Raw genomic sequence first — 57,671 nt, forward strand, 5'->3', positions numbered from 1 at the left:
CGATCAGATTTAGCAAAATTAACCCATCAAAGCATGGACAACGCTGCGTTATTCGAACCTATTACTAAATATAGTACCGAAATTCAAGATCCAGAAACATTATCGGAAATTATCGCGAATGGCTATCGGATTGCAAAAACTGCTAAAAAGGGAGCAAGCTTTCTTTCTATTCCTCAAGATGTCACAGATGGAGAAGTTAATGGGGAAGCAATTAAGCCACTAGCGACACCAAAACTAGGAGCAGCTTCCAAAAAAGAAATTGGAGACTTAGTCGAAAGAATTAAAGCTGCCAAATTACCAGTCTTGTTAGTTGGTATGCGTGCGTCAGCAGAAGCCGAAACAGCTGCAATTCGTCACTTAATCGCAAAAACACATTTACCAGTAGTAGAAACTTTCCAAGGCGCTGGAATTATTTCACGTCAATTGGAAGATGACTTCTTTGGTCGGGTGGGTTTATTTAGAAATCAACCAGGCGATATGTTGTTGAAACGAAGTGATTTAGTTTTGGCGATTGGCTATGATCCGATCGAATATGAAGCTCGAAACTGGAATGCTGAAAAAGATGCCCATGTGGTTGTGATTGATGAAGTTCAAATGGAAATTGACCAATTTATGCAACCAGAATTGGAATTAATTGGAAGTATTGCACAAAATATTGATTATTTGGCAGATGCTTTTAAAGAACCTTATCACTTACCAAAAGATTCATTAGATTATCTAGCAACATTACAAGAAAAGTTGAAAATAGATGACAAAAATCAAGAAAGAGGGCAAGATGGAGTTGTACACCCATTGGAAGCCATTAATGTTTTACAAAAAAATGTGACTGACGAAATGACAGTAACTGTTGATGTTGGGAGTCATTACATTTGGATGGCACGTCACTTTAGAAGCTATGAACCAAGGCGTTTGCTATTTTCTAACGGGATGCAAACATTAGGTGTCGCTTTACCTTGGGCAATTTCAGCTGCTTTAGTGCGACCAAATACGCAAATATTTTCAATTTCAGGTGATGGAGGATTTTTATTTTCAGCTCAAGAGTTGGAAACAGCAGTTCGTTTGAAGTCAAAAATTATTCATATTATTTGGAATGATGGCGCCTATAACATGGTGGAATTTCAAGAAGAAATGAAGTATGATCGATCTTCTGGTGTTAAATTTGGTCCAGTTGATTTTGTAAAATATGCGGAAAGTTTTGGCGCAAAAGGATTGCGAGCAACTACAGCTGAAGAGTTAGACGCAGCAATTAAAGAAGGAATGGACACAGAAGGACCAGTAATTATTGATGTGCCAATTGATTATTCGGATAACCAAGAATTAGGCAAAACAATGTTGCCAGATCAATTTTATTAAGAGGTGAATACTTTGAATTATTTATATCAACACGGTACGCTTGGCGGTTTAATGGCAAGCTTGATGGATGGCACAGTCGCAATTTCAGATATGTTGCAACAAGGTGATTTAGGTATCGGGACATTGAGTGGATCGAATGGCGAATTAGTTATTCTTGACGGTGTTGCTTATCATGTTAATGAAGAAGGAAATGTCCATATTTTAACTGGTCAAGAGTTGGCTACTTATTCTGCAGTTACTAAATTCGTTCAACAACAGACTTTTCCAATTGAGCGATTAAAGGATAGCCAAGAAGTAAAACAAGAAATTTTAGATAAACTAAGTCCCAACTTGTTTGCTGCTGTGAAAATTACCGGAACTTTCCAGCATATGCATGTACGGGTGGTGCAAAAACAAGAAAAGCCTTATCCTAAATTTGTTGAAGTTGCAAGACATCAACCAGAATTTGAAACAAATGACGTGAAAGGGACGATTGTTGGCTTCTTTACCCCCAGTTTATTTCATGGGGCTTCTGTTGCAGGGTTTCATCTTCACTTCATTAGTGATGATCGTACTTTTGGTGGTCATGTTTTAGATTTTAAATTAAGTGAAGGCAAGGTCGCATTAGAAGAGCTAGAAGAGTTCCGTCAACATTTTCCGATTAATGACGAAGACTTTTTGGAACAAGAAATAGATTTTGATAGTATTTCAAAAGATATTGAAGAAGCTGAATAGTATATAGTTGAAAGTAGTAAAGGAATTTTCTTTACTACTTTTTTTTGCAAAAAAACCCTCTTATAAGAAAGAGGGAAGTGTTTTAAATATTAAATTCCTAGTAATGGTGCTGGATTTAAGAACCCTGACCATAAAGCTGTTGATACACCAAAGTGTAAATGAACACCAGTTGAATTACCTGTAGTTCCCATGCCGCCTAATACTTGTCCAGCACTCACAGATTGACCAACACTTACACTTGGTGATGAAACCATATGCATGTAGTAAGTGTAGTAGCCATCTGGATGTTGGATAACAACATGGTTCCCAGCTGACCAATGGAATCCTGATTCTACAACAGTTCCTGCTTTTGAAGCAAAAATTGATGTACCAGTTGCACCAGCGAAATCAATACCATCATGTTGGGTACCAGAAGCACCAGTTGGATCAACTCGTCCACCAAAAGGACTAGTAACAACTAATGAAATTCCTAGAGGTGATGCAAAACCACTTGCATTACTTGCAGGAGCGCTAGTTGATGGTGTTGGTGTAGAAACTACTGTATTATTATTTGCTGTTGCATCTGTAGCTGTTTGAGCCACTTGCGCTTGTTCTTGTGCCGTAGCTGCTGCTACTTGTGCCGCCGCTGCTTGTGCAGCAGTCTCAGCTTCAGCTGCTTGTTTTTCAGCTTCTTCAGCCGCTTTTGCTGCTGCTGCTTGGGCTTCTTTTTGGGCTTGTTGACGAGCTTCTTCTTCAGCTTTACGTTGTTCTTCTAAGACTTTCAAAGCTTCTTCACGTTTTCTTTCCGCTTCAGCTTGTTGTGCTTGATATTGTTCCTTTTGACTAACTTCAGTTGCTAAGTTTGCTTGAAGTTGATTTGCTTTTACATCTTGTGAAAGCTTTGTTTCAACTAGCTTATCTTGTTGTGCTTTTAATTCATTTGTTTTAGTGTTGATGGTTTCTAATTTTGTTTTGGCTTCAGTTTCTAGTTTTTTCAAGGAATCTTTATCGGCTTTTTGTTGCGTCATAGTTTCATTACTTGTAGAAACCATTTTAGTAACTGCTACTGTTTTTTCAACAAACTCACCAAATGATTCAGCATCGATTACAGCACTGACAAGATTCATTGAACCTTGGTCTGTTTGAACATTTCTGGCTTGTTCTTTTAAGCGTGCTTCACGTTTTTCGATTTTTTCTTGTAAAACTTGGATTTTACTAGTTAATTCACTTAATTTTTCTTCTTCAGTTGTTTTTTGTTTTAACACATCATTTACTTGTGTTTCTAAATCAGTAATTTCTTGTTGAATTGTACTTTGTTGTGTTTGAACTGCGCCCTGTTGGCCAGTTAAATCAGCAATTTTTTGATCTTGCTCAGCAATTTTTTGGTCATATTCATCAGCACTTGCCGCTAAAGGGCCGCCTAACGTTAGTGCACATACTAGTAATGCAGTAGATTTCTTGAATTTGATCATTTTTAATCCTCACTTAATCCTTTTATTTATCTCAATAATTTATTGTCAATTCTTCGATAATACCATAATTGATTATATAGAAATATTTGAAGGAAAAAAGTAAAAACGATGAATTTTTATCCAATCGTATTTTTTGTAACCAAATTGAAATAAAAATCTAGTTCATTTATCTTGAAATCAGCTTGACACAGTCGCAATTATTTGATTTTATTCCAATTATCAGTTGAAATGATAAAGTAATCTATATTGCACCTAAGGAGATGACAAAAATGAGTTGGAAAAATCAAGAAGAAAAAAAGGCAGCTTATGATTTATTGTTGATGCAACAAGAAGCATTGTTGGAAGGAGAAAGTGATCTCATTTCGATATTAGCAAATTCATCTGCATTGTTAAATATGACCTTACCAGATACTGTTTTTGCAGGGTATTATCTTTATAAGAACGAAGAATTAATTTTAGGACCTTTTCAAGGTGGGGTTTCTTGTGTGCATATCAAACTGGGCAAAGGAGTATGTGGTGAAGCAGCGGAAAAGAGACAAACAATGATAGTTGATAATGTTTTAACTCATAAAAATTATATCGCTTGTGATTCTAGTGCTCGTTCTGAAATTGTTGTTCCAATTGTGAAAAAGGATAATTTGATTGGTGTGTTAGATATCGATAGTACAGAAATCGGTAGTTATGATCAAATGGATCGAGAATATTTAGAGAGATATATTGCATTATTAATGAAGTATGTGGATTAAATGATCTAATAAGATGATTATATGAGAAATATTCGGTTTGTATAGCAATCTTTTTGAAGAAATGTTACGATGTAAACGTAGTCAAATTAATCAATGAGGTGAATATATGAATAAAGAAGCGATTATTGTTGGAAGAAACTATGAATGTCGTAAAAATGATTTTGCCCGTCCGATCATTGGTGAGGTGATTCAGTTAGAAGATGACAAGTGTGTGGTTGATGTTCAACGATTTTATGGACTGGATGTCGATAAAATTGATGCGTCTAACGGCAAAATAGAAGTTAAATATAGTGAAATTCACGGCGTTTCTAATGGTGTATTCTTTAATTAAATATCTTTGAGAGCTTTATCTTGAGTTTGAATTACAAAAAGACTCCTTAGCATTTTGCTAAGGAGTCTTTTTAACGTAATCCTTGGTATAATTCTGAAGCAAGGATTTCTTTGATAACTTCACCATTATAACCTTTTGGGGTTGATTCATCTGGGCTATTTTTATAGCGATAATCAACTAATTTTTCATCTTTGTAGTAAGCCCAAATCATTTCATCGCCGATTTCTTCAAGATCTGCCCGCAAGTCTAACAATAAATCACTGATTGAATCGTAGTAATTCATTTGCTCACCTCCTACATCTATTTTAGGCAAAAGGATAGCAGAGCGCAAGTTGTTATGATTTTATAATAACGAAATCAAATAGTCACCGAACTCACTAGTTGAAAGGGCCTCAATCTTCAATGCAGAAGCGAAATCTTTAGTTACTTTATAATCTTTTAGTGCTACTTCGATGGCGTTGATAATTTTTTGACTGGCTTCATTCCAGCCTAAGTAATCTAACATCATCGTTGCCGAAAGTAATAATGAGCAGGGATTAGCATAGCCTTTACCTGCAATATCCGGTGCTGTTCCATGAGTAGATTCAAAAATAGCGAAGCCGGTTTGATAATTAATATTTGCACCAGGCGCGATGCCAATGCCACCAACTTGTGCTGCTAGAGCGTCAGAAATGTAATCTCCATTTAAATTAGTTGTCGCAACAACTTGAAATTTTTCTGGATATAATAAAATTTGTTGTAAAAAATTGTCAGCTATCACATCGTCGACGATAATTTTTCCAGCAGCTTTAGCTTCTTCTAAAGCAGCATCAGCAGCAGCTTGATTTTCCTGAGTCAGAATATCGTGATATTCTTTCATTGTAAAAGTTTGCGGGAAATCATTTTTCAATAATTCATAACCCCAATTTTTAAAGCCACCTTCAGTGAATTTCATGATATTGCCCTTATGAACGAGCGTTAAGCGCGTAAGCTTGTTTGAAATAGCATACTCAACTGCTGAGCGAACAAGACGCTGGCTACCTTCCTTAGAGATTGGTTTGATTCCAAGAGCCGTAGTTTCAGGGAAGCGAACTTTACTGACATTTAATTGTTTATTCAAAAAATTAAACAATTCTGCTTCCTCTTTGGAATCCTTCTCAAACTCAATCCCAGCATACACATCTTCAGTGTTTTCTCGAAAAATTGTCATATTGGTTTTTTCAGGTTCCTTTAATGGTGAAGGAACGCCAGGGAAATACCGAACAGGCCGCACGCAAGCATATAAGTCAAAATCTTGTCGTAAGGTCACATTTAGCGAACGAAATCCTTCGCCAATTGGGGTAGTTAATGGACCTTTAATAGCAATTTTATACTCTGAAATGGCTGCTAATGTTTCTTCAGGTAACCAAGTACCTGTTTCTTCAAAAGCTTTTCCACCAGCTAAAACTTCCAACCAATTAATTTTTTTCTCATCTTGATAGGCAGCAGTTACCGCGGCATCTACCACTTTTTCAGTAACTTGCCAAATCTCAGGGCCAATACCGTCACCGGCAATATAAGGAATAGTAGGTGTATTAGACAATTAGGCACGCTCCTTTATTTTTTTTCTGATAACTAAGGGTAAAATACCTTGGTTTTTCCAATAATCAATATCGGCCTGCGCATCAAACCGTAATTTTACTTGAAATTTTAATGGGTTTTCACCAGTTACAGAAACTGTAACTAACTGTTGAATTGTAGGTTCATCTGGTAAATCAAAGCTGAATTGTTCATTTCCAGTCAATCCTAAAGTCTCGGCATTTTCTCCCGGTAAATATTCAAATGGGACAATACCCATCATAACTAGATTACTACGATGAATTCGTTCATAACTCTCAGCTAAAACAGCTTTTACACCCAATAAGGCAGTTCCTTTAGCTGCCCAATCGCGGGAAGAACCCATACCATAGTCCTTTCCAGTTAAAATGACAGTATTTTGATGGTTTTCTTGATATTTCATTGCTGCATCATAGATTGACATTTCTTCGCCAGTTAGTAAATATTTGGTATAGCCGCCAGTTATTTCAGGTGTTAATTGATTTTGCAGCCGAATATTGCCAAAAGTTCCCCGCATCATTACTTCATGATTGCCTCGTCGTGAACCAAATGAATTAAAATCTTTGTAAGTTAAGCCAGCAGCTTTTAAATATTTTCCAGCTGGAGAATCCAAACCGATATTTCCAGCAGGTGATATATGATCTGTCGTAACAGTATCACCAAATTTTGCTAAAACCGCTAAATTAGATAAATCTTGATTGATGGTAACTTCTTCTGTTAAGTCTTCGAAAAAAGGTGGGTTTGCTATATAAGTCGAAGCATCATCCCAACTATAGACAGCACCTGCTGATGTTTCAATTTGATTCCAACGTTGATTTGAATGATAAACATCCTTGTAAGCTTCTGTGAAATCTTCAGGTTCTAAATAATTAGCAATATAATTTTCGACTTCTTTATTACTAGGCCATAAATCTTCTAGATAAACGGGTCCTGCTGGGCCTGATCCAATTGGTTCATTGGTTAAATCTTTAGTGACCGTCCCAGCTAATGCATATGCAATGACTAAAGGTGGTGAAGCCAAATAGTTTGCTTTGATCAATGGATGAATCCGTCCTTCAAAATTCCGATTGCCAGATAAAACAGCCGAAACAACCAAATCATTTTCCTTAATTGTTTCTTCGATAGCGGGATCTAAAGGACCAGAATTACCGATACAAGTGGTACAGCCATAACCAACTAAATCAAAACCAAGCTGTTCCAGATAAGGCATTAAACCACCTTTTTCTAAATAACTTGTGACAATTTTTGATCCAGGGGCTAATGAAGTTTTAACAAAATCAGGAACGGCTAATCCTTTTTCAATCGCATTTTTGGCTAATAGTCCAGCGGCCACCATGACCGATGGATTTGAAGTGTTTGTACAGCTTGTAATTGCAGCCAATGCTAAATCACCAGTTTGTAGTTTTTCATTGCGATCTTTGACTACAGCAGTTTTTTGAATTTCTGCTGTTGTTAACCCAAATCCTTGAGGACCTGCCGGATTCGTTAAGGTCGTTTTAAAATTTTCTGCTACTTCTTTAACTGGAATGCGGTCTTGTGGACGTTTCGGTCCAGCTAAAGCTGGTTGAATATCAGCTAAATTTAAATGGATAATCCGTGAATATTCAGCTTCTTTTGTTGGGTCGTAAAATAAATGATTTGCTTTAGTGTAAGCTTCTACTAGTGCAATTTGTTCTTCTGAACGTCCAGTCAGACGTAAGTATTTCAAAGTTTCCTGATCAATCGGGAAATAACCACAAGTGGCTCCATATTCTGGTGCCATATTAGCAATAGTTGCTCGGTCAGAAAGATTGAGTTTTTGATAACCTTCGCCGAAATACTCAACGAATTTTCCAACAACTTTTTCGTTTCTAAGCAGTTGTGTCAAATGTAAAGCTAAATCAGTTGCATTTGTACTAGGATGGAGTTGACCACTTATTTTCACACCAATTACTTCAGGTGTTGGAAAATAAGAAGCTTCTCCTAAAATTGCCGCTTCGGCTTCAATCCCACCAACTCCCCAGCCTAAGACACCTAAGCCATTGATCATAGTTGTGTGAGAATCAGTTCCTTCTAAAGAATCAGGGAAAAGAATTTTTTCGCCTGCTTTTTCAGCGGTTAGAACAACATCAGATAGATACTCTAAATTTACTTGGTGAATAATGCCTGTTTCAGGAGGGACAACCTCAAAATTATCGAAAGCTTGTTGCGCCCACTTTAAAAATTGATAACGCTCATGATTACGTTCGAATTCTTTTTCGGTATTGTATGCTAGACTGGTTTGCTTTCCAGCACAATCAACTTGAACCGAATGATCGACTACTAGTGTCACGGGAATTTCTGGATTAATTAGTTGCGGTTTGCCACCCAGTTTAACGACAGCATCTCGCATCGCTGCTAAGTCGACAATGGCAGGTACACCTGTAAAATCTTGTAAAATGACACGAGAAGGTCGGAAAGGAATCACGCCGTCTGGTTTTTTTGCATCGTAATTCACTAAATCAGCTAAATCTTCGGATTCATTGTGACGGATTAAACTCTCTAATAATATGCGAATGCTGTAAGGATACTTCGAGATATCTTTTCCCAAGGAACTTACAGTTGATTCTAAATCAAAAAAGGTATATTGTTCGTTATTTACTGTTAGCTTTTTTTTGTTATCCAAAATCTATAACCTCCATCATTGTTATTTCATAGAAATCTTTTGACTAATTATACGGTGAAAAAAAAAGAAAGTAAATCTATTTGTTAAAAGTATTTCATTTTAAAATAATGATGCTATAATGTAAATCAAATTACTTATGCATAAAAAGATTGGTTAGGAGGACATATCCATGTTAGATTTGAATCAAATGGCAGCGCTTTGCAGAAAAGAAGACCAATTAGATACTTCATTATATAATAAATATGATGTAAAAAAAGGTTTACGAGATATTGATGGGAAAGGTGTTTTGGCAGGTTTGACTAATATTTCTACAATTTATCCACAAAAAATTGTAGATGGAAAAATTATCTCTGATAAAGGAGAGCTACGTTATCGAGGAATTGATATTAATCAATTGGTAGGTGGCTTTGTTTCTGAAGAGCGTTTAGGCTTTGAAGAAATTAGTTTTTTGTTATTATTTGGACAGTTACCAACCTCACATGAACTTGAAAATTATCAGCAGATTATTGCTAAAAAACGAACGCTCCCGAAAAACTTCACGAGAGATGTTATCATGAAAAAACCTTCTCATAGTATTATGAATGCGATGTCACGAAGTGTTCTGACCCTTGGCTGTTATGATGACCAAGCAGATAATACGTCAATTGAAAATGTTTTGGATCAAAGTCTTTCATTAATAAGTATCTTTCCGATGTTAGCAGTCTATGCTTACCATGCCTATAATCATTATGATAATCAAGGAAGTATGTATATCCATCGACCAGATGAATCTTTAAGTGCAGCCGAAGCAATATTAACAATGTTACGACCAGATAAAAAATATACTTTCCAAGAGGCACAAACTTTAGATATGGCATTAGTTCTACATATGGAACATGGCGGTGGGAATAACTCAACATTTACCACTCGAGTAGTGACTTCCAGTGGCACAGATACTTATTCAGCCATTGGCGCAGCATTGGGATCATTAAAAGGACCTAAACATGGTGGCGCAAATATTAAAGTGACACAAATGATGGATTTTTTGAAAAAAGAAATTACTGATCCTACGGATGATGAAGAAATCTATAATTATTTGAAAAAAATTCTAAACAAAGAAGTCTTTGACCAACAAGGGTTGATTTATGGTATGGGTCACGCAATTTATGGAGATTCTGATCCAAGGGCAACAATTTTCAAAAATTATGTTGAAAAATTAGCGAGTGAAAAGGGTTCAGAAGCACAAGCAGAATTTGACTTGTATCGACGTATCGAATATTTGGCCCCCAAAGTAATTGCTGAAGAACGAAATATTTATAAAGGTGTGAGTGCCAATATCGATTTCTTCTCGGGGTTTGTCTATCATATGCTGGGATTGCCGGAAGAATTATACACACCAATGTTTGCGATTGCCAGAATTGTTGGCTGGTCTAGTCATCGGATTGAAGAGTTGGTAAATGGTAATAAAATCATTCGTCCGGCCTACATGGAAGTATCTCATGATTTAGAGTACACGCCGATTGATTTAAGAGGATAAATAATAGGAGATAAGCAAATTAATGCTTATCTCCTATTATTTTTTTGAACTTTTCAAAAACAGGGGTTACTTCAGTTAAATCATGATAGCCGTAAAAAAGCATGCGACCATTTTTAAAACTGGTCATATTATACTGATTTAGTTTTATTTGAATAGCTAAATTATTTTTCTTGTAAGTTAAGTTTTCTTTTTGGGCGTACTTTTCCAGCAATTGAAGATCTATATTAGAAAAATTTGCTTGAAAAATATTACCACAGGCTTTTTTTAATGATACGGTTTGGGTTTCAATCGGCAGCTTATGTTTTGAGCAAACAGGACAATCTGTGTTTTTAGAAATTTTAAATTGGTAAGTATGAAAAGGCCAAGCTTCAATGACGTGCATCGTGTGCCAATCAATCAATTTTGGCTCAACAATTAACTGAAAAGCTAATGAAATTTGAATGCTAGAAATCATTGGAATTAATGGTGTAATTACCCCTAAAGTTTCACAGCTTTGTCCTTCTAATTCAGTAAGATTAGGAAAAACACAATTTAAACAAGGTCCCTTACTAGGGTGTAGCGCCATTACTTGTCCACTTGTCCCTCCACATGAGGCAAAAATAAAAGGTTTTTTATAATGCAAACAAAAATCATTAATGAAACTGCGAACTAAAAAATTATCGGTACAATCTAATACTAAATCCACCATTTGAAATTGTTCAAAAATACCATGGTCAAAGTAAGCTTGTTGCGTAGTGACTTCGACAGCAGGATTAATTTGTTGTAATTGTTCTGCAGCAGCAATTACTTTTGGCCTTTTTTTTTCTGCATCTGCCGTTGTAAAAAGTGTTTGACGCTGTAAGTTACTTAATTCGACGGTGTCAGGATCAATTAAAAATAAGTGTTTAATTCCAGCACGAACAAGCTGCTCAGCAGCATATGTACCAAGAGCGCCACAGCCAACAATTAGAATAGTTGCTTGAGTAATTTTATCTTGTCCGGTTTGTCCAATTTTTGAAACACGGATTTGACGATCATAACGGTTCATAGCTTTTTCCTCACAATTTGATAAAATAAATGTAATAACTATCTCAAAAGTAACATATAAAGCAGTTTTTGTAATTGTATTTTTTAAGATTGAATTTCTAGGAGGACTAATAAATGGATAATTTAACGCATTTTAATCAGCAAAATCGTGCCAAAATGGTGGATGTTAGTGAGAAAGCTGTAACCACTAGAGAAGCAACTGCGACGGTGAAAATTATTATGGCAGAAGAAACGCTACAACGAATTCATGCGGGACAAGTGAAAAAAGGAGATGTGTTGGCGGTTGCACAAGTTGCTGGAATTATGGCTGCAAAAAAAACCAGTGAATTAATTCCCATGTGTCATCTTTTGCCGTTAAGTGGTGTGGATATTCATTTCTCTGACAATCAGATTGATACGTTAACAATTACAGCAACTGTAAGAGTGAATCATCAGACCGGTGTTGAAATGGAAGCCTTGACCGCTTGTCAAATTACAGCTCTGACCGTTTATGATATGTGTAAAGCGATGGATCGAGGAATGCAAATTACGGACTGTCATTTAATAGAGAAAAAAGGTGGTAAGAGTGGTCACTTTGTTTACAAATAAGAATCAATCTTAAATAATAAAAAAATATATTTTTTTAGGTATCAAAAAAATTATTTTTGTAATATAATATTTGGTAAGGAAACGTTTGCAAAAATAAGCGTAGGAGAACTTTTATAGGAAGGTATGTTCTTATGGCCATCATAAAATTACAAACAGAACCAATCCAAGTAAACGAACTGTATCAACAATTAAAAGATCCGAAATTTGGTGGGATTGTGACTTTTAATGGCACAATTCGTGAGTGGACCGGGGACATACAAACTCAAAAAATTGAGTATACTGCTTACCATCAAATGGCGATCAAAGAATTAGAAAAATTAGCAGCCCCTGTGGAAGCAAAGGGAGCTCGTGTAATTATTGTTCATCGCTTAGGGGAACTAGCTGTGACTGATGAAGCAGTTTTTATTGGCGTGGCAATGCCGCATCGTAAAGAGGCTTTTGAAGGTTGTGAATATATCATTGATCATTTAAAGGAAACTGTCCCAATTTGGAAAAAAGAATTGAACAAAAACGAAACAAGATGGGGAGGAACGATGAATGGTGAAGACAATTAAATTATTTGCTTATCTAAGTGAGCAAGTCAGTCCAGAGGTTTCATTGGAATTACCAGAACAAATTGATAAAGAGATTATTCTTTCAGCAATGAGTCATGCTTATCCATTGTTTAAAGGAGAAATTAAGACGTGTAACGTGGCAATCAATCAACAATTTGTGATTGACGAAAGCTATTTTTCTCACGATGTTGCTGAAATTGCTTTGATACCGCCAGTTAGTGGAGGTTAGAACTATGATGAAACCAGAAACGAAAATTTTAAAAGATCGTTTTGGGCGAGTCCATGATTATGTTCGTATTTCTGTGACTGATAAATGCAATCTCCGTTGTGTTTATTGTATGCCAGAAGAAGGATTACCTTTTTTTCCAGATGACAAAGTATTAAGTGGTCATGAAATTATTCAAATGGTAGAAAATTTCGCTGCTATGGGTGTAAAAAAAATACGCCTGACAGGAGGAGAACCATTATTACGGCAAGATATTGAAGAAATAATTACTGGTATTGCTGAAATTCCTGAAATTGAAGATATTTCAGTTACAACCAATGGTTTAGCATTAGTTAAAAAAGCTGAAAAATTATACCAGGCAGGATTAAATCGCTTGAATATTAGTTTGGATACTTTTGATCCAGTTAGTTACAAAACAATGACTCGCGGTGGCCAATTACAACGAGTACTAAATGGAATTGAAGTCGCTAGCCAGTTGCCTTTTGATAAAATCAAAATTAATACGGTTATTATCAATGGTCAAAATGATCATGAAATGGTTGATTTTTTAAAATATTCCATTGATCATGATGTTAATGTTCGCTTTATTGAATTTATGCCGATTAGTCAGGAAAATAAAGCGGACTGGGCGAAACAATATATGGGTATTGAACAAGTTTTTGATATTTGTGATATGCAAGGTTGGAAAGTTGAAGCAATCGATTTAGCAGGAAACGGTCCTTCTGACAATTATAAAATAATTGGTGGAAAAGGGAGCTTCGGCTTGATTCATCCGATCAGCTGCAATTTTTGTGAAAGCTGTAATCGTCTGAGAGTTACTGCGGATGGTTGTGTGAAATCTTGTTTATATTGGGATGAAGAGGATAGCGTTAGAGAAGAAATTGCTGATTTTTCAGCTTTTGAAGAAAAAATTCAAACTATTTTAGGGACAAAACCAGAAAATCATGAAATGGCCTTAGCAGAAGCTGATAAAGTAAAAGATAAGAAGCCAACCTGGCGACACATGAGTCAAATTGGTGGGTAAATAAAGTGCTAAATAATTTTAAACACACCAAACTTTTTTTCAATAAAGCGCTATCTTTTAAATTGTGAACGTGGTAATCTTAAAATAAGATTACTACGTTTTTTTATGAAGGAGGGATTTATTTGCAAACAATAGCAACAAAAGATGCAGTCGGTATGAGACTAGTCCAAGACGTAACTCAGATTATTCCAGGTGAAAAAAAAGGTCCTCGCTTTAAAAAAGGGCATTTGATAAAGTCTGAAGATGTTCCAATTTTGTTATCGATGGGGAAAGAAAATCTCTACGTTTGGACAGAATCTGACGATATGCTCCACGAAGAGGCGGCAGCGGAAATATTATATCAAATGTGTGCTTCGGAAAATGTTTATCCAACTGATGTTTCAGAAGGAAAAATTGAAGCAAAATCTAAAGTCTCGGGTTTATTAAAAGTTGACGTGGAACGTTTAAAGAAACTCAATAGCTTTGGTGAAATGATGATTGCGACAAAGCCAACTTATTTTGAAGCTGAAAAAGATCAGACTGTTGCAGGAATGCGTGTTATTCCTTTATTTATTGAAAAAGAAAAAATGAATCAAGTTGTTGAGTTAGTTGGCCCAGCACCGTTACTTGAGATTGCGCCATTTAAGTTTAAAAAAGTTGCAATCGTTACTACAGGGAGTGAAATTTTTAAAGGACGAATTAAAGACGGCTTTGAACCAGTGCTTAGAAAAAAAATGGCCGCCTATCCGACTGAAATTGTAGCAGTGAAAATAGTTGATGATCAATTATCTATGATTAAAGAAGCGGTTAACGAAATGTTGGCAATTGCCGATATCGTTTTATGTACAGGTGGAATGAGTGTTGATGCTGACGATCTGACACCGCGAGCAATTAATGAAAGTGCGGATGATTTTGTAACATATGGAACGCCAGTTTTACCGGGCGCCATGTTTGCGTTGGCTTATACAAAAACCGGTCAAGCAATCATGGGATTGCCAGGCTCAGTTATTTTTGCTAAACGAACTGTTTTTGACCTTATTTTCCCTCGTATTATGGCAGATATACCGGTCGATTTTTCTGATATTGCTGATTTAGGACACGGTGGATTATTGTAGAAAGTAGGGATTTTATGTCACCATTTATGCTGTCAATGAAGACGGCACTAGTTTCGATTTTGATTACTTTTGTATTGGGCTTACTAACGGCAAAGTTCGTTAGTGGTTTACGGCACAAAAGTATTCGAGCAGTTTTTGATGGCCTTTTAACTTTACCAATGGTTTTACCGCCAACAGTTGCTGGTTTTTTCTTATTATATCTTTTTGGTGTTCAGCGACCATTAGGGAAATTATTTTTGGAAATATTTAATTGGCGGATTGCATTTTCATGGGGGGCAACGGTGATTGCAGCAGTAGTCATTTCTTTTCCATTGATGTATCGATCCGCTCTGGGTGCATTAGAGCAGGTGGATGAAAACTACTTGTATGCCGCTCGAACATTAGGATTATCCGAAACCTATATATTTTTACGGATACAGCTCCCTTTGGCAACTCCTGGAATTTTATCAGGTGGAATTTTAGCATTTGCCAGAGGTTTGGGAGAGTTCGGAGCCACAGCGATGATTGCCGGAAATATTCCAGGAATTACTCGTACCTTGCCGTTATCAATATATTCTTACGTGTCTGCGGGTCGTATGCAAGACGCCTATAAAGAAGTAGGAATTATTGTCGTATTTTCATTTGTTATTGTTGTGCTAATGAATGTGCTAACATTTAAAAGAAGAAAAAAGGGAAAAATATGAGCTTAGAATTGAAGATAAAAAAGAAACTACAGGAATTTACTCTTTCAGCAGAAATTACTTCACAGGATGATTTGACTGCATTATTAGGAGCTTCTGGTTCTGGAAAAAGTATGCTTTTAAAATGTATCGCTGGAATTGAAACACCAGATGAAGGATATATTCGTTTAAACGGACGAACTTTATTTGACTCGCAGAAAAAAATCAATTTGAAACCGCAAAAAAGAAAAGTAGGCATTTTATTTCAAAATTACGCTTTGTTTCCTAACTTCACTGTCCGTCAAAATATTGCTAGTGGATTAAAGAAAAAATCTAATCAACGAACCAACCAGCTATTACAGCAATTCGAGCTAGAAAACATAGCTAATCAATACGGCGAAGAGTTATCAGGTGGTCAGCAGCAAAGGGTAGCATTGGCTCGTTTGTTAGCGAGTGAACCTGAAATTTTATTATTAGATGAACCTTTTTCCGCGTTGGATACTTTTTTAAAAGATAAAGTCGAATTAGAAATGAAAAATTTCATTAATAATTATCAAGGAGACGTGTTCATTGTTACCCACAATCGTAACGAAGCCTATCGTTTATGTGAAAAACTAATTATTTTGCATCAAGGGGAAACGCTTGAACAAGGTGATTTAAAAAGGATTTTCGCAAAACCTAAGTATTTGGCCACATCAAAATTAACTGGCTGTAAAAATTTTTCAGCAATCGAAAAAATAAGTGATTATCAACTACGTGCGCTTGATTGGGGTATTGAGCTAACAACTAATGAAAAAATATCAATAGACATTAGTTATATTGGTATACGTTCTCATTATTTTCAAACAGGACAAGTAGGAGAGCAAAATACGTTTGAAGTGACAGTAATCGATCAAACAGAGAGTCCTTTTGAAATTCAAAAATATTGTCAGACTGAATATTCAGACGAAATCATCTGGTGGGAATATGAAAAAAATCAAAAAGCAGCTGAAAATTTTTCGGTTTATTTGAAAATTTCACCTAAAAATATTCAATTACTTAAAAATTAGGAGGTGAAAAAAGTGGCTTTTAAAGTCGTTGTAATAACTGCAAGTGACAGTGGCTATGCTGGAAAAAGAGAAGATTTAAGTGGAGAAAAAGTAATTGAAATTTGTCAAAAAAATCAGTTGTCTGTCATAAAAAAAATAATCTTACCTGATGAAGCTGCCTTATTAAGTCAAACGATGGAACAAATAGCTGATCAAGAAGAAGCTGATTTAATCTTAACGACTGGCGGTACGGGCCTTGCTCCGAGAGATTGTACACCAGAAGCAACACTAGCCATTGCGGATCGAATGGTTCCTGGTTTTTCAGAAGCAATGCGCAGCTTAAGCTTGCAAATAACAAAGCGGGCGATGCTAAGTCGGGGCGTTTCGGTTACAAGAAAAGCTACATTAATCATTAACTTACCGGGAAGCACCAAAGCAGTTGATGAGTCTTTGTCCTACATTATTGATCAAATCCCTCATGCATTGGCCTTATTAAAGAATCAAAAGCAAGCTTCTCAAAATCATTTTGAAAAATAAATATTTTTTATAAAAGATTATTGACGTTTTTTGAAATTATTTAGATAATTAAGATAAGTCAAACAAGAGGAGGAATAAAATGAAGAAAAAAATATTAGTATGGTTGTTGGGACTATCGATTCTTGGTGTGTTTACTGTTGGTGAGAAAGTAGACGCCGCAGAAATGTTAAGATTGTACAATCCTAATTCAGGTGAACATTTTTACACGGCTGACGGAACTGAAAAAAATCAATTAGCATCCGCTGGCTGGCAGTACGAAGGAACAGGCTGGGTAGCTCCAGATAATGGAGATCCGGTTTATCGTGTGTATAATCCGAATGTAGGAGATCACCACTATACCCTAAACGTAAGTGAAAAAGATCATTTAATTTCAGTTGGTTGGCAATATGAAGGGATTGGCTGGTATTCAGACACGCAAGAAACAGTTGCCGTTTACCGCGCATATAATCCAAACGCACAAACCGGTAGCCATAATTACACAACAAATACTGGTGAGCAACAAAGTTTATTATCAGCAGGTTGGCATGATGAAAATATTGGTTGGTATGCCATTGGAGAAGGACGACCAATAGTCAATCCATCTACTCCTGGTAATTCTAACAATAGCGGCGTTTATGTTGATGCCCAAGGAAATGGATTAATTAAAGGTTCTCAAAATAATATTTATCATATTCCAGGAAGTAAGTATTATGATCGTACAACAAATGTTGTTGCGTGGTTTAAAACTATTGCCGAAGCTGAGGCTGCTGGATATCGTGCACCTCAAAATTAACAAAAAAGGATTCATGCACTCATAAGAATGCATGAATCCTTTTTATCATATTATTTTTCTGGAGTAAAACCGTAATCTTTGAAAATATCACTAGCTGCGTCAGATTTTAAGTATTTTAAAAATGTTGCAGCAGCTTTGCTGTTTTTACTGTCTTTGATTTGTCCAATTGGATAAACAATTGGTTCTGTTAAGCTATCTTCCGGTGCTGTTGCTACGATTTCAACTTTGTCAGTTGTTTTAGCATCTGTTTCATAGACTAGCCCTGCATTGGCGCTACCTTCAGCTACCCAATTTAGTACCTCTGTTACATTTGTTCCTTGAGAAAACTTACTTTGTAATTCATCCCACAAACCTAATGAAGTTAAAGCTTCTTGTGCATATTGTCCCGCTGGTACGCTCGCAGGATCACCAATTGCAATGGTTTCAGCTTTTGTTAAATCGTCAAAGCTCGAGATATCATCTGGATTGTCAGTAGGAACAATTAAGACTAATTTGTTTTCTAGAAGATTGCTGACTGTTTTATCATCAATAAAGCCACCTTCTTCTAAAGCTGTCATTTGTGCAGTCGCTGCAGAGAAGAAAATATCAGCATCTAAACCTTGTTCAATTTGCGTTTGCAATTTACCTGAACTATCATAAGTTCCTTCAATCGTCACATTTGGATGTTCTTTCTCATAAGCTGGGATTATTTTTTCTTCAAATGCATATTGCAAGCTGGCTGCAGCTGCAATTTTAACGGTAACTTTTTCCTCGCTACTGCTGGCTCCACTGCTGTCAGTTGCTGATGAGTTGGAACTTGTATCATTACCGCTGCCACACCCACCTAGTAATAATAAAGATACTCCTGCTGCTAATAAACCAAATTTCAATTTTTTCACGTCAAATATCCTCCTACTTCTTTTTGATAAATTAAGTTTAGCACGCTATTCGTGTAAAAGATAGCGTTTTCTAAAAAAAAATAAGTATAAACAAATTTTTTTTAGTTTTTTTAGAAACAACTAAAAAAACTGATGTAACAGTATTTGTAACCAAAATATTTTTTTGGTCTGTTTGTTTTTACTAATAATTGATGATATAATTTGTAAGAAGAAATTTTTTTAGCAAAAAAATAGAGCGGTTACATATTACAAAATAATCATAATTTAAGAAAAGTAGGTGATATTTATGAAAGAAATATTTGAATTTTTGTTACAGCAATTTGAAGAGAAAAAACCAGTAGTCTTAGTTACTGTTGTCAATAGTCATGGATCAGCACCAAGAAAACAAGGAGCGAAAATGCTAGTTGGTGAAGAGGGGATTCTAGCAGGGACGGTAGGAGGTGGAAAAGTTGAGTACACTTGTATCACAAAAGCTCAAGATTTATTAACGAAAAAAGAAAATGCTTTTGAGAAATATAAACTGACGCCTAAGGAAGCGGCAGGTTTGGGTATGGTTTGTGGTGGACAAGTGGAAATGCTGTTCCAATATTTATCCTTTGAAACAAAAGAATTATTTACAGTGATTAATCAGGCTTTAACTGCTTTACAAAACAATCAAGCTGCTTATTTATTGACAGCGTTGGATTTAGATTCAGATCAACCCATCATCTTTTTGGCTGAGAAATCAGAAGATACAGAGGATTTTCCTGAGAAGAGCGGAGTGATTATTTATCAAGAAAATGAGTATATTGCAGAGGTTCTAAGCCAGCCTGGGAAAGTTTATATTTTCGGAGGCGGGCACGTTTCTCAAGCTTTAGTTCCTGTTTTACAGTATTTAGATTTTTATACAGTCGTACTAGATGATCGTCCGGAATTTTTAACAGACGTACTTTTTCCAGCAGCTGATCAACGAAAGCTGGTAGATTTCGAAAATATTCCAGCAACAGTAGAAATTACCAAAGATGATTTTGTCATCTCGGTGACAAGAGGACATTTATTTGATTTCAAAGTTGCTGTTCAACTGTTGCATTCACCTGCTTACTATATCGGTATGATGGGCAGTGCTCATAAAATTGCAGTTCAAAAGAAGAAATTAAAAGAATCAGGTTTTAGCCAAACTGAAATAGAGCGAATTTATATGCCAATTGGTTTATCAATTAAAGCCGAAACACCACCAGAATTGGCGATTAGTATTGCAGGAGAGTTAATCAAAGTTAGAGCTGAAAAAAATGAAAACTAAACCGACTAAAGAATTATCTGAATGTTTTAACTTACCTGAAAAAGCCGTTGTTTCAATTATTGGCAGTGGTGGTAAGACAACTCTGTTAAACTACTTGGCGCAAAAATATGCAGCTGAAAAAGTTTTAGTTGCCACAACGACGAAAATGAGGATGCCTGAAAAGAATGAGTATGATCAAATATATTTTTCTGAGTTTGACCAATTAGGTAAAAAAAGCGGAATTAGTTTTGCAGCAAGAGTAACGTCAGATGAAGAAAAAGTGACTTTTCCTTCTGATCCGGCTGTCCGTGCATCTTTTGCAAATTTTGATCAGGTTTTTTTAGAAGCGGATGGTTCGAAACAATTGCCATTAAAGGCTTGGGCTGATTTTGAACCAGTCATTTTGCCAGAGACAACGGTCACAATCGGTGTGCTGCCAATCAAAGCCTTGCATAAAAAAATTAATACAACTACGGTGCATCGCTTACCATTATTTTTAGAATGGCTGTCTGTTGTGGCTGAGAAAGAAATAAGTTTAAAGCTCCTTGCTGAAATTGTAATCCAAGAAAAAGGTTTATTTTATTTAGCGCAGGGAATAGAAATATTATTCATTAACCAAGTAGATACAAAAGATGATCTAGAAAATGCTCAACAATTAGCAGAAGAAATCAATCAATTTCCCCATCAAATAACTAAAATCATTGCTGGTAGTGGGCAAAAAGAAGAGGGAATAATTTTATGGGAAAAATAAATGAAACAATCGTCGTGATTCGTGGCGGTGGAGATTTGGCAACTGGTGTAGTTCAAAAATTTCAACGAACGGGCTTTAAAGTATTGATTTTGGAAATAGCCCAACCGCTGGCGATTAGACGAACAGTTGCGTTGTGTTCCGCAGTTTACGATGGTGTTTATCAAGTGGAAGATATTAAGGCTAGAAGAGCAGATTCATTTGAGGAAATAAACAAAATCTGGCAAGCGAGTGAGGTACCAATTCTAATTGATCCTGAAGGAAAATCTATTGAAAAACTGAAGCCAACCATCGTGGTAGATGCGATTTTGGCTAAACGTAATTTAGGAACCAGTCAACAATTAGCACCGATAACTATCGCATTAGGCCCAGGATTCACGGCTGGAAAAGATGTAGATATTGTAATCGAAACCATGCGCGGACACGCATTAGCTAAATTAATTTTTTCTGGAACAGCTTTACCGAACACGGGTGTCCCAGGAATTATCGGTGGCAAAAGTAATGAAAGAGTGATTCATTCACCTGCTGGTGGTAAAGTTGAACATATCCATCAAATTGGAGATCGGGTAAAAAAAGATCAGGTACTTTTTAAAGTTGATAATGTGGAAGTGAAGTCTCCATTAGATGGCACCTTAAGAGGATTAATTGAAGCAGGGTTAACTATTCGAAAAGGTTTAAAAGTAGCTGATGTTGATCCACGACCGTCAGAAGAAATTGATTATTTAGCTATTTCTGACAAAGCTCGAGCATTAGGGGGGGCGGCTTTGGAGGCGGCCTTTATTAAAATGAATCAACTGAAAAGTTTGGAGTAATATCCAAACTTTTTTTGAAAAAAAGGACCTGAACTATTTTTAGTTCAGGCCTAGAATTTATCCAATGTAATTGTATAGAGTATATTTTGAAATGTTGAAAAACTTCGCTACTTTGTCTCCTGATTTAGTAATCAAGAAAGCACCTTTTTTATTCAAGAACTGGATGCTCTTAACTTTATCTTCTTTAGTCATTAGAGCCACAGGTTTACCAACGATTCGGACAGATTCCAAAATTAATTCATCAAGTAATTGATTGACGTTTTTTGGAATCAAACTATTGTCAGTTGTTGTCTCTTCTTCAGAAGTGGCAGTTAGTTTATGCAACGCATTTTCAGCTGCAAAGATGGAGGAAGTATCAAAGTTGATTGAAAAGATACCATCTAACTTACCTTCATCATTTTTAAAATAAATTGTGCTAGATTTTAACACGCGACCATCGTGAGTGCGGGTTAAATAATTAAATCGGTTTTGTAATTCTTCTGGATCTTTTTTCAATGTTTCTAATACGATTTGAGAAGGGCCATCACCAATATGACGAGCAGTCACGTGGCCGTTTTCAATATAGATAATTGAATGCTCCGCATCGTCTGAATCAACCTTGTGAATGACAACTTCACAATCTTCACCAAATTGAGTTGTAATCGCTTTACCAATTTGTCGCAAAAATTCCACATTGTTTTCTGATAGCATCTTAAAAACCTCCAATATACCAATCTCATGATAACAAGACTTTAATTTTTCGTGTTTTCTCAAAACAATATTACCATGAAAATATTGAGAAAACAAACCAACAAAAAAATTTTTTAGTAAGGCTTTTTTTTTTTTAGTTTTGTGCTATACTATGGTTAAGCAAGAAACAACAAGAAACGTTGACCACAAAATTGTAAAGGGCTTCAAAAAAAGTTTTTTATGATTTAAAAAATTAAAATTGTAAGCGTTATCTAAAAGGAGGAAAACTATGTTACTCATTGGAAATGGTCACTTAATTACGCGTCAAAAAGAAAATGCTTTTATTGAAAATGGTGCAGTTGCAATCGATGGAAAAACGATTAAAGAAGTTGGCCAAACAAAAGATTTGAAGGCAAAGTACCCAGAGGCAGATTTTATTGACGCAAAAGGTGGCGTGATTATGCCAGGGTTTATCAACATGCATAATCATATCTATAGTACATTTGCTCGTGGATTAAGTATTAATGGTTACAATCCAAAAAACTTTATGGATATTTTAGAAGGTCAATGGTTCAAAATTGATAGTGAAATGAACAATCATACGACATTACAAAGCGGACGAGTTTCTTATTTAGAAAGTATTAAAAATGGTGTTACAACAATGTTCGATCATCAAGCAAGTTATGGAGAAGTTAGCGGTAGTTTGGAACAATTATCAAACGCTGCTGACGAGATGGGTATCAGAACTTGTTTATGTTATGAAGTCTCTGATCGAAATGGCGTAAAACCAGCTGAGGAAGCAATTGAAGAAAATGTTCGATTCATTAATGCTGCTAAAGCGCGTAAAGATGATATGCAAAAAGCTATGATGGGGATGCATGCAGCCTTTACAGTTTCAGATGAAACATTTGAAAAAGCACGTAAAGTAACACCTTCAGATATTGGTTTCCACATTCACGTGGCAGAAGATATTGCTGATGTGAAAGACTCACTACACAAGTACAATAAGCCAATCGTTAATCGCCTTTATGATTTAGATATTTTAGGTTCTAAATCAATGTTAGGTCACTGCATTTATATCAATCCACATGAAATGAAACTAATTAAAGATACAGACACAATGGTTGTAACAAATCCTGAATCTAATATGGGTAATGCAGTAGGTTGCCCACCAATTATTCGAATGTTTAATGAATTTAATATTATGTGTGGTTTAGGGACAGATGGTTACACGCAAGATATAACCGAATCTTACAAAGTAGGAAACATTATTCATAAACATCACTTAGCAGATCCAACTGTTGCTTGGGCTGAAATTCCAGCAATGTTATTTGACAACAATGCTGCGATGGCAAACCGCTATTTTGACACTAAACTTGGTGTATTAGAACCTGATGCTGCTGGCGATGTAATCATTGTAGATTATCACGCAGCTACTCCAATGAATGAAAGTAATTTTAATAGTCATATTTTATTCGGTATGAATGGTGCAAATGTAACTGACACAATTGTTGCTGGAGATGTTCGAATGCGTAATCGTGAAGTGGTTGGAATTGACCAAGAGGAAGTTTACGCAAGTGCCCGTGAAGAAGCTGTTAAATTATGGAATAGAATTAACAAATAGAAAGTCAAATCAATGAGGTGAAAAAATATGAGCGATATTATGCGCCCGATTTCAATCGATGCGTTACTTGATTGGGTCATGCAGGAATATAAAAAGTCTGGCACAATTTTCGGTGTTAGAAAGTTCTTTAAGCCAGAAGGTGACAAACAAATTTCTTTATTCAATGAAAAGATGGAGACACCGATTGGCCCAGCAGCAGGTCCACATACGCAATTAGCGCAAAACATAGTTGCTTCTTACTTAACAGGTTCACGTTTCTTCGAATTAAAAACGGTACAAATTTTAGATGGTGAAGATTTACCTGTAGCAAAACCTTGTATCTCAGCTCGCGATGAGGGTTACAACTGTGAGTGGTCTACCGAGTTACGTGTACCTCAAGCGTTTGAAGAATATGTCAAAGGCTGGTTTGTTTTAAAATTATTGGCGCGTGAATTTGATTTAGGCGATCCTGATGGTTTTATTTTCAATATGAGTGTTGGATATGACTTAGAAGGAATTAAAACGCCTAAGATCCAAAAATATATTCATGAGATGCAAGATGCAAAAGCTACACCAATTTGGGCGGAGTGTGTTGAAGCAGCAAAAAGTCGATTGAATCAATTTACCCGAGTGGATGAAGATTACATTAATCATATTAGTCCGAAAGTTTCCCATTCTATTACTCTATCGACGTTACACGGGACTTTACCGCATGAAATCGAACAAATTGCTGTTCACTTATTAGATGAACAAAAGTTAAATACTTTCATTAAATGCAATCCGACGTTATTAGGTTATGAATATGCTAGAAAAACTATGGATGAACTTGGCTTCGATTATATGGAATTTGATGACCATCATTTTACTGAAGATTTACAGTTTGAAGATGCTGTACCGATGTTACAAAGGCTACAAGATCTAGCCGATAAAGAACAGTTAAACTTCGGGGTGAAAATTACCAATACTTTCCCTGTTGATGTAGGACAAGATGAATTACCATCTGAAGAAATGTATATGTCTGGTCGCTCACTGTATCCATTATCAATTATGGTTGCGAAAAGATTATCTGACGCTTTCCATGGTGAGCTACAGATTTCTTATTCCGGTGGTGCCGATGTATTCAATATGAAAGATTTGTTTGAAGCAGGTATTTGGCCAATAACAGTGGCGACAACTTTATTAAAACCAGGCGGTTATCAACGCTTAACCCAAATGGCTAATGTTGTTTCAACCCTAGATTATCCAACTCATGTGAAAGTTGATTTAGAAAAAGTCAGTAAATTAGTTGAAAAATCAACCGAAACAGCAAAATATCAAAAATCAATAAAATTACCTGGATCTCCGAAAATTAAAGAAACAGTGCCTTTACTAAGCTGTTATACGGCGCCTTGTCGCGGAACTGGTGGCTGCCCAATTGACCAAGATATTCCAGCTTACTTACGTTATGTAGAAGAAGGCAAATATCTTGATGCGTTGAAAGTAATTGTGGATAAAAATCCACTACCATTTATCACTGGAACAATTTGTGCCCATCCTTGTGAAACAAAATGTACCCGTCAATTTTATGAAGGCGCTATCGATATTCGTGGCGTGAAATTAGAAGCGGCAGAACATGCTTACGATGAATTATTAGCTTCAATGGTTAAACCTGAACCAGTTACTGATGCACCAAAAACAGCTGTTGTTGGTGGTGGACCGGCAGGGATTTCAGCAGGTTATTTATTAGCTCGCGAAGGTTTCCCAGTAACTGTATTTGAAAAAGATACAACCTTAGGTGGCGTTTGTAGTCAAGTCGTACCAGAATTTAGAATTTCGATGGAAAGCGTGCAAAAAGATGTCGAGATGGCACGTTTCATGGGGGCGGAGTTCAAGACTGGTCAAGCAGCACCAAGTTTAGAAGATTTAAGAGCGCAAGGATATGAAAAAGTGATTTATGCTATTGGCGCTTGGAAACATAATAATTTGAAATTAGAAGCTGGTGAAGCAATTAATTCACTAGAATTCTTAGTTAAAACACGGCAAAACACGCAAGAAAATCCGTATGGTGAAAACATTGTCGTAATCGGCGGCGGAAATACCGCTATGGATTGTGCTAGAGCCGCAAAACAATTACCAGGAGTCAAAGAAGTTTCGCTAGTTTATCGTCGTGACAAACGAAATATGCCAGCCGATGAAGAAGAATTGTATTTGGCACTAGATGATGATGTTACTTTCCGTGAGCTACTTGCACCAATTAAATTAGTTGATGGTAAATTAACTTGTGAAGTAATGAAACTGGGAGCTCGTGATGCATCAGGTCGTAAGCGTCCGGAACCAACTGGCGAGTTTGTTGAAGTGAAAGCAGACGTAGTGATTTCAGCAATCGGTGAAAAAGTTGATGATACCTTCTTTAATTCAGTTGGCATCGAAACAGATAATCGTGGTCGTGTAGTAGTTAATCCACAAACTTTGGAAACTAACTTAAAAGATGTTTTTGTAGTTGGTGATGCTAACTTAGGACCAGCAACAATTGTGGAAGCAATTGCAGATTCAACAAAAGCTTGTAATGCGATTGTTGAAGTTCATAATCGCAACTATGAACGGGCAAATCTAAATATTGATACCGCTTCAGTTCGAGCAAAACGCGGAGATATGGTGATACCGGAAAACCCGATGAGTCAAGCAGCTCGTTGTTTAGAATGTTCAACTGTATGTGAATCATGCGTAGACGTTTGTCCAAACCGAGCAAATATCGTCGTGATGGTTCATGATGAACCACAAATCATGCACGTTGATCGGATGTGTAATGAATGTGGCAACTGTGAAACATTCTGTCCATACTCTAGTGCACCATACAAAGATAAATTTACTTTATTTAATTCAGAAGAAGATTTTCACGATAGTACAAATGAAGGTTTCTATGTAGTAGATCCAAGTCGTAAATTAGTCTTGGTTCGAAACAAAGGCGAAGAAAATACATTCTCATTAATTGATGGCAATGTGAAGGTAGCAAATGGCTTACAAGATATGATGGAAACTGTTATTGATGACTATGCTTTCGTTTTAGCGAACTAAGAGGTGAAAGAAATGTCAATCGTAATCAAAGGTGGAACGGTCGTTTCAAGTCATGGCCGTCGACAGTTAGATATTAGAATTAACGGCGAAAAAATCACCGAACTCGGCAATGGTTTATCTATTGCCGACGGTGAAGAAGTCGTCGATGCAACAGGATGTTTCATTTTTCCTGGATTAATTGATGGTCATACCCATTTAGAGCTAAATAATGGGATGACCGATACTTCAGATGATTTTACAACGGGTTCAATTGCCGCTGTGGCAAAAGGGACAACGACAGTCATTGATATGGCGACACCTGAACATGGTGGCACTTTAGATGAATGTCTCATTACTTGGAACAAAATGGCTGAAGGAAAATCCTCGGCAGACTTCAATTATCACATGTCAGTTATCGAATGGAATGAAAACATCGCAAAAGAGATTCCCAAAATGGTCAAAAAAGGGGTCACAACTTTTAAGATGTATATGGCTTATGACAATTTGCGGACCAATGATGCCGAATTGTATGAAGCAATGAAAATTATTAAATCAGTTGGCGGTATGTTAGGTGTGCACTGTGAAAATGGCGATGTCATCAATCAGTTGCAAGCAGAATATTTAAAGGCTGGTAAAACTGGTCCTGAAAACCATCCATTAACACGACCAAATCAATTAGAAGCCGAAGCGGTCAATCGCTACTTAACGATTGCTAAACAAGCAAATCTTGCGGTGAATATTGTGCATTTAAGCACAAAGGAAGCTTTAGAAGTGGTAAAACATGCACGAGCTGAAGGTCAGGAAGTTTACGTAGAAACTTGTCCACAATATTTATTGTTAGATGACGAGGCTTACGGATTACCAAATTTTGAAGGCGCGAAATATGTTTGCTCGCCACCGTTAAGAAAAAAAGCAGATCAAGAAGCTCTGTGGCAAGGAATTATTGATGGAGAAGTAAATACGATTTCTACCGATCATTGTGATTTTAATTTTAAAGATCAGAAAATAATAGGAAAAGATGATTTTACAAAAATTCCTGGTGGAATGCCAGGAGTGGAAAGTCGTCCCGAACTTGTATATACCGCAGGAGTAGCAGCCGGCAAGATTACTCCTGAACGTTTTGTTGAATTGTTGTCAGAAAACATTGCCAAACAATTCGATTTATATCCACAAAAAGGCATCATTCAAGTCGACAGTGATGCTGATATCGTTATTTGGGATCCGGAAGCTACGGGTGTGATTAGTGCTAAAACACAGTTACAACATTGTGATTACACACCATTTGAAGGATTCCAAACAAAGGGTAAAGCCCGAAGTGTTTATTTAAGAGGAAATAAAGTCGCAGAAAATGGCGAAATTATTTCAACAAAACAAGGGAAATTTATTTTCCGCAAGATTACTTAAATTTTTAGGAGGCGTATTCAGTGAGTAAAATCAAATGGGTAAAAAATGAGATGCCCAAATCAGACGATCAGTATTTACATTTAATGAACCAAGAAAATATGGAAAAAGCAGGTTTCTTCCATCGAAGTTTCCCGCAGTATTCTGAAACGCCACTGGTTGATCTAACCCATATGGCAAAATTATTAGGCTTAAAAGATTTCTTCGTAAAAGATGAATCTTATCGTTTTGGCTTAAATGCGTTTAAAGTATTAGGCGGGTCATATGCGATTGCCAACTACGTAGCAGATAAAGTTGGTGACGACATTGAAACAATGACCTACGAACGTTTGACTTCACCAGAGTTGGAAAAAGAATTTGGGACAGCAACTTTTTATACAGCAACTGACGGAAACCATGGTCGTGGCGTTGCTTGGGCTGCTAGTGCTTTAGGACAAAAATCAGTGGTCTTGATGCCAAAAGGTTCTGCTAAATCACGTTTCGATAATATTGCAAATGAAGGCGCTGACGTAACTATTACAGATGTGAACTATGACGAAGCTGTTCGGATGGCAAATGATTTAGCTGAAAAAGATGAAAACGGTGTAATGGTTCAAGACACTGCTTGGGATGGCTATGAAAAATTACCGACATGGATCATGCAAGGTTACGGTACGATGGCTTCAGAAGCTGCCAAACAGTTAAAAGAAGAAAACAAACGACCAACTCATATTTTTGTACAGGCGGGTGTAGGTAGTTTAGCAGGTGCAGTCGTTGGTTACTTTGCCAATATTTACAAAGACAATCCACCAAAATTAGTTGTAATGGAAGCACAAGCTGCTGATTGTCTATACAAATCAGCTGAAGCAAAAGATGGCAATATCAGAATTGTTGACGGTGATTTAGATACGATTATGGCCGGTCTTGCTTGTGGTGAACCAAATACGATTTCATTTGATATTTTGAAAAATCATGTTGATTATTTTGTATCTTGTCCAGACTGGGTAGCTGCAAAAGGCATGCGGATGCTAGGAAACCCGGTTAAAGGCGATCAACAAGTGATTTCAGGTGAATCAGGAGCGGTCGGAATGGGTTTAGTTGCTGCTTTAATGCAAGATCCTGAATATGTTGATTTAAAAAATGCACTAGAATTAAATTCGGAATCAGAGGTATTGATGTTCTCAACTGAAGGAGACACCGATCCTGATAATTATAAACACATTGTGTGGGGGGAATAGGAAAAATGGATTTTAACGCAATCAAAGACGCAGCAAAAAATTATGAAAAAGACATGGTCAAATTTTTACGAGACTTAGTAGCAATTCCTGGTGAATCTGCTGAAGAAGGTCCGAAATTACAAAGAGCTAAAGAAGAAATGGAAAAACTTGGTTTTGATAAAGTAGAATTCGATCCTCAAGGAAACTTATTAGGCTATATGGGTACTGGTAAAAAATTAATTGCTTTTGATGGTCATATGGATACAGTTGCTATTGGTGATCGTGACAACTGGAAATTTGATCCTTATGAAGGTTACGAAACAGATACTGAAATCGGTGGCCGCGGAACATCTGACCAAGAGGGCGGAATTGTTTCAGCTGTTTACGGTGCTAAAATCATGAAAGATTTAGGTTTATTAAATGATGATTACACTGCATTAGTAACAGCTACTGTTCAAGAAGAAGATTGTGATGGCTTATGTTGGGAATATATTATTAAAGAAGATAAAATTCGTCCAGAATTTGTTGTTTCAACTGAACCAACTGATGGTGGAATCTACCGTGGCCAACGGGGAAGAATGGAAATTCGTATCGATGTTCACGGAATTTCTTCTCATGGTTCTGCACCAGAACGTGGCGATAATGCAATCTACAAACTATCAGATATCTTAAATGATGTACGTGATTTAAATAATAATGGTTGTACTGAAAGTACCGAGATTTTAGGTCTTGAAAAAATGTTACATGAAAAATGGAATCCTGAATGGCAAGAAGCGCGTTTCTTAGGTCGTGGAACAGTGACTGCTTCACAACTTTACTTCTCTTCTCCATCTCGTTGTGCCGTTGCAGATGGTGCGTCTGTATCATTAGACCGTCGGATGACTGCTGGCGAAACTTGGGAAGGTTGTCTAGAAGAAATTCGTCAATTACCAGCTGTAAAACGTTATGGCGACGATGTAACAGTTTCACTTTATAATTATGACCGTCCTTCATACACAGGTTTGGTTTATCCAATCGAAGCGTACTTCCCAACTTGGGTAATTCCAGAAGAATCTCCAGTAACGCAAAGCTTAATGGAAACTCATCATGAATTATTTGGTGAAAAACGCTTAGGCCCAGATACACAAATTAAAATGCGTGAAGCTCGCCCATTGTTAGATAAATGGACCTTCTCGACAAACGGTGTATCAATTATGGGACGTAACGGCATTCCTTGTATCGGTTTTGGTCCAGGGGCTGAAGCACAAGCACATGCACCAAATGAAATTTCATGGAAACAAGATTTAGTAAACTGTGCGGCTTTCTATGCAGCATTACCAACAATTTATACAAAAAACACTAAATAATTTTGCTTTTTCTAGTGAGTCCCTTGCTATTGACTCACTAGAAAACCATTTAAAAAATATATCTTAAGGAGAGCGACAATGGCTGAATTCAAAGACTTAGTAAAAAATATTGAGGATAAAAATACTTCCGGTTTATACGGCGGGGACTTTCTACAAACATGGGAAAAAAATGATGATGAAATTGATGCAGTTTTAAATACGGCAGATGCGTTAAGAGATTTACGTGAAAGAAATATTTCAACTAAAATTTTCGATTCAGGTTTAGGTGTATCGATTTTCCGTGATAACTCTACACGGACACGTTTTTCATTTGCATCAGCTTGTAACATGCTTGGTTTAGCAGTACAAGATTTAGATGAGAAAAAATCACAAATCTCTCATGGTGAAACAGTACGTGAAACAGCAACAATGATCTCATTTATGGCAGATGTAATTGGTATTCGTGATGACATGTATATCGGTAAAGGCGATGCTTACATGCGCGAAGTCATTGAATCAGTGAAAGAATCTCATGAAGCTGGTATTTTGGAACAACGTCCGAACTTAGTAGATTTACAAGATGACCAAGATCATCCAACACAAGCGCTGGCAGACTTGGATCATATTATTCATGAATTAGGCGGCGTAGAAAACTTAAAAGGTAAAAAAATTGTTATGTCATGGGCATACTCACCATCATATGGCAAACCTTTATCAGTAGCACAAGGAATTATCGGTTTGATGACTCGTTTCGGAATGGATGTTGTCTTAGCTCACCCAGAAGGCTACGAAGTGATGCCTGAAGTGGAAGAAATCGCTAAGAAAAATGCTGAAAAATCTGGTGGTAAGTATTCTAAAACAAATGATATGAAAGAAGCCTTTAAAGATGCTGACGTGATTTATTGTAAATCTTGGGCACCATTTAAAGCAATGGAAGAAAGAACTGAGCTTTATGGTAAAGGCGACTTTGATGGCATTGATAAACTAGAAGAAGAATTATTAGTTCAAAACGCCAATCATAAAGATTGGGCTGCAACTGAAGAAATGATGAGCTTAACTAAAGATGGCAAAGCATTGTATATGCACCCACTTCCAGCTGACATTACTGGTGTTTCTGCTGAAGAAGGTGAAGTTGACGCTTCTGTCTTTGATCGCTACCGTGATGAATTATATCGTGAAGCAAGCTACAAACCATATGTGATTGCTGCAATGATCTTCTTATCTAAATTCCAAGATCCTGCAAAAGCATTGAAAGATTTGGAAGCTCGTGGTACCGAACGTAGTATTTCTAAAAAATAATAATTAAATATAAGAGGCTCTGATGATTAATGACCAATCTCTGTAGCCTCTTTCTTATACGAAAGGAGTACCAAAATGACAAAAGTTGTCGTTGCCTTAGGCGGAAATGCTTTAGGAAATAATTTGGAAGAACAAATGGAAGCGGTTAAACAAACTGCACTTTCCATTGTAGATTTAGTTGAAGAAGGTTATCAAGTGGTTTTAGTTCATGGAAACGGCCCACAGGCTGGCATGATTAAACTAGCCATGGATGAATTAACTGCTACTGATGAGAAAAAATATCCACCAGTATCTCTATCAGTCGCAGTAGCGATGAGTCAAACTTATATTGGCTATGACTTACAAAACGCCCTAAGAGAAGAAATGCTGCACCGTGGCATTCACAAACCAGTAGTGACGGTTGCTACACAGGTTGTGGTTGATAAAGATGATCCTGCCTTTGATAAACCAACTAAACCAATTGGACGTTTCATGGAAAAAGATGAAGCGGTTCGAATGGCTATTGAGAAAGATATTACCGTGATGGAAGACGCTGGACGTGGCTACCGCCAAGTAGTTGCTTCACCAAAACCAAAAGAAATTGTTGAATTAGAAACAATCAACACCCTAATCGGTGCTGATCAACTAGTTATCTCTTGTGGTGGTGGCGGTATTCCGGTGATTAAAGAAGCAAATGATCATTTGAAAGGTGTTCCAGCAGTTATCGACAAAGATTACTGTTCTGCTTTATTAGCTGAAACAATCGATGCTGATTTCCTAGTGATCCTGACTGCAGTTGAACAAGTTGCTTTGAATTTCGGTACAGTAGAACAAAAGAACCTTGAAAATGTTTCTGTTGAAGAAATGAAAAAATACGTTCGTGAAGGTCATTTTGCACCAGGATCAATGTTACCAAAAGTTGAAGCGGCCATTGATTTTGCTGAAAAATCAGGAAAACGGACATTAATTACATCATTAGAGAAAGCCAAAGATGGCTTAGCTGGAAAAACTGGTACAGTTATTTCAAAATAAATTGACTTTTTATAAGGAGGACTTAAAGTGGCAAATAAAGTGAACAATAGTAAAAAAGCACCAGCAGCGATCGGACCTTATTCTCATTCGATTCAACATGGTAATATGTTGTTTGTTTCTGGACAATTAGGGATTGATCCTGCAACAGGTGACTTAAAAGAAACAGTTCGGGAGCAAGCAATCCAAGGTTTTGAAAATTTTAAAGCGATCATTGAAGAAGCTGGATTTACTTTTTCTGATGTAGTAAAAACGACAGTCTTTTTGACAAATATGGATAATTTTGCAGAAGTCAACGAGGTTTATAGTCAATACTTTACTGATTGGGAACCAGCTCGCTCAGCAATTGCGGTTGCTGCCTTACCAAAAGGTGGACTTTTTGAAATGGAAGCAATTTTAGTGAGAGATTAAAAATTAAAGGAGGTACGTGTTATGGCAGAACCCAAAGAAACTATACTCGTATCAGAAAAAACCAATGCCCTGTTTGACTATGACGCCGTACCTTCACTAATTGAAGTGGTGCCGTTAGGTTTGCAACATGTTATTGCCGCTGTGGTGGGTATTGTCACACCGGGATTAATGATTGCGCAGGCATGTAATTTGAGCGCTAGCGACACCACGCTAATCATTCAAACATCGCTTATTTTTGCTGGTGTTGCAACGTTAATTCAATTGTTTCCAGTTTTTCGTTATTTTGGAGCACGCTTACCGGTTATGATGGGAGCGAGCTTTGCTTACGTTCCAGTTTTAATTACTATGGGAGCAAATTATGGTATTGCAACTATTTTTGGTTCGCAAATTTTTGGTGGTCTAGCAGTTATATTTATTGGATTAGTCATCAAAAAAATTCGAGTTTTCTTTCCGCCAATTGTCACTGGAACAGTCATTTTGAGTATTGGGATGTCTTTGTTTCCAGTTGCTGTAGGATACATGGCAGGCGGCGTTTCAAGTTCTGAATATGGCTCAATGAAAAATTGGTTGGTTGCGATTATTACGTTTATTATTGTTTTTTATTTGAATAGTTTTGGCAAAGGATTTTTAAAATTATCATCTATTTTAGTTGGTATGGTTGTAGGTTATTTAATTTCATTACCATTAGGAATGGTTTCTTTTGAATCCGTTAAAGAAGCTGGTATGTTTCAAATGATTCGGCCTTTACATTTTGGCTTAAACTTTAACTTTGTTCAAATATTCACTTTGATTTTATTGATATTTGTTGATACTGTTCAAGCCATTGGTCAATTCACAGCTACAACAGTTGGAGCAATGGATCGACAACCGACGGATCGTGAATTATCTGGTGGTATTTTAGGCAAAGGTTTAGCTGTTTTTCTAGGAGGATTCTTTGGTGGAGTACCAATTTCAACTTTTGGTCAAAATGTTGGCTTAGTGATTTCGACTAAAGCAATTAATAAATATATTTTAACTTTCACATCAGCAATTCTAATTATTGCAGGTTTTGTACCGAAAATTGCTAGTCTGTTAACATCAATTCCTTATGCAGTGATTGGTGGCGCAACTATTTCAGTTTTTGCAACGATTGCTTTAACGGGAATTCAGACCATTGCTAATGAAAAATTAACCTCACAAAATGCTACTATTGTTGGCTTATCACTAGCTTTAGGGACTGGGGTAGCTTTATCAGCTAATTCATTGCAAGGATTTCCAGAGTGGTTTCAAACAATCTTCGGGGAGTCAGAAGTGATTTTAACAGCCATTATGGCGATTCTTTTAAACATCATTTTTAATCGACCAAAATTAAAAAAATAGTGTAATTCAGGAGCTTTGTAAAGTAGATCATCTTAGGTTTGAACAAACTTCCAAAATAAGAAATAAAATTTTAAAGTCTTCACAGGTTCGTTAATTTTAACAAGTTTTTTTAGAAAAACCTTACCTCTACATTTTAATTGCCTTTAGCTAATTTGTTTTTCTCGATGCAAATTTAAGTTGACCTACTTTCGCTGTTCCTGTTTTCCATAAAGCAATAGTAAATATCTAATAAAACATTTATAATTAAGAAAAGGGCTCTGCTGAAAAGGTAAAGCCCTCTTTTTTTAAAACCGTTATCTATTTTAAAAATAACGAGGTGAAGGAATGAATAACGAAGCAAAGCTTGATTACACCATGACGCTGCGTCTAAAAAAAGGGGAGGTCTTCTTTGGTCCTGGGGTAGCTGAAGTCCTTTTTTTTGTTAGTGAAACAGGTTCACTAAGTAAAGCTGCTAAAGAAATGAATATGTCTTATAACAAAGCTTGGAGAATTTTACAAAAAGCTGAAAAATGTTGGGGACAACCATTGATAGAGTCAATAGTTGGTGGTAAAAATGGCGGCGGATCACAGTTAACCAAAGAAGGAAAACGACTATTAACTAATTATCAAAATTTCGAAAAAGAGACTTATAGTTTAGTTGATAAAACTTTTGAACGTTTTTTCTCACAAGATATGAATCAAAAAAAGTAAATAGAAGACTATATTCGACTTAGTAAAACGAAACAAATCAAAATTATATTTTGACTTGTTTCTTTTTTTAAAAATCGCAGATAAACGAACTTTAAATAACGAATAATAAATTTTAAAATACCCAAAAATAAATATTTTTTGAATACAAAAAATATTTTTGATGGTATAATGTTTTTGAGATAAAAACTTATTTTTAATAGTATAGGGGTGTAAAAATATGTATTCATTTACTGTAAATGGCCAGCCAGTCACATGTGAAGAAGATAAAGAGTTGATGCATTTCTTGCGAGATGATTTGCGTTTGACTGGTACAAAAGATGGTTGTGATTCAGGAGCTTGTGGCGCTTGTACTGTCATTATAAATGGAAGGGCTTCCAAAAGCTGCTTATTTTCATTATCAAAAGTTGATGGAAAAGATGTAACAACGGTTGAAGGGATTAGCCAGCGCCAAAAAGATGTTTTTGCATATGCTTTTGCTAAAACTGGAGCTGTTCAATGTGGCTACTGTATTCCGGGATTTGTTGTCTCTGCTGTAGGTTTATTAGAAAAAAATCCAGATCCAAGTGAAAAAGATATTCGTAAAGGTATTCGAGCAAATATTTGTCGCTGTACTGGTTATGTGAAAATTATCGAAGGAATACAATTAGCAGCGCAAATGTTAAGAGAGGAAACGCCAATCCCTGAGGAGCCAGCTGAAGGAAGATTAGGTGATGATTTCAAACGAGTTGATGCTGTAGAAAAAACACTAGGAACAGGCATTTATGTAGATGATATTGTCGTCCCTGGAATGCTTCACGCATCTGCCGTAAGATCAGCTTATCCAAGAGCGAAAATCTTAAAAATCAATTCAGAAAAAGCTTTGGCTCATCCAGACTGTGAAGCAGTACTCACAGCAGCAGATGTTCCCGGAAATAATAAAATTGGTCACTTAGAATTTATTTCTGACTGGGATGTAATGATTCCAGAAGGTGAAATCACTCGATATGTTGGAGATGCTATTGTGCTAGTAGTTTCTAGCAATAAAGATTCATTAACCGAAATTAAAGAATTAGTTGAGATTGAATATGAGGTTCTTGAACCACTAACGTCTTGCGAGCAAGCAATGGCTGAGGATGCACCAAAAATCCATGAAAAAGGTAATGTATTAAGTCATGAGCATTTAATTCGTGGAAATGTCGAAGAAAAATTAAATAATTCAAAATATGTAGTTACTGAACATTATTCTGTACCTATTAATGAGCACGCTTTCATGGAGCCTGAATGTGCTATCGGTCAACCTGAAGGAGATGGGGTATTGCTTTGGAGTGCTGGCCAAAGTATCTATGATGAGCAACGAGAATGTGCTCGTATGTTAGGTTTAGAAAAAGAAAAAGTCCATGTTCAAGCGAAACTTGTCGGTGGTGGTTTCGGTGGTAAAGAAGATATGAGCGTCCAGCATCATGCCAGTTTGGCAGCTTATCTATTAAAGAAACCAGTCAAAGTTTTACTTAGCCGAGATGAAAGTTTGATGGTTCATCCGAAACGTCATGGTATGGAAATGGATTTCACAACTGGTTGTGATGAAGAAGGTAATTTAACTGCAATGAAGGCTGTGATTTATTCTGATACGGGTGCTTATGCTTCCTTGGGAGGACCTGTTTTACAAAGAGCATGTACTCACGCGGCAGGACCATATAAATATAAAGATATCGATATTGAAGGTTTTGCAGTTTATACTAATAATCCACCAGCAGGAGCTTTCCGCGGATTTGGTGTGTGTCAAACAGCTTTTGCGATTGAATGTAATTTGAATTTGCTAGCCGAAAAAGTTGGTATCAGTCCTTGGGAAATTCGTTATAAAAATGCAGTTGAACCAGGTGATGTTTTACCGAATGGTCAAGTTGTTTCAAAAAATGCGGCTTTGAAAGAAAGCTTGCTAGCTGTTAAAGATGCCTATGAAAATGCCGATGTAGCTGGGATTTCATGTTTCTTTAAAAATAGTGGAATTGGTGTTGGTTTATCTGATATTGGTCGATGTATCGTTTCCGTTGAAGATGGCAAGGTGCATGTTCGAACTTCGGCAGCTTGTATTGGTCAAGGAATGCAAACGGTTACTACTCAAATAGCTGTTGAGGCTTTAGATATTGATCCAGCATTAATTATTGCAGAACAGCCAGATACGGCTCGTACACCAGATTCAGGTACTACCACTGCTTCTCGGCAATCATTATTTACCGGTGAAGCAACACGAAGAGCGGCAATGCAATTGAGAGTAGACTTAGACATGGGACGTACTTTGGAATCCTTGGAAGGGCAAGAATATTTTGGTGAATATTCTGCGATTACTGATCCATTAAATTCTGAAAAAGAAAATCCAGTAAGCCATGCCGGCTATGGCTACGCATCTGAAGTAGTTACTTTGGATGAAAAAGGGAAATTAGAAAAAATATATGCATCTTATGATATGGGTCAAGTAATTAATCCAAGAGCAGCAGAAGGACAAATTGAAGGCGGAATTGTTATGGGCTTGGGCTATGCATTGACAGAAAACTTTGCGATGGAAGATGGATTTGTGAAAGCAAAATATGCTACTCTTGGTTTAATGGATGCTTCCAAAGTACCACCAATTGATACAAGTTTTGTTGCAGCTAAAGACATTCATGAAGGATTAGCGTACGGGATAAAAGGGGTCGGTGAACTTTCAACGATTCCAACGGCACCAGCAGTAGCCGGAGCATACCATGCCTTTGATGGAGAGTTAAGAAATGTCTTACCAATAGTCAATACACCTTACCAAAAAAAGAAAAGATAATGAGGTAGCTCATGGTAATTTCTGATACAAGTATCGTAATCATGGCGAGTGGTTTTTCAAATCGCATGAAGAAAAATAAATTATTTTTAACTTATCAAGGGGAAACATTTTTAACGCGGGCACTTAAGTTAGCATTAAAAAATTCTGCATTTCATGAAGTATTATTAGTCATTAAACCAGAGGATTTGGCTAAAATAGAAATACCGCCAAAAGTTAAAGTAGTTTTAAATCACGAGAGCGGTCTTGGCCAAAGCACCAGTGTAAAGTTAGGTGCCTCAGAGGCTAGTGGAAAACATCTTATTTTTATGCCGATTGACCAACCTAGATTATCCAGTGAATTGCTAGAAAAACTGGCAAAACAAGGGGACAGTCAAAATATTGTCTACCCAATCCATAACGGAAATCCCAGTTCCCCAACTTTTTTTGGGGAAAAATATATAGCTGAATTAAAAGAAGTAGGTGGTCAAACTGGTGGACGTAAAATACGTGACAAGTATCATGATTTTACGATTGAAATTCCTTGGTCGAAAGAAGAATTATTCGATATTGATACGCCAGAAAATTATCAAGAATTACTAGAAAAAAGTAACAAAGTATTATAAAATAGTGTTAGGTGAATACCTATTACCGCACTGTCAAATTCGTTTGTCCAGAGGTAGAATCTTTTAAGATTCTACCTCTTTTTTAAGAGATAAGTTTGTAAATGTTTACACAGACTTTAAAAAAAGTTTTTGGCTTGCAAAAAGAATTTGATGTGCTAAAAAAAATTATGGAAATTTGTGAAATATATGTTATATTATAAATGAAGTAGGAAAGTCGAAGTATATTAATTTGTAAGGCTTTTCACATTTCTTCATTTGTTATCATAAAAAATCTGATTTAAAGGAAGGATGAGCAATATGGCTTTGGCAAAAATCGTTTATGCAAGTATGACAGGAAACACAGAAGGAATTTCGGAAATCTTGGAAGAAAAATTTACAGACAAAGGAATCGATGTGGAACGTGTTGAAGTAGACGACGCTGACGATGATTTCTTTGATGATGCAGATATCTGTGTTGTAGCAACTTATACTTACAATGATGGTGAACTACCATTTGATTTTGAAGATTTCTATGAAGAATTACCGGATCAAGATTTAGACGGCAAAGTTTACGGTGTTGTAGGTACTGGTGATAGTGAGCTTTATCCTGACTATTTCTGTACAGCAGCAGATGACTTTGATGCAGCTTTCGCAAAAACAGGAGCTAAAAAAGGCGCTGATGTTGTGAAAATTGAAAATGAAGCAGAAGATGAAGACGTAGTGACATTGGAAGGATTTGTTGCTGCATTAATTGATGCCTAGTCAAACTGAAAGGGATGGGTTAATGTGTTTCTGATTTCAAGACAAAAACAATTAGCTGAAAATGAATTTGAATTTTGGGTGGAAGCGCCGAGAATTGCTGAAAAGGCTCAACCAGGTCAATTTGTCATTTTAAAAAAAGATGAAGAGGCGGAACGCATTCCATTAACTATTGTAGATACAGATTTAGAAGCTGGGACCATCAAAGTGATTTTCCAAGTTGTTGGCCGCTCGACAATTTTGCTTGCTGAATTAAGAGATGGCGATTATCTTAGCGATATTGTCGGCCCATTAGGCAAACCGACTGAGATTGAGAATTATGGAACTGTATTATTGGTTGGTGGTGGTGTCGGAATCGCAGTATTATTACCGATTATTAAAGGTTTAAGTCTAGCTGGTAACCGAGTAATTAGCGTACTAGGGGCAAAAACAGATGAGCTAGTCATCTTGCGAGATGAAGTCGAAGAATTATCAGACGAATTAATTATTATGACAGACGATGGCTCATTGGGTCGTAAAGGTCTGGTAACTGAAGCAATGGTGGATGTTTTCGAACGAGAAAAAATTGATTATTGTTGGGCGATTGGACCAAGCATGATGATGAAATTTGCTACTTTAACTGCTCAAAAATATGAAGTACCAATGTTTGTTTCTTTGAATCCAATTATGATTGATGGCACTGGCATGTGTGGCTGTTGTCGTATCACGGTTAACAATGAAATAAAATTTGCTTGTGTAGATGGACCTGAGTTTAATGCATATGATGTTGATTGGGATGAGTTTGTTCAGCGAAGTAGACAGTATCGTGAAGAAGAAACCCTCTCATTAGAACAATTGGGAAGGTAGGTGGCGAAAATGGCAAAAAGAAGTTATACAAAGACACCGATGAAAGAGCAAGATCCAATTGTTCGCTCGACTAATTTCTCAGAAGTTGCTCTAGGTTATACGGATGAAGAGGGACGCTTAGAAGCGATTCGCTGTCTGCAATGTAAAGATGCTCCTTGTATTCAATATTGCCCAGTGATGATTGACATCCCAGGATTCATTCAAGCAATTAAAGATGAAGATATGCCGGAAGCTTATCGTATTATTAATCGCTTTTCTAATTTACCGGCTATTTGTGGTCGTGTTTGTCCGCAAGAAAAGCAATGTGAAATGGTTTGCCGTTTAGGAAAATCGAAAAAATTCGAACCAGTAGCAATTGGTAAACTAGAACGTTATGTTGCTGATTGGGCTTTAGAAAATGCGGTTTCGGAAGAACCGATCCCGTTGGACAAAGGAAAAGTTGCCGTGATTGGATCAGGACCGTCTGGTTTAACTGTGGCTGGTGATTTAGCCAAAATGGGATATGAAGCGACTATCTTTGAAGCGCTGCATAAAGCTGGTGGTGTATTGAGCTATGGTATTCCTGAGTTCCGTTTACCAAAAAGTATTGTAGCCAAAGAAATTAACCAAATCAAAGCAGCGGGCGTAAAAATTGAAACGAACGTGATTGTTGGTAGAACAATTACAATGGAAGAAATTATGGATCAATTTGATGCTTGTTATATCGCTGTCGGTGCGGGAACACCAAACTTCATGGGTATTCCAGGGACTGGTTTAAATGGTGTTCAAGCCTCAAGTGAATTTTTAACACGGATTAATTTAATGCATGGTTATGAATTCCCTAAATATGATACACCAGTCAAACGAAGTAAAAAAGTTGCGGTTATTGGCGGCGGAAATGTCGCAATGGATGCAGCTCGTTCGGCTAAACGTTTAGGGGCCGATCAAGTAACGGTTATTTATCGCCGAACTGTTGAAGAATTGCCTGCCAGAGAAGAAGAATACCATCATTCAGTTGAAGAAGGTATCGAATATGAATGGTTAACTGCTCCGGTAGAATATTTAGGTGATGGTGACGGTAATTTAGTCGGTGTGAAATGTATAAAAATGGAATTGGGTGAACCCGATGATTCTGGTCGTAGGAGACCGGTACCGATTCCTGATAGCGAATTTATCATTGAATCAAGTGAAGTGATTGAGGCTATTGGTCAAGGACCAAACAAAATTTTACTAGAAAGCTATCCAGATATGAACCTTAACAAATGGGGTTATATTGATGCAGATGAAGAAACTTGCGCTACGAACGTCCCAGGACTTTTTGCCGGTGGAGATATCGTGACCGGTGCGGCCACAGTTATTTTGGCTATGGGTGCAGGAAAACTTGCTGCCAAAGAGATCGATGCCTACATTACTCAGCAAAAAGATCAATAGAAGAGGAAGTTTGCAATGAAAAAGATGAAAACAATGGATGGAAATACAGCAGCTGCCTATATTTCCTATGCATTTACAGAAGTTGCAGCGATTTACCCAATTACGCCTAGTTCAACAATGGCTGAAGTAGTCGATGAATGGGCTGTAAAGGGACAAAAAAATATTTTTGGTGAACCTGTTAAAGTAGTTGAAATGCAATCGGAAGCAGGGGCTGCTGGTACAGTTCATGGTTCCTTACAAACGGGCGTTCTTACCTCTACTTATACAGCCTCACAAGGATTATTGCTAATGATTCCTAATATGTATAAGATTGCCGGAGAATTATTGCCAAGTGTATTCCATGTTGCAGCACGTGCGGTCTCAACCAATGCTTTATCTATTTTTGGTGATCATAGTGATGTAATGGCTGCTCGTTCAACTGGGTTTGCGATGTTAGCAGAAAGTAGCGTACAAGAAGTAATGGACTTGTCTGCTGTTGCTCATTTAGCAAGTATTGAAGGCACTTTGCCTTTTGTAAACTTTTTTGACGGTTTCAGAACAAGTCATGAGTTGCAAAAAATTGAAGTATTAGATTATGAAGATTTAAAAGGTTTAGTTAATCAAGAAAAACTAAAAGAGTTTCGTGATCGTGCTTTGAATCCAAATAATCCACACGTTTCAGGAACTGCCCAAAACCCGGATCTTTATTTCCAATCTCGTGAAACAGTCAACCAATTTTATGATCGTTTACCAGCAGTTGTTGAAAAATATATGGCTGAAATTAATAAACTTCGTGGCACTAATTACGATTTAACAACTTATTATGGTGCTGAAGATGCAACCGAAGTGATTATTTCAATGGGTTCTGTGGCACCAACGATTCGTCAAACAGTAGATTATTTGAATAAACAAGGTCGCAAAGTGGGACATATTAATATTCACTTATACCGTCCTTTCCCAACTGAAAATTTATTGGCAAAATTACCAGATACAGTTAAAAGCATTGCCGTTTTAGATCGTACCAAAGAACCGGGTGCAGACGGCGAACCATTATTATTAGATGTTCAAAGCATCTTGTATCGTCATACAAAACGACCAATCGTTATTGGTGGCCGTTATGGTATTGCTTCAAAAGATACAACACCTGATCAAATTGTTTCTGTTTATGATGAATTAGTGAAACCAGTTGATGAAATGAAACAACGCTTCACAATCGGAATTATTGATGATGTGACGCATTTATCATTGGAAAAACGTGAAATTCTTGATTTGACGCCAGATACAACTTATCAAGCAAAATTCTGGGGCTTTGGTTCAGACGGTACTGTTGGTGCTAATAAACAAGCCATCAAAATCATCGGGAACCACACTGATCGTTATGCTCAAGCATACTTCTCTTATGACTCTAAAAAATCAAGCGGGTTAACCGTGTCTCATTTACGTTTTGGGATGGATCCGATTAATTCAATTTACTTAGTTGAACGTCCAAACTTTGTCGGTTGTCATAATGCCGCTTACTTACACAAATATGATTTGGTTAAAGGCCTAAGAGATGGCGGAACTTTCTTACTGAATACAGTTTGGGATGAAGAGCAGGTTAAAAAACACTTACCAAATTCGTTGAAACGTTATTTAGCAGAGCATAATATCAAGTTCTACATTATCAACGCTATGTCAATTGCCAGCAAAATTGGGTTAGGTCGCAGAATTAATACAGTTATGTCGGCTTCATTCTTTGAACTTTCAGATATTATGGAACGCGATGAGTTCTTGCCATTACTTAAAGAAGAAATTCAAAATACGTATGGCAATAAATCACAAAAAGTAGTTGAAATGAACTGGCAAGCAATTGATCAAACTTTCGATAAACTACATGAAGTTGAAGTACCAAAAGAATGGGCTGAAATTGAAGTTGTGGTTGAAAAAGTGGATGATTCTGATCGTCCAGCTTTTGTTCGCAATATTTTAGATCCAGTGAATCGCCAAGAAGGTGATGATCTTTCAGTTGGTGATTTGATTGATAATGGCATGTTAGCCGGTCGAATCCCGATGGGTACAGCAGCTTATGAAAAACGAGGAATTGCTCTAGAAGTCCCTGAATGGTTAACTGATAAATGTACCATGTGTAATGAATGTTCATTCGTTTGTCCACATGCTGCGATTCGTCCATTCTTAATTGATGAAGATGAAATTGGTGATGCACCAGAAGGTTTCATTACTCGTGACTTCAAGAAAAATGGTTTGATGTTCAGAATTCAAGTTTCATTAGAAGATTGTACTGGCTGTGGACTATGTGTGGAACAATGTCCTGCTTCAGCGCTTGTCATGAAACCTTATGAAGAACAAAAAGAAGAAGCTGTTAACTGGGCATTTGCAATGACTTTACGTCAAAAAGAAAACCCTGTGAAATTAGCTTCAGTTAAAGGCTCACAATTTGAACAACCATTATTAGAATTCTCAGGAGCATGTTCTGGTTGTGGTGAAACACCGTACATTAAATTATTAACACAATTATATGGTGATCGTATGATGATTGCTAATACTACTGGCTGTTCGTCAATTTGGGGCGCATCTGCACCAGTAACGCCTTACACTACTAACCAATTTGGTCAAGGACCTGCTTGGTCTAACTCATTATTTGAAGATAATGCTGAGTATGGTTTCGGTATGTACACAGCTACGCAAGTGAAACGTCAACGTCTAATGACAATGATGAAAGATGCTTTAGCAGAAGGTTTAGGCACTGAAGATACTCGAAACATTATGCAAGATTGGGTAGATCACGCATTAGAAGGTGACGGTTCTCAACAACGAGCAGCAAAATTAAAGGCTGTTTTAGCTGAGGAAACGGATGCAAAATTACAAGCAATTTTAGCTGAACAAGATGGTTTTGTTAAACCTAGTCAATGGATTATTGGTGGCGATGGTTGGGCTTATGACATTGGCTTTGGCGGAATTGATCATGTCTTGGCTTCTGGTGAAGACGTAAATATCTTTGTTATGGATAATGAAGTATATGCCAACACGGGTGGACAAATGTCGAAAGCAACACCAACATCTGCAATCGCAAAATTTGCAGCTGGTGGTAAGAAAACGGCTAAAAAAGACTTAGGTATGATGGCTGTCACTTATGGCAACGTTTATGTAGCACAAATTTCGATGGAAGCTAATGCAACTCAAGCTATTAAAGCTATTACTGAAGCGGAGGCTTATGATGGTCCATCAATCATCATTGGTTACACACCATGTATTGCTCACGGCTTACACGGTGGGATGACGAACTCAATTCAAGAAGCAAAAGCTGCAGTTGAGTCAGGATATTGGCAATTGTATCGCTATGATCCTCGTTTAGCTGCTAAAGGAAAAGATCCAATGCGGATTGACTTTAAGAAAGCTGACTTCTCTAAAATTCCAGATTTATTGGATACACAGACTCGTTTTGCTGCCTTGAAGAGCATCAAAAAAGATCCAGAAGTAGTGGAAGAAATGTATCAGCAAACTGTCGAAGATATGGAAAAACGTTCTGAAACATATGCTGACATGGCTAACATGAAGAAAAAATAAATCAATTATTCCCAAGCTGTAGATTATGGCTTGGGTTTTTTTATGCAAAAAAAGACTATGACATAAGTTAGAACAGAATTAATATATCTGAACGGCCTCTGATAATTAGGGTATTCAGGATATTTCATCTATAAAATACTTATGTCACAGTCTTTATTTAACTTATCATTTTCTGTTTATGGAATAGGGAAGCTGTGGCAGCTACAATTTGGTTTGCTGTTTCAGCGTGGTTCATAGTGTATAAATGAATGCCGGCTGAATCTTGGGTGACTAAATCGACAATTTGGTCAATTGCATAAGCAATTCCAGCATCTCGTAAGGCAATTGGATCGTGCTCATATTTTTCCAATATGGCTAGGAATTTTCTCGGTAATTTTGCTTCACTTGTTTTAATTAATCGCAATGCTTGATTACGATTAATAATTGGCATAATGCCCGCTAAAATTGGAACATTGATGTTGGCTAGTTGGCATTTTTCTTGGAAGTCATAAAAAAGTTCATTATCAAAAAAAAGTTGAGTAATTAGTTCGTTGCAACCTGCATCGACTTTTTGCTTAAGATTTTGAATATCCGTAATACGATTAGCAGAATCAGGGTGAATTTCTGGGTAACAAGCGCCACTGATTTTAAAATCAGGCTGCTTTGCTTGAATGAAATCGATTAAATCGCTGGCATATTTGAAATCATCTTTTGCAGGTTCTTCAGGTAAAATATCGCCACGTAAGGCTAAAATGTTTTTTATATTTAGTTGGTTCAAATGATCAAGAATAGTGGCTACTTCAATTTTTGTTAGATAAGCTGCTGGTAAATGAGTAACAGTCGGAATATTGAGTTGATTTTGGATATAATCGGCCAATTTGATTGTTGTTGATTCAAAACTTCCCTTGGTATTACTACAAGTGACACTAATAAAATCAGGAGAGAGTTGCTGCAAATCGTTGAGGATTTGCAGCATTTTCTGATTGCCGATTTGTGTTTTTGGTGGAAATATTTCAAAAGACAAGGAGGGTGTCTTATTTTTTGTCATGGATTAATAACTCCTTTCGGGCGAATTTTGCCGCAGCCGTCATATTTTGTAGACTGGCTTTTGTTTCTTTAATGCCTCGCGTTTTCAGTCCACAGTCTGGATTAATCCAAATTTTTTCTTGCGGTACTTTTGCTAAAATAGCATCAATTGTAGTTTTAATTTCTTCAGTGCTAGGAATTCGTGGCGAATGAATGTCATAGACTCCTGGGCCAACTTGCGTTTTAAAGTGATTAGCTTTTAATTCATCTAAAATTTCTAAATTTGACCGAGAAGCTTCAAAGGAGATGACATCAGCATCCATCTGATCAATTGCCGGAATAATATCAGTAAATTCGCTATAACACATATGGGTGTGAATTTGTGTTTGTGGCTGCACTTTACTATGAACTAACCGAAAAGCTGGAATAGCCCAATCTAAATATTCGCTGTACCAATCATTTTTTCTTAATGGTAATTTTTCTCGTAAAGCAGCTTCGTCAATTTGAATAATTCGGATGCCATTTTTTTCCAAGTCTAAAACTTCTTCTTGTATAGCTAGTGCAATTTGTAAGGTTGATTCTTTTAAAGAAATATCTTCTCGTGGAAAAGACCAGTTTAAAATGGTTACTGGACCAGTCAACATTCCTTTGACCCATTTGTTGGTCTGTTTTTGTGCGTATTTGGACCATTTAACAGTAATTGGTGCTGTTCGATAAATGTCTCCCCAAATAATTGGTGGCTTGACACCGCGAGTACCATAGGATTGCACCCAGCCATTTTTACTAAATAAATAGCCCGCTAAGTTTTGCCCAAAATATTCAACCATGTCGTTTCTTTCAAACTCTCCGTGAACTAACACATCTAGATCAATTTCTTCTTGCCATTGCAACCAGTTATCTATTTGCTGGGCAATGAATTGATCGTACGTTTTCTGGTCAATTTCCTTTTTCTTGAAACGCGCACGAGTTTGCTTAACTTCTTTGGTTTGCGGAAATGAACCAATAGTTGTGGTTGGTAATAAAGGTAATTGGAATTCTTTTCGTTGGAGAAGTTCTCTTTTTTCAAAAGCTGGTTGACGGATATATGACTCAGGCGTTAGAGAAGCAATTTTTTCTTCTACCTTTGGATCTTTTGTGAATCGTTCTTGTTGGAACAAGGCTTGATTTTTTTCTAGCTTTTCTGATTTTCCAGCAACTATCTCTGATAACTCAACCAGCTCATTTAATTTCTCAGTAGCATAAGAAAAATGTTTTTTAACTTCAACAGGGAATTCTTCGTTTTCAATAGAAAATGGTACATGTAATAATGAACAAGAAGTATTTAAAACAACATTTTGAGTAGGTAATTGTTGTAAAATTGCTAAGCTTTTTTGATATTGATTTCGCCAAATATTTTTTCCGTTGATGATACCCGCATATAATTTTTTATCAGCAGGAAAGCCTGTTTGTAATAATGATATATTTTTTGGACCTTCGACAAAGTCCAATCCGATAGCATCAATCGATAATTGAATCAAATCTTGATAAATATCACGAACATCACCGAAATAAGTTTGTAGCAAAATTTTTAAATCTTGTTTGTCATTTAATAAATTATGGTAAATATCTAAAAATAGTGCTTTTTGTTCTACAGAAAGATCGGTTACTAAGCTGGGTTCATCTAATTGAATCCACTGGGCACCTAACACTTTTAACTCCTTGAAAATGTCTTGATAAGCAATCGTAAGATCATTCACAAAATCTTTTGCAGAAATACCCTCCTCAAAATCTGCCAATGAAAGTAAGGTAAATGGTCCAATTAAAACTGGACGAGTCTCGATATCTAATGCTTTTGCCTCTTGATATTCATCAAATATTTTACTGCTGTTAATTTTTACTTTAGTTATTTTTTCAAACTTCGGTACTAAATAGTGATAATTGGTATTAAACCACTTTTTCATAGGTAAAGCTTTGATATCAATTGTTTCTGACTGATGCCCACGAGCTAAAGCAAAGAATTTTTCTAAAGACGATAAGGGACTAGTTTCAACATTTGACGGAATGATATTGAATAAAAAAGCTGTGTCTAAGAGATTGTCGTATAGGGAAAAGTCATTACTGACAACTTCATCTACACCTGATTCTTTGACTAATTGCCAATGTTTTCGGCGTAATTCTTTTGCTGTAGCTTGTAATTCTGATTCATTTATTTCATTTCTAAAATATTTTTCAGTTGCAAATTTTAATTCTCTAAATTCACCCAATCTGGGAAAACCAATAATTGTTGTAGTCATATATTCTTCCTCCTAAGTACTCCTTGTTGTTATTTGAAAGATTAACATGAATATGAATGCTTGGATAATTGAAAAAATATGGCAAAAGTTATAGCTAAAAACTATAACCTGACGTAAACTATTTAAAAAGATATAAGGGAGAAAAAATGAGAATCCAACAACTGCAATATTTAGAGGAAATTGTGAAAACTGGCTCAATTAATGAGGCAGCAAAACAGCTTTTTTTAACTCAGCCTAGTGTTTCTAATGCAATTAAAGAATTAGAAAATGAATTGAATTTGAAACTGCTGTTACGGAGTAAAATGGGTGTTTCCCTGACTGATGAAGGACGAGAATTTATGATTTATGCCCGTCAAATTTTAGATCAGGTAAATTTATTAGAGGAACGGTATAAGCAACAAAGTAAGCGAAAACAAGCTTTCTCAGTTTCAGCACAACATTATGCTTTTGTGGTGCATGCTTTTGTGGAGTTGATTCGGGGAGTGGAAAGTGAAAAATACCAATTTACTTTACGAGAAACTGAAACGCAAAATATTTTGACAGATTTAAGTAGCTTTAAAAGTGAAATCGGTATTTTATATTTAAATGATTTTAATCAAAAGGTGTTGAAGAAACTATTTAAAGAAGAAAACTTGATTTTCACGCCTTTATTTGATGCAAAGCCCCATGTCTTTGTTGGGATTCAAAATCCATTAACAAAAAAGACAACTGTAAGTTTAGAGGATTTGCTGGATTATCCGTATTTGTCTTATGAACAAGGTGAGGGGAATTCTTTTTATTTTTCTGAAGAAATTTTGAGTACCTTGGATCATAAAAAACAAATCAAAGTATCTGATCGAGCTACTATTTTTAATTTGATGGTTGGTTTAAATGGATATACCATTAGTTCGGGAATCATTTCTAGTGAATTAAATGATGATAAAATTGTTGCGATACCGCTAGAGGTTGAAGATACTATTACTTTAGGTTGGCTAAAACATGAACAAACTGCCTTAACACCGATTGCCAATGAGTATTTAGAAATGCTCAAAACTCACATTCGAGGTTTTGGTTTCACTATCATTGGGGAATAAGATAAAGCGAGGATTTTTACATCCTCGCTTTACTTTATTTTACTGGAAACCAGACTTGGAATTCTGAATGAATGGGGTCGTTGTTTAAATAAGCCTCTAATACAGGTAAGTTCGCATATTCGAAACCAGATGTGGGTAACCATTCGGTATAAATTTGTTTATTTAGTTCTTGAATTCCTTTTGGCATCTCACCAGTCCCGTCGAAGATTGCCCATTTAGCTGCGGGTAAATAATACTCATCGAAACCTGATAATTTTTGATCACTTTGAATACCAATCATGTACTCCCATTGTTTTTGATCAATGTTTTCTGAAATACTAATGCCATATACCGCAGGAAATTCTGGTTGAATTAAAGGAAATAATTTTTCGAGATAGCCTTCTGTTGAGAGTTTTTGCCAAAATTTTGGGATTTCTACCATTGCTGTTTCGACATCAGGACCCAGAGATACTTTCTTTCCAATAAAACGAAGCTGTCCTTTTTCGACAATTTTGTAAGCCATTGCTGCCACTCCTTTAATTTAAATTGAGAAGTTTAGCTTTGGATAGCTTAGCAGTTTGGTATCAGAATTTTTTGCTTGTTGCGGAGTCATACCTTGAATCTTTTTGAAAGCACGATTAAATGAAGTAGGGGAATCATAGCCATATTTGACTGCTACATCAATTACTTTTCCGCTATTCTGTAAATCGACTGCTGCGAGACTCATTTTTCGACGACGAATGTATTCTCCTAAAGAGACGTCGGCAATATAAGAAAACATCCGTTGATAATGATAACTGGAACAACAGGCAATCTTTGCAATTTCTTCATAAGAAATTTCTTGCTCTAGATGATTTTCCAAATAATTTAAGCTCTGATTTAACCGTTCTAACCAATCCAAATAGTTCACTTCCTTTCCCACAACTGTTGTGGTATTTATAGTTTAAGGTAATTTCTGCAGTTGAGCCTCTTAAATTGTGCACAAAACAGCGAGTGTAAAATATGTAGAAAAAAAGTGATAAGCAAAATATTGATTTCGCTTATCACTTTACCTTTAATTATTCAGCACTTAAAGCAGCCATCGTAATGTAGTTATATGGCTGATTGAAGTGAGGCAAGAAGAAAATATCTAATAATTTTAATTTATCGATAGTTACACCTTCTTCAATTGCTAATGAGAACATATGAATACCCATAGCAATTTCAGGAGTAGTTGAAGCAAGTTGGGCACCAACTACTCGACGAGAACCTTCTTCATAAACGATTCGAATCTTCACTTTATCGTTTTCTTTCATAAAGCCAGGTTTTTGTAAGTCTTCAAAGTCAGTATGTTTTACTTTCATGCCATTTTTTTCAGCAGCTTCAACGGATAAGCCAGTTGAAACCATATTGTAACCAAAGATGGAAATACCGTTTGAACCTTGAACACCAGTCGATTCTAAAGGAGTTCCGCCAATATTATGGGCAGCGACAATCCCTGAACGAACAGCATTTGTCGCTAAGGCAATATAAGTTGTATCTCTTAAGGCATTTGAATAAACGGTCGCACAATCGCCAACAGCATAAACATTCTCATCACTTGTTTGTTGATGACGATCAACTAAGTAAGCGCCATTTTTAAATAATTTTAGATGATCTTTAGCTAAGTCATTATTTGGTAAGAAACCAATTGCATTGATAACTAAATCAACTGGATATTCTCCCGCTTTAGTAACGATCCGTTCAACTTTTTCATCACCTTTATACTCGTTAACCAATTCATCAAAATGTAATTGAATATCATGTTTCGTTAAAACTTGATCCATGTCATTTGTGAACCATTTGTCATAGTAGTTTGGTAAAGAGCGAGAAGCAGCATCAAATAATAGAACATTTTTGCCACGTCGTTTAGCAGCTTCGGCAATTTCAACACCGATATAACCAGCTCCGATAACAGCTACATTTTCTACATCATCATTTGCTAAAATCGCATCAACAGCTTGTCCGTCTTGGAAACGTTTCAAGAAATGGATGTTCTCTAAATCTTTACCAGGAACTTGCGGTGAGATAGGTAAAGAACCAGTTGCTAGAATTAGTTTGTCGTAAGTTTCAACAACTTTTTCGCCATCTTTAGTTAAAGCATGAACTTCTTTTTTATCAAAATCAATATGATCAACCGTAGTTTCCATCATGATTCTAGCGCCTTTTGCTTCAAAATCTTCCTTCTTTGTATAGAATAATCCTTCGTAAGAATCAATTTGACGACCTACCCATAAAGCAGTTCCGCAACCTAGATAACTTAAGTTTGTGTTGCGATCGATCATTACGACTTCTTGATCTTTATAAGTGTCCAATAAAGTATTTGCAGCTGCAATTCCCGCATGGTTCGCTCCGATAATAATTGTCTTTGTCATTAATAAATTCCTCACTTCCAAAATAAGATTAATTTGTTACGACAGCAATTGTAAAGTATTTCACAAAAAACGATAGAACTAAGGTCAATCTTTCCCCCTTTAACAAATAAAGTTTTTTGGGATGAGCGATTCAAGTATTATTTTTTATGATATCGCTCTCACTTTAAAATTATACCAGAAAAGTTAAACTAAATTAAGAATAATTACAAAAAAAGAGAAATATTGTTAAATTAGTGTATTTGACTGTTAAAGTAGGATCATTATGTAACAGAATTGAGAATGGTAATGGCTAATTAACTTTCTTTCGTTCACAAAATTTCTTTTTTACATAGGAAAATTCTAGTATGGCAAATTTACGGCAATAAATATATGCTTATATTAAGAAAACGGATTCGAAAATATAGGAGGGTCATTATGACAGAAACCAATGTATTTCCCGAAAATTTTTTATGGGGTGGTGCAGTAGCTGCCAATCAAGTAGAAGGAGCTTGGCTAGAGGATGGAAAACTACCTAATGTAACAGATACTTTACTTGGTATTATGAATCAGCATCCAAGTATCTCATGGAATGAAGCCCAAGGAATTTGGGAGTTGGACTTACCTGAAGATATCGCTTTTTTATCTCACGAGGCGGTAGATTTTTACCATCGTTTTGAAGAGGACATTAAAATGATGAGTGAAATGGGTTTTAAAGCTTTTCGTACAAGCATTTCATGGGGACGGATTTTTCCAAAAGGTGACGAAGAAGAGGCAAATGAAGCTGGTCTACTTTTTTATGACCGCTTAATCGAGACTCTTTTAAAATATCACATGGAACCAGTGCTCACTTTAAGTCATTATGAAACGCCCTTAGCTTTAGTAGCAGAATATGGGGGTTGGCAAGATAGACGTTTAATTGATTTTTTTGATCGTTATGCGACAGTTATTTTCAATCGCTATAAAGGGAAAGTAAAGTACTGGATGACCTTTAATGAGATAAATAATGCTTTTCGGATGCCTTATGCTGCTGCAGGTGTAGTCAAATTTCCGGCGACAGATCCAAAAGAACCAATTGCAACTTTGACTAAAAAAGAAATTTTTCAAGCGGTTCATCACTTATTTGTCGCTAATGCATTAGCAACAAAAAGGATGCAAGCAGCAGATCCTGATGCATTAATGGGTGTGATGTTTAGTTTTTCTTCTTTAGCAACTTATCCCGTGGATTGTAATCCTGAGAATGTTTTTGGAGCCTTAGAATTTAAACGCAATTCATATCTATATTCTGATGTGATGTGTCGTGGACATTATCCTGGATATGTCAAAAGGATTTGGCGTGAAGAAGACTGTGCACCAGAAATTGCTGCAGGGGATCTAGATTTATTAGCAGAGTATACTTCAGACTATGTTGCATTTAGTTATTATCGTAGTACCGTTTACAGTAAAGATGCTGAGATGCGTGTAGACACTGGTGGTGCAAAAGGTTTTGATAATCCTTTCTTGACTGAAAAATCTCCTGAACCTTGGAATTGGCCAATTGATCCGCTAGGTTTCCGCTATGTTATGAATGAGTTAACTGATCGGTATGAGCTACCATTATTTATCGTTGAAAATGGCTTGGGAATTGATGAAACGCCTGACGAAAATCAAAGAATCAACGATGTTGAAAGAGCGCGCTATTTAAAAATGCATATTGAACAAATGGCAGAAGCAATTAAAGATGGTTGTGATGTTATTGGTTATCTTTGGTGGGGACCCATCGATATTGTTTCAGCAGGAACTGGTGAAATGAAGAAACGTTATGGCTTTATTTATGTCGATCGCCATAATGATGGCAGTGGCAGTTTCAAGCGGCTGAAAAAAGATAGCTTTGATTATTTCAAACAAGTGATTGAAACAAATGGCGCTAACCTTTCTATTAACATTTAAAATAATTAGCTGTACTTAAACTATTAAGTACAGCTTTTTTGCTACAATAAGCATGGAGGTGATCATTCAATGGATTTAACAAAACGGCAATTAGAACTGTTAGTCTACTTAGCCAATATCAATACTTGGCTAACTAGTGAAAAGCTAGCTGAACATATTCACACCAATAAAAAAACGGTACAATCTGAAATTAAAAACATGCTGGAACTTTATCCAGATGATATAGAGATTGAAAGTAACAAACGTAATGGCTATCATCTTTTATTTCTAGCACCAGAATTACAAACCCAAATCGTAGCAGAAGTAAAGAAACATAAAATGTATTCCAGTATGAATTTTAGAGCATCAACTATTATTATCTATTTAATATTTCAAGAAGACTACGTCAGTATGCAGCACTTAGCTGATCTTTTTTTTCTATCAAAAACAGCTATCTCAAATGAAATTAAAACAATCCAACGCTGGATAGAACGTAATGTTCATTTAGATTTAGAGATTTCCAGTCACAAGGGGCTAAAAATTCATAGTAGTGAAAATATGCGACGAATTTTTGCTTCAATGGTGGGAACTGAGTCAGTTCTAATCGAGAGTAAATTACCAGAAGCATTTATTATGGAAGTGTTAGAAAAAATATCAGTGATTCAAAACTTTATGCAAACTGCTTTGATTGAGGCCAATTATATTGTTTCTGGAGAAGATTTCTTAAGATATGCCCGTTATGTGAGTTTGACAGTCGTCAGAGGAAAGAATCAAAAAAAATTAGAATTGTTAGAACAAAATGATCTCTTAGTTTCAGTGATTGACAAACTAACATTGTTTTTAGATAAAACTTTTGATTATTCTTTGGACGATAATGAGCAAACGGCTTTAGGAAATCGTCTGTTAGAACTAAATTATTTACATTTAAACGAAGGCGACAATTTAGTTTTAAAACAAAAACTGCGAAAATTTGAAACAGCTTTAATTGATTATTTAAAGCTACCAACTGAGCAACTTTTTAAAAATCCCGATGCATTACTAGTCCATATTCAGCAGATGGCAACTAGAATGGCGGCAGGTCACAATGTGTTAAACCATTTCGCTCAAAAAACACTGTCTAATTATCCTTTGGAAACCTATTTAGTGCGTCGATTTTTTCCGTTGTACTTTGACTTGCGACCGAATCTTGCTGAACTTTCTTATTTAGTCTTGTATTTGGCAGAAGCATTAGAGAATTATCGTAGTGAGGGGAATTTGCTAATTGTCAGTAATCAGCCCTTGAGTATTTTAAATGCTTTAAAACGCAGTATAGAGAATAGCTTACAACGAAAAATCCGCCAAGTGCAAATTGAACCAGTTTATGTTTTTGAAGCAAAAAAAGAACAACATGATTACAGCGTGTTATTGACCACAGAACAAGAAATAGTTTTCGAGAATCCAGGCTTCAGTTTTATTCCGAGTGTTTTATCAGAAGCAGAACTGAATGAATTAAGCACGGAGCTTTATCACGTTATTAGTGAACGAGAAGAAATAAATAAGAAAAACTTTTTGTCCAAATACTATGGGGCAGAAAGTCAGGTAGATATTACTAAAAAAATAGATAATATTCATCAATTATTACCTAATTCTAGTGAATTAGTATTGGTGCCTATTACTTCAAAAATCTTATTTGCTTGTGAAATAAAAGAAAGTGGTATGTCTCAAATACGTGAATATCATTTAAAAGAACCCATCATCTATCAGCAAAGAAAAATTTCAACTTTGATCCATATATCCTATGTTAAAAATCCCAAAATACTAGCCGATTTTTCTGCAATCAGTGAAATCCTAACGACAAAATAGTGTTCAGTCAATTTCCTTTTTAGTGACGATTTATCTTGAATGGCATGAAAAGGTTTTCCTTCTTATACTATTGATATAGAAAACGGATACAAATTATAAGGGGGAAACAAAAATGGATTATCAGCAATTGGCTAAAGATATTTTAAAAAATGTTGGCGGAGAAGAAAATGTCAGTAATTTATATCACTGTGCCACAAGATTACGTTTCACGCTAAATGATCAGCAAAAAGCGAAAAAAGCTGAGATAGAAAATTTAACCGGTGTCATTACAGTCGTTGAAGCTGGTGGAATGTTCCAAGTGGTTATTGGTAACACAGTCAATGATGTTTATGAAGCCATCACTAAGATATCAAATCTCGGAACTGCTAGCTCAGAAGTAACCGAAAAAAAAGAAAAGAAAAGTATCTTAAATAGTTTTATTGATATGATTGCTGCGGTTTTTGCACCAACTTTAGGTGTTTTAGCAGGTAGTGGGTTAATTAAAGGAGTTTTGGCTTTGTTAACAAGTGTCGGTTGGCTATCAATTGAAAGTGGCACTTATGTTGTTTTAAATGCTGCAGCAGATGCTTTCTTCTATTTCTTGCCAATTTTCTTAGCTTATACTGCAGCAAAAAAATTCAAAACAGATATCTTTATCGCCATGGTTTTAGCCGCAGCGTTAGTATATCCATCAATTACAACAGCTTTTACAGATGGAACAGCGTTAAATTTTATCGGCATACCAGTTTCGCTGGCAAGATATTCTAGCACCGTTATTCCAGCGATTTTGGCAGTTTATGTGTTATCACATTTAGAACGTCTAATTAGACCTAGACTCCATGAAAGTGTCAGAAATTTATTAACCCCATTTATCTGCTTGATTGTCATGGTTCCTTTGACGTTAATGGTGGTTGGTCCGATTGCAAATATGGCTAGTGAATTAATTGCGAATGGGTATTTAGCTGTTTATAATTTCAGTCCAATTTTATCTGGTGCAGTGATTGGTGGATTCTGGCAAGTCTTAGTCATCTTCGGATTACATTGGGGTATGGTGCCAGTAATGACGAATAACATCAGCTTTTATGGTCGAGATACTTTAGGACCTGGTTGCATGACAGCTGTTGCCGCACAAGCTGGGGCTGTTTTAGGGGTGTTTTTCAAAGCTAAAGATAAAAAGGTAAAAAGCTTAGCTATTTCATCTTTCATTAGTGCATTATTTGGAATTACTGAGCCAGCTGTCTATGGGATTACTTTAAAATACAAAAAACCATTTTATATTGCTTGCGGTGTTGGTGCAATCTTTGGTGGAGTAGCAGGTGCTGCTGGTGCCGGCGCATTAGCTGTCGCTACAAGAAGTATCTTGTCTTTCCCAATCTATATTGGTCAAGGTTTTGTTTGGCTATTCGCTAGTTATTTCTTATCTATGTTTGTTTCATGTATTTTAACTTTCCTATTTGGTTATAAAGATGAAGTTGCCGCTGAAGAAGACCAATTGATCTTAGCCAATGAAAAAGCCTTAGTATTAGAAAAACCTGCGCAAGGAAAAACGATTGCTTTGACTGAAGTTAATGATCCAACTTTTGCTAGTGGTGCAATGGGCGAAGGTTTTGCTGTCATTCCGACTAGGGGAGAAGTTTATAGCCCGGTTGCTGGAACCATTACCTCTATTTTTCCCACCAAACACGCAGTAGGAATGATAACACCAGAAGGGGCTGAAATCTTAATCCATATTGGTATTGATACAGTTAATTTGGCTGGAAAATATTTTAAAACTTCAATTGCTGA

49 protein-coding genes (2 of these 49 running past the window's edge) are annotated in these 57,671 nt (G+C 36.3%); 37 read left to right on the forward strand and 12 right to left on the reverse strand.

The window, feature by feature from the left end:
- Together alsS and budA are read left to right on the forward strand one after the other, a co-directional pair.
- Window positions 1–1,353: the 3' portion of an acetolactate synthase AlsS gene (gene alsS, locus KUA55_RS03110; protein WP_218324703.1), read on the forward strand. Its footprint begins 306 nt before the window's first position; only the last 1,353 of its 1,659 coding nucleotides appear in the window; its start codon lies off the left edge, out of view; it ends in the stop codon at window positions 1,351–1,353.
- A 3-nt stretch (window positions 1,354–1,356) separates the two neighbouring features.
- A complete protein-coding gene (gene budA / locus KUA55_RS03115) occupies window positions 1,357–2,067 on the forward strand; it encodes an acetolactate decarboxylase (protein ID WP_218324704.1) in 711 nt (236 codons plus the stop codon).
- 89 nt (window positions 2,068–2,156) lie between these two features.
- Here the strand turns inward: budA and KUA55_RS03120 are convergent, their stop codons facing one another.
- Window positions 2,157–3,518, reverse strand: a complete 1,362-nt coding sequence (locus tag KUA55_RS03120) for a peptidoglycan DD-metalloendopeptidase family protein (RefSeq protein WP_218324705.1) — start codon at window positions 3,516–3,518, stop codon at window positions 2,157–2,159.
- A gap of 269 nt (window positions 3,519–3,787) precedes the next feature.
- Here KUA55_RS03120 and KUA55_RS03125 point away from each other — a divergent pair, with 269 nt between their 5' ends.
- Both KUA55_RS03125 and KUA55_RS03130 read left to right on the forward strand, forming a co-directional pair.
- On the forward strand, window positions 3,788–4,264 hold the full coding sequence (locus KUA55_RS03125; protein WP_218324706.1) for a GAF domain-containing protein: 477 nt from the start codon (window positions 3,788–3,790) through the stop codon (window positions 4,262–4,264).
- Window positions 4,265–4,370: 106 nt separating this feature from the next.
- Window positions 4,371–4,595: a hypothetical protein gene (locus KUA55_RS03130; RefSeq protein WP_218324707.1), complete on the forward strand. Its 225-nt coding sequence runs from the start codon at window positions 4,371–4,373 to the stop codon at window positions 4,593–4,595.
- A gap of 70 nt (window positions 4,596–4,665) precedes the next feature.
- Here the strand turns inward: KUA55_RS03130 and KUA55_RS03135 are convergent, their stop codons facing one another.
- From KUA55_RS03135 to acnA, 3 genes are read right to left on the reverse strand one after another with little or no spacing between them, the layout of a single operon-like run.
- Window positions 4,666–4,878 carry a hypothetical protein gene (locus KUA55_RS03135; RefSeq protein ID WP_218324708.1) on the reverse strand — a complete coding sequence of 71 codons (213 nt, stop codon included), beginning with the start codon at window positions 4,876–4,878 and terminating at the stop codon, window positions 4,666–4,668.
- A gap of 60 nt (window positions 4,879–4,938) precedes the next feature.
- Window positions 4,939–6,156 carry an NADP-dependent isocitrate dehydrogenase gene (gene icd, locus KUA55_RS03140; RefSeq protein WP_218324709.1) on the reverse strand — a complete coding sequence of 406 codons (1,218 nt, stop codon included), beginning with the start codon at window positions 6,154–6,156 and terminating at the stop codon, window positions 4,939–4,941.
- A complete protein-coding gene (gene acnA, locus KUA55_RS03145; protein ID WP_218324710.1) occupies window positions 6,157–8,814 on the reverse strand; it encodes an aconitate hydratase AcnA in 2,658 nt (885 codons plus the stop codon).
- Window positions 8,815–8,983: 169 nt separating this feature from the next.
- Here acnA and KUA55_RS03150 point away from each other — a divergent pair, with 169 nt between their 5' ends.
- Window positions 8,984–10,330, forward strand: coding sequence for a citrate/2-methylcitrate synthase (locus KUA55_RS03150; protein WP_218324711.1), 1,347 nt, complete (start codon window positions 8,984–8,986; stop codon window positions 10,328–10,330).
- A 19-nt stretch (window positions 10,331–10,349) separates the two neighbouring features.
- On the opposite strand, the gene KUA55_RS03155 is transcribed toward KUA55_RS03150, so the two are convergent.
- Window positions 10,350–11,357, reverse strand: coding sequence for a HesA/MoeB/ThiF family protein (locus tag KUA55_RS03155; RefSeq protein WP_218324712.1), 1,008 nt, complete (start codon window positions 11,355–11,357; stop codon window positions 10,350–10,352).
- A 113-nt stretch (window positions 11,358–11,470) separates the two neighbouring features.
- Between KUA55_RS03155 and moaC the strand changes: the two genes are divergently transcribed.
- From moaC to KUA55_RS03200, 9 genes are all read left to right on the forward strand, one after another.
- Window positions 11,471–11,944, forward strand: coding sequence for a cyclic pyranopterin monophosphate synthase MoaC (gene moaC / locus KUA55_RS03160; RefSeq protein ID WP_218324713.1), 474 nt, complete (start codon window positions 11,471–11,473; stop codon window positions 11,942–11,944).
- Window positions 11,945–12,075: 131 nt separating this feature from the next.
- Window positions 12,076–12,498, forward strand: coding sequence for a molybdenum cofactor biosynthesis protein MoaE (locus KUA55_RS03165; protein ID WP_218324714.1), 423 nt, complete (start codon window positions 12,076–12,078; stop codon window positions 12,496–12,498).
- Complete coding sequence (locus tag KUA55_RS03170) at window positions 12,482–12,727, forward strand: MoaD/ThiS family protein (protein WP_218324715.1); 246 nt, start codon at window positions 12,482–12,484, stop codon at window positions 12,725–12,727. Before KUA55_RS03165 ends, KUA55_RS03170 begins: the two co-directional genes overlap by 17 nt.
- Window positions 12,728–12,731: 4 nt before the next feature.
- Window positions 12,732–13,748: a GTP 3',8-cyclase MoaA gene (gene moaA, locus KUA55_RS03175; RefSeq protein WP_246601357.1), complete on the forward strand. Its 1,017-nt coding sequence runs from the start codon at window positions 12,732–12,734 to the stop codon at window positions 13,746–13,748.
- Window positions 13,749–13,870: 122 nt separating this feature from the next.
- Window positions 13,871–14,842 (forward strand): molybdopterin-binding protein, encoded by a 972-nt coding sequence (locus tag KUA55_RS03180; RefSeq protein WP_218324716.1) that lies wholly within the window; start codon window positions 13,871–13,873, stop codon window positions 14,840–14,842.
- A 14-nt stretch (window positions 14,843–14,856) separates the two neighbouring features.
- Complete coding sequence (modB, locus tag KUA55_RS03185) at window positions 14,857–15,525, forward strand: molybdate ABC transporter permease subunit (RefSeq protein ID WP_218324717.1); 669 nt, start codon at window positions 14,857–14,859, stop codon at window positions 15,523–15,525.
- Complete coding sequence (locus KUA55_RS03190) at window positions 15,522–16,550, forward strand: sulfate/molybdate ABC transporter ATP-binding protein (RefSeq protein ID WP_218324718.1); 1,029 nt, start codon at window positions 15,522–15,524, stop codon at window positions 16,548–16,550. The genes modB and KUA55_RS03190 overlap by 4 nt, the downstream gene beginning before the upstream one ends.
- A 12-nt stretch (window positions 16,551–16,562) precedes the next feature.
- On the forward strand, window positions 16,563–17,066 hold the full coding sequence (locus KUA55_RS03195) for a MogA/MoaB family molybdenum cofactor biosynthesis protein (RefSeq protein ID WP_218324719.1): 504 nt from the start codon (window positions 16,563–16,565) through the stop codon (window positions 17,064–17,066).
- Window positions 17,067–17,145: 79 nt separating this feature from the next.
- Complete coding sequence (locus KUA55_RS03200; RefSeq protein WP_218324720.1) at window positions 17,146–17,838, forward strand: sunset domain-containing protein; 693 nt, start codon at window positions 17,146–17,148, stop codon at window positions 17,836–17,838.
- 50 nt (window positions 17,839–17,888) lie between these two features.
- Here the strand turns inward: KUA55_RS03200 and modA are convergent, their stop codons facing one another.
- The gene (gene modA / locus KUA55_RS03205; RefSeq protein ID WP_218324721.1) at window positions 17,889–18,716 is read right to left on the reverse strand and encodes a molybdate ABC transporter substrate-binding protein; all 828 of its coding nucleotides are present in this window, start codon (window positions 18,714–18,716) and stop codon (window positions 17,889–17,891) included.
- Window positions 18,717–19,002: 286 nt separating this feature from the next.
- Between modA and KUA55_RS03210 the strand changes: the two genes are divergently transcribed.
- The 3 genes from KUA55_RS03210 to yqeB are packed head-to-tail and all read left to right on the forward strand — an operon-like array spanning window position 19,003 to window position 21,534.
- Window positions 19,003–19,995: an XdhC family protein gene (locus tag KUA55_RS03210; RefSeq protein ID WP_218324722.1), complete on the forward strand. Its 993-nt coding sequence runs from the start codon at window positions 19,003–19,005 to the stop codon at window positions 19,993–19,995.
- Complete coding sequence (gene yqeC, locus KUA55_RS03215; RefSeq protein WP_218324723.1) at window positions 19,985–20,725, forward strand: selenium cofactor biosynthesis protein YqeC; 741 nt, start codon at window positions 19,985–19,987, stop codon at window positions 20,723–20,725. Before KUA55_RS03210 ends, yqeC begins: the two co-directional genes overlap by 11 nt.
- Complete coding sequence (gene yqeB, locus KUA55_RS03220) at window positions 20,713–21,534, forward strand: selenium-dependent molybdenum cofactor biosynthesis protein YqeB (protein WP_218324724.1); 822 nt, start codon at window positions 20,713–20,715, stop codon at window positions 21,532–21,534. The genes yqeC and yqeB overlap by 13 nt, the downstream gene beginning before the upstream one ends.
- Window positions 21,535–21,591: 57 nt before the next feature.
- Here yqeB and KUA55_RS03225 read toward each other — a convergent pair whose 3' ends face one another.
- Entirely contained in the window at window positions 21,592–22,224 is a 633-nt protein-coding gene (locus KUA55_RS03225; protein ID WP_218324725.1) for a helix-turn-helix transcriptional regulator, read from the reverse strand.
- Between the two features lie 268 nt (window positions 22,225–22,492).
- Here KUA55_RS03225 and ssnA point away from each other — a divergent pair, with 268 nt between their 5' ends.
- The 16 genes from ssnA to nifJ all read left to right on the forward strand — a co-directional run bounded on the left by ssnA (window position 22,493) and on the right by nifJ (window position 45,458).
- Window positions 22,493–23,827 (forward strand): putative aminohydrolase SsnA, encoded by a 1,335-nt coding sequence (gene ssnA, locus KUA55_RS03230; RefSeq protein WP_218324726.1) that lies wholly within the window; start codon window positions 22,493–22,495, stop codon window positions 23,825–23,827.
- Between the two features lie 27 nt (window positions 23,828–23,854).
- Window positions 23,855–26,860: a putative selenate reductase subunit YgfK gene (ygfK, locus tag KUA55_RS03235; RefSeq protein WP_218324727.1), complete on the forward strand. Its 3,006-nt coding sequence runs from the start codon at window positions 23,855–23,857 to the stop codon at window positions 26,858–26,860.
- A 12-nt stretch (window positions 26,861–26,872) separates the two neighbouring features.
- Window positions 26,873–28,243, forward strand: a complete 1,371-nt coding sequence (gene hydA, locus KUA55_RS03240) for a dihydropyrimidinase (RefSeq protein ID WP_218324728.1) — start codon at window positions 26,873–26,875, stop codon at window positions 28,241–28,243.
- 20 nt (window positions 28,244–28,263) lie between these two features.
- Window positions 28,264–29,457, forward strand: coding sequence for a diaminopropionate ammonia-lyase (dpaL, locus tag KUA55_RS03245; protein WP_218324729.1), 1,194 nt, complete (start codon window positions 28,264–28,266; stop codon window positions 29,455–29,457).
- Window positions 29,458–29,462: 5 nt separating this feature from the next.
- Window positions 29,463–30,782, forward strand: a complete 1,320-nt coding sequence (locus tag KUA55_RS03250; RefSeq protein WP_218324730.1) for a YgeY family selenium metabolism-linked hydrolase — start codon at window positions 29,463–29,465, stop codon at window positions 30,780–30,782.
- A gap of 78 nt (window positions 30,783–30,860) precedes the next feature.
- Window positions 30,861–32,060, forward strand: a complete 1,200-nt coding sequence (ygeW, locus tag KUA55_RS03255; RefSeq protein WP_218324731.1) for a knotted carbamoyltransferase YgeW — start codon at window positions 30,861–30,863, stop codon at window positions 32,058–32,060.
- A gap of 75 nt (window positions 32,061–32,135) precedes the next feature.
- On the forward strand, window positions 32,136–33,071 hold the full coding sequence (arcC, locus tag KUA55_RS03260; RefSeq protein WP_218324732.1) for a carbamate kinase: 936 nt from the start codon (window positions 32,136–32,138) through the stop codon (window positions 33,069–33,071).
- A gap of 27 nt (window positions 33,072–33,098) precedes the next feature.
- Entirely contained in the window at window positions 33,099–33,479 is a 381-nt protein-coding gene (locus KUA55_RS03265) for a RidA family protein (protein ID WP_218324733.1), read from the forward strand.
- A 21-nt stretch (window positions 33,480–33,500) separates the two neighbouring features.
- On the forward strand, window positions 33,501–34,838 hold the full coding sequence (locus KUA55_RS03270) for a nucleobase:cation symporter-2 family protein (RefSeq protein WP_218324734.1): 1,338 nt from the start codon (window positions 33,501–33,503) through the stop codon (window positions 34,836–34,838).
- A 324-nt stretch (window positions 34,839–35,162) separates the two neighbouring features.
- The gene (locus KUA55_RS03275; protein WP_246601358.1) at window positions 35,163–35,528 is read left to right on the forward strand and encodes a winged helix-turn-helix domain-containing protein; all 366 of its coding nucleotides are present in this window, start codon (window positions 35,163–35,165) and stop codon (window positions 35,526–35,528) included.
- A 217-nt stretch (window positions 35,529–35,745) separates the two neighbouring features.
- Window positions 35,746–38,319: a selenium-dependent xanthine dehydrogenase gene (xdh, locus tag KUA55_RS03280; RefSeq protein ID WP_218324735.1), complete on the forward strand. Its 2,574-nt coding sequence runs from the start codon at window positions 35,746–35,748 to the stop codon at window positions 38,317–38,319.
- A gap of 11 nt (window positions 38,320–38,330) precedes the next feature.
- Window positions 38,331–38,921, forward strand: a complete 591-nt coding sequence (locus KUA55_RS03285) for a nucleotidyltransferase family protein (protein WP_218324736.1) — start codon at window positions 38,331–38,333, stop codon at window positions 38,919–38,921.
- 297 nt (window positions 38,922–39,218) lie between these two features.
- Complete coding sequence (locus tag KUA55_RS03290) at window positions 39,219–39,662, forward strand: flavodoxin (RefSeq protein ID WP_218324737.1); 444 nt, start codon at window positions 39,219–39,221, stop codon at window positions 39,660–39,662.
- A gap of 24 nt (window positions 39,663–39,686) precedes the next feature.
- Window positions 39,687–40,505 carry a sulfide/dihydroorotate dehydrogenase-like FAD/NAD-binding protein gene (locus tag KUA55_RS03295; protein WP_218324738.1) on the forward strand — a complete coding sequence of 273 codons (819 nt, stop codon included), beginning with the start codon at window positions 39,687–39,689 and terminating at the stop codon, window positions 40,503–40,505.
- A gap of 9 nt (window positions 40,506–40,514) precedes the next feature.
- Window positions 40,515–41,915, forward strand: coding sequence for an NADPH-dependent glutamate synthase (gltA, locus tag KUA55_RS03300; RefSeq protein WP_218324739.1), 1,401 nt, complete (start codon window positions 40,515–40,517; stop codon window positions 41,913–41,915).
- Window positions 41,916–41,930: 15 nt separating this feature from the next.
- Window positions 41,931–45,458 carry a pyruvate:ferredoxin (flavodoxin) oxidoreductase gene (gene nifJ, locus KUA55_RS03305; RefSeq protein WP_218324740.1) on the forward strand — a complete coding sequence of 1,176 codons (3,528 nt, stop codon included), beginning with the start codon at window positions 41,931–41,933 and terminating at the stop codon, window positions 45,456–45,458.
- Window positions 45,459–45,615: 157 nt separating this feature from the next.
- Here the strand turns inward: nifJ and metF are convergent, their stop codons facing one another.
- Both metF and metE read right to left on the reverse strand, forming a co-directional pair.
- The gene (gene metF, locus KUA55_RS03310; protein ID WP_218324741.1) at window positions 45,616–46,485 is read right to left on the reverse strand and encodes a methylenetetrahydrofolate reductase [NAD(P)H]; all 870 of its coding nucleotides are present in this window, start codon (window positions 46,483–46,485) and stop codon (window positions 45,616–45,618) included.
- Window positions 46,472–48,736 (reverse strand): 5-methyltetrahydropteroyltriglutamate--homocysteine S-methyltransferase, encoded by a 2,265-nt coding sequence (gene metE / locus KUA55_RS03315; protein ID WP_218324742.1) that lies wholly within the window; start codon window positions 48,734–48,736, stop codon window positions 46,472–46,474. Before metE ends, metF begins: the two co-directional genes overlap by 14 nt.
- 146 nt (window positions 48,737–48,882) lie before the next feature.
- Between metE and KUA55_RS03320 the strand changes: the two genes are divergently transcribed.
- Window positions 48,883–49,809, forward strand: a complete 927-nt coding sequence (locus KUA55_RS03320) for a LysR family transcriptional regulator (protein ID WP_218324743.1) — start codon at window positions 48,883–48,885, stop codon at window positions 49,807–49,809.
- Window positions 49,810–49,843: 34 nt separating this feature from the next.
- Here the strand turns inward: KUA55_RS03320 and KUA55_RS18265 are convergent, their stop codons facing one another.
- The 3 genes from KUA55_RS18265 to nox all read right to left on the reverse strand — a co-directional run bounded on the left by KUA55_RS18265 (window position 49,844) and on the right by nox (window position 52,181).
- Complete coding sequence (locus tag KUA55_RS18265) at window positions 49,844–50,311, reverse strand: GyrI-like domain-containing protein (protein ID WP_246601359.1); 468 nt, start codon at window positions 50,309–50,311, stop codon at window positions 49,844–49,846.
- An 18-nt stretch (window positions 50,312–50,329) separates the two neighbouring features.
- On the reverse strand, window positions 50,330–50,689 hold the full coding sequence (locus KUA55_RS18270) for a helix-turn-helix transcriptional regulator (protein ID WP_246601360.1): 360 nt from the start codon (window positions 50,687–50,689) through the stop codon (window positions 50,330–50,332).
- Between the two features lie 157 nt (window positions 50,690–50,846).
- Window positions 50,847–52,181, reverse strand: a complete 1,335-nt coding sequence (nox, locus tag KUA55_RS03330) for a H2O-forming NADH oxidase (protein WP_218324744.1) — start codon at window positions 52,179–52,181, stop codon at window positions 50,847–50,849.
- A gap of 414 nt (window positions 52,182–52,595) precedes the next feature.
- Here nox and KUA55_RS03335 point away from each other — a divergent pair, with 414 nt between their 5' ends.
- The 3 genes from KUA55_RS03335 to KUA55_RS03345 all read left to right on the forward strand — a co-directional run.
- Window positions 52,596–54,086 (forward strand): glycoside hydrolase family 1 protein, encoded by a 1,491-nt coding sequence (locus KUA55_RS03335; RefSeq protein WP_218324745.1) that lies wholly within the window; start codon window positions 52,596–52,598, stop codon window positions 54,084–54,086.
- A gap of 69 nt (window positions 54,087–54,155) precedes the next feature.
- Window positions 54,156–55,907 carry a helix-turn-helix domain-containing protein gene (locus KUA55_RS03340; protein WP_218324746.1) on the forward strand — a complete coding sequence of 584 codons (1,752 nt, stop codon included), beginning with the start codon at window positions 54,156–54,158 and terminating at the stop codon, window positions 55,905–55,907.
- Between the two features lie 112 nt (window positions 55,908–56,019).
- A protein-coding gene (locus KUA55_RS03345; protein ID WP_218324747.1) for a beta-glucoside-specific PTS transporter subunit IIABC crosses the window boundary here: on the forward strand, window positions 56,020–57,671 show its 5' portion. 184 nt of this gene lie beyond the right edge of the window; the window shows 1,652 of its 1,836 coding nt (coding positions 1–1,652); the start codon lies at window positions 56,020–56,022; the stop codon falls past the right edge of the window.

The organism is Enterococcus alishanensis, assembly GCF_019218635.1.
Lineage (GTDB): Bacteria > Bacillota > Bacilli > Lactobacillales > Enterococcaceae > Enterococcus_A > Enterococcus_A alishanensis.

What these genes read in the sequence shown, in the direction of transcription:
- KUA55_RS03250 (WP_218324730.1), top strand. Translation starts at nt 29,463, where the DNA reads ATGGATTTTAACGCAATCAAAGACGCAGCAAAAAATTATGAAAAAGAC.
- KUA55_RS03190 (WP_218324718.1), top strand. Translation starts at nt 15,522, where the DNA reads ATGAGCTTAGAATTGAAGATAAAAAAGAAACTACAGGAATTTACTCTT.
- metE (WP_218324742.1), bottom strand. Translation starts at nt 48,736, where the DNA reads ATGACTACAACAATTATTGGTTTTCCCAGATTGGGTGAATTTAGAGAA.
- KUA55_RS03335 (WP_218324745.1), top strand. Translation starts at nt 52,596, where the DNA reads ATGACAGAAACCAATGTATTTCCCGAAAATTTTTTATGGGGTGGTGCA.
- nox (WP_218324744.1), bottom strand. Translation starts at nt 52,181, where the DNA reads ATGACAAAGACAATTATTATCGGAGCGAACCATGCGGGAATTGCAGCT.
- KUA55_RS03275 (WP_246601358.1), top strand. Translation starts at nt 35,163, where the DNA reads ATGAATAACGAAGCAAAGCTTGATTACACCATGACGCTGCGTCTAAAA.
- KUA55_RS03270 (WP_218324734.1), top strand. Translation starts at nt 33,501, where the DNA reads ATGGCAGAACCCAAAGAAACTATACTCGTATCAGAAAAAACCAATGCC.
- ygeW (WP_218324731.1), top strand. Translation starts at nt 30,861, where the DNA reads ATGGCTGAATTCAAAGACTTAGTAAAAAATATTGAGGATAAAAATACT.
- metF (WP_218324741.1), bottom strand. Translation starts at nt 46,485, where the DNA reads ATGACAAAAAATAAGACACCCTCCTTGTCTTTTGAAATATTTCCACCA.
- nifJ (WP_218324740.1), top strand. Translation starts at nt 41,931, where the DNA reads ATGAAAAAGATGAAAACAATGGATGGAAATACAGCAGCTGCCTATATT.
- moaA (WP_246601357.1), top strand. Translation starts at nt 12,732, where the DNA reads ATGATGAAACCAGAAACGAAAATTTTAAAAGATCGTTTTGGGCGAGTC.
- moaC (WP_218324713.1), top strand. Translation starts at nt 11,471, where the DNA reads ATGGATAATTTAACGCATTTTAATCAGCAAAATCGTGCCAAAATGGTG.
- modB (WP_218324717.1), top strand. Translation starts at nt 14,857, where the DNA reads ATGTCACCATTTATGCTGTCAATGAAGACGGCACTAGTTTCGATTTTG.
- arcC (WP_218324732.1), top strand. Translation starts at nt 32,136, where the DNA reads ATGACAAAAGTTGTCGTTGCCTTAGGCGGAAATGCTTTAGGAAATAAT.
- KUA55_RS03210 (WP_218324722.1), top strand. Translation starts at nt 19,003, where the DNA reads ATGAAAGAAATATTTGAATTTTTGTTACAGCAATTTGAAGAGAAAAAA.
- gltA (WP_218324739.1), top strand. Translation starts at nt 40,515, where the DNA reads ATGGCAAAAAGAAGTTATACAAAGACACCGATGAAAGAGCAAGATCCA.
- xdh (WP_218324735.1), top strand. Translation starts at nt 35,746, where the DNA reads ATGTATTCATTTACTGTAAATGGCCAGCCAGTCACATGTGAAGAAGAT.
- KUA55_RS03125 (WP_218324706.1), top strand. Translation starts at nt 3,788, where the DNA reads ATGAGTTGGAAAAATCAAGAAGAAAAAAAGGCAGCTTATGATTTATTG.
- KUA55_RS03320 (WP_218324743.1), top strand. Translation starts at nt 48,883, where the DNA reads ATGAGAATCCAACAACTGCAATATTTAGAGGAAATTGTGAAAACTGGC.
- yqeB (WP_218324724.1), top strand. Translation starts at nt 20,713, where the DNA reads ATGGGAAAAATAAATGAAACAATCGTCGTGATTCGTGGCGGTGGAGAT.
- KUA55_RS03120 (WP_218324705.1), bottom strand. Translation starts at nt 3,518, where the DNA reads ATGATCAAATTCAAGAAATCTACTGCATTACTAGTATGTGCACTAACG.
- hydA (WP_218324728.1), top strand. Translation starts at nt 26,873, where the DNA reads ATGTCAATCGTAATCAAAGGTGGAACGGTCGTTTCAAGTCATGGCCGT.
- ssnA (WP_218324726.1), top strand. Translation starts at nt 22,493, where the DNA reads ATGTTACTCATTGGAAATGGTCACTTAATTACGCGTCAAAAAGAAAAT.
- KUA55_RS03285 (WP_218324736.1), top strand. Translation starts at nt 38,331, where the DNA reads ATGGTAATTTCTGATACAAGTATCGTAATCATGGCGAGTGGTTTTTCA.
- KUA55_RS18265 (WP_246601359.1), bottom strand. Translation starts at nt 50,311, where the DNA reads ATGGCTTACAAAATTGTCGAAAAAGGACAGCTTCGTTTTATTGGAAAG.
- ygfK (WP_218324727.1), top strand. Translation starts at nt 23,855, where the DNA reads ATGAGCGATATTATGCGCCCGATTTCAATCGATGCGTTACTTGATTGG.
- KUA55_RS03340 (WP_218324746.1), top strand. Translation starts at nt 54,156, where the DNA reads ATGGATTTAACAAAACGGCAATTAGAACTGTTAGTCTACTTAGCCAAT.
- KUA55_RS03130 (WP_218324707.1), top strand. Translation starts at nt 4,371, where the DNA reads ATGAATAAAGAAGCGATTATTGTTGGAAGAAACTATGAATGTCGTAAA.
- KUA55_RS03170 (WP_218324715.1), top strand. Translation starts at nt 12,482, where the DNA reads ATGGTGAAGACAATTAAATTATTTGCTTATCTAAGTGAGCAAGTCAGT.
- yqeC (WP_218324723.1), top strand. Translation starts at nt 19,985, where the DNA reads ATGAAAACTAAACCGACTAAAGAATTATCTGAATGTTTTAACTTACCT.
- KUA55_RS03135 (WP_218324708.1), bottom strand. Translation starts at nt 4,878, where the DNA reads ATGAATTACTACGATTCAATCAGTGATTTATTGTTAGACTTGCGGGCA.
- KUA55_RS03200 (WP_218324720.1), top strand. Translation starts at nt 17,146, where the DNA reads ATGAAGAAAAAAATATTAGTATGGTTGTTGGGACTATCGATTCTTGGT.
- KUA55_RS03225 (WP_218324725.1), bottom strand. Translation starts at nt 22,224, where the DNA reads ATGCTATCAGAAAACAATGTGGAATTTTTGCGACAAATTGGTAAAGCG.
- KUA55_RS03290 (WP_218324737.1), top strand. Translation starts at nt 39,219, where the DNA reads ATGGCTTTGGCAAAAATCGTTTATGCAAGTATGACAGGAAACACAGAA.
- KUA55_RS03165 (WP_218324714.1), top strand. Translation starts at nt 12,076, where the DNA reads ATGGCCATCATAAAATTACAAACAGAACCAATCCAAGTAAACGAACTG.
- KUA55_RS03150 (WP_218324711.1), top strand. Translation starts at nt 8,984, where the DNA reads ATGTTAGATTTGAATCAAATGGCAGCGCTTTGCAGAAAAGAAGACCAA.
- KUA55_RS03155 (WP_218324712.1), bottom strand. Translation starts at nt 11,357, where the DNA reads ATGAACCGTTATGATCGTCAAATCCGTGTTTCAAAAATTGGACAAACC.